At 68.6% G+C, this 48,361-nt stretch carries 39 protein-coding genes and 1 pseudogene (1 of these 40 running past the window's edge); 17 read left to right on the forward strand and 23 right to left on the reverse strand.

The features are described 5' to 3' along the window. Positions 1–86 carry the start of an iron chaperone gene (locus tag GC106_RS38610; RefSeq protein WP_173140850.1) on the reverse strand. Its footprint begins 352 nt before the window's first position, so 86 of the gene's 438 nt are visible here — the first part of the coding sequence; its start codon is at positions 84–86; its stop codon lies off the left edge, out of view. A 59-nt stretch (positions 87–145) separates the two neighbouring features. Further along, complete coding sequence (locus GC106_RS38615) at positions 146–601, reverse strand: carboxymuconolactone decarboxylase family protein (protein WP_173140852.1); 456 nt, start codon at positions 599–601, stop codon at positions 146–148. Between the two features lie 166 nt (positions 602–767). On the opposite strand from GC106_RS38615, the gene GC106_RS38620 reads away from it, so the two are divergent. Next, positions 768–3,038 (forward strand): ATP-binding protein, encoded by a 2,271-nt coding sequence (locus GC106_RS38620; RefSeq protein WP_217281492.1) that lies wholly within the window; start codon positions 768–770, stop codon positions 3,036–3,038. Between the two features lie 109 nt (positions 3,039–3,147). On the opposite strand, the gene GC106_RS38625 is transcribed toward GC106_RS38620, so the two are convergent. From GC106_RS38625 to GC106_RS38640, 4 genes are all read right to left on the reverse strand, one after another. Then, on the reverse strand, positions 3,148–4,278 hold the full coding sequence (locus tag GC106_RS38625; protein ID WP_173140856.1) for a S1 family peptidase: 1,131 nt from the start codon (positions 4,276–4,278) through the stop codon (positions 3,148–3,150). A gap of 119 nt (positions 4,279–4,397) precedes the next feature. Further along, positions 4,398–5,186 carry an ESX secretion-associated protein EspG gene (locus GC106_RS38630; protein ID WP_173140858.1) on the reverse strand — a complete coding sequence of 263 codons (789 nt, stop codon included), beginning with the start codon at positions 5,184–5,186 and terminating at the stop codon, positions 4,398–4,400. Then, a complete protein-coding gene (locus tag GC106_RS38635) occupies positions 5,176–6,600 on the reverse strand; it encodes a hypothetical protein (protein WP_173140860.1) in 1,425 nt (474 codons plus the stop codon). The genes GC106_RS38630 and GC106_RS38635 overlap by 11 nt, the downstream gene beginning before the upstream one ends. A gap of 1 nt (position 6,601) precedes the next feature. Further along, positions 6,602–6,910 (reverse strand): PE domain-containing protein, encoded by a 309-nt coding sequence (locus GC106_RS38640; protein ID WP_173140862.1) that lies wholly within the window; start codon positions 6,908–6,910, stop codon positions 6,602–6,604. 401 nt (positions 6,911–7,311) lie between these two features. Here GC106_RS38640 and GC106_RS38645 point away from each other — a divergent pair, with 401 nt between their 5' ends. Further along, entirely contained in the window at positions 7,312–7,791 is a 480-nt protein-coding gene (locus GC106_RS38645) for an RDD family protein (protein ID WP_173140864.1), read from the forward strand. On the opposite strand, the gene GC106_RS38650 is transcribed toward GC106_RS38645, so the two are convergent. Genes GC106_RS38650 through GC106_RS38660 form a run of 3 tightly spaced genes read right to left on the reverse strand, consistent with a single transcriptional unit; the run spans position 7,784 to position 10,090 of the window. Continuing rightward, entirely contained in the window at positions 7,784–8,434 is a 651-nt protein-coding gene (locus tag GC106_RS38650) for a response regulator (RefSeq protein ID WP_173140866.1), read from the reverse strand. The genes GC106_RS38645 and GC106_RS38650 overlap by 8 nt on opposite strands. Continuing rightward, on the reverse strand, positions 8,434–9,618 hold the full coding sequence (locus tag GC106_RS38655; RefSeq protein WP_173140868.1) for a sensor histidine kinase: 1,185 nt from the start codon (positions 9,616–9,618) through the stop codon (positions 8,434–8,436). Before GC106_RS38655 ends, GC106_RS38650 begins: the two co-directional genes overlap by 1 nt. Positions 9,619–9,640: 22 nt before the next feature. Continuing rightward, positions 9,641–10,090, reverse strand: coding sequence for a hypothetical protein (locus GC106_RS38660; RefSeq protein WP_173140870.1), 450 nt, complete (start codon positions 10,088–10,090; stop codon positions 9,641–9,643). A 165-nt stretch (positions 10,091–10,255) separates the two neighbouring features. Here GC106_RS38660 and GC106_RS38665 point away from each other — a divergent pair, with 165 nt between their 5' ends. After that, positions 10,256–11,959: an alpha/beta hydrolase gene (locus tag GC106_RS38665; RefSeq protein WP_312873224.1), complete on the forward strand. Its 1,704-nt coding sequence runs from the start codon at positions 10,256–10,258 to the stop codon at positions 11,957–11,959. Positions 11,960–12,045: 86 nt separating this feature from the next. On the opposite strand, the gene GC106_RS38670 is transcribed toward GC106_RS38665, so the two are convergent. Then, a complete protein-coding gene (locus GC106_RS38670; protein ID WP_173140924.1) occupies positions 12,046–13,167 on the reverse strand; it encodes a 5-methyltetrahydropteroyltriglutamate--homocysteine S-methyltransferase in 1,122 nt (373 codons plus the stop codon). A gap of 146 nt (positions 13,168–13,313) precedes the next feature. On the opposite strand from GC106_RS38670, the gene GC106_RS38675 reads away from it, so the two are divergent. Continuing rightward, on the forward strand, positions 13,314–13,904 hold the full coding sequence (locus tag GC106_RS38675) for a hypothetical protein (protein WP_173140872.1): 591 nt from the start codon (positions 13,314–13,316) through the stop codon (positions 13,902–13,904). 31 nt (positions 13,905–13,935) lie between these two features. On the opposite strand, the gene GC106_RS38680 is transcribed toward GC106_RS38675, so the two are convergent. After that, positions 13,936–14,280 carry a Scr1 family TA system antitoxin-like transcriptional regulator gene (locus GC106_RS38680; RefSeq protein ID WP_173140874.1) on the reverse strand — a complete coding sequence of 115 codons (345 nt, stop codon included), beginning with the start codon at positions 14,278–14,280 and terminating at the stop codon, positions 13,936–13,938. A 504-nt stretch (positions 14,281–14,784) separates the two neighbouring features. Here GC106_RS38680 and GC106_RS38685 point away from each other — a divergent pair. From GC106_RS38685 to GC106_RS38705, 5 genes are all read left to right on the forward strand, one after another. Continuing rightward, positions 14,785–16,464, forward strand: a complete 1,680-nt coding sequence (locus GC106_RS38685) for a helix-turn-helix domain-containing protein (protein WP_173140876.1) — start codon at positions 14,785–14,787, stop codon at positions 16,462–16,464. Between the two features lie 21 nt (positions 16,465–16,485). Further along, complete coding sequence (locus GC106_RS38690) at positions 16,486–17,109, forward strand: 2'-5' RNA ligase family protein (RefSeq protein ID WP_173140878.1); 624 nt, start codon at positions 16,486–16,488, stop codon at positions 17,107–17,109. Between the two features lie 529 nt (positions 17,110–17,638). Further along, positions 17,639–17,932 carry a hypothetical protein gene (locus GC106_RS38695; protein WP_173140880.1) on the forward strand — a complete coding sequence of 98 codons (294 nt, stop codon included), beginning with the start codon at positions 17,639–17,641 and terminating at the stop codon, positions 17,930–17,932. Next, positions 17,932–19,110 (forward strand): DUF6973 domain-containing protein, encoded by a 1,179-nt coding sequence (locus GC106_RS38700; protein WP_173140882.1) that lies wholly within the window; start codon positions 17,932–17,934, stop codon positions 19,108–19,110. Before GC106_RS38695 ends, GC106_RS38700 begins: the two co-directional genes overlap by 1 nt. Before the next feature lie 2 nt (positions 19,111–19,112). Next, the gene (locus tag GC106_RS38705; RefSeq protein WP_246367809.1) at positions 19,113–19,553 is read left to right on the forward strand and encodes a hypothetical protein; all 441 of its coding nucleotides are present in this window, start codon (positions 19,113–19,115) and stop codon (positions 19,551–19,553) included. Positions 19,554–19,571: 18 nt separating this feature from the next. Here the strand turns inward: GC106_RS38705 and GC106_RS38710 are convergent, their stop codons facing one another. The 4 genes and pseudogenes from GC106_RS38710 to GC106_RS38720 all read right to left on the reverse strand — a co-directional run bounded on the left by GC106_RS38710 (position 19,572) and on the right by GC106_RS38720 (position 22,238). Then, a complete protein-coding gene (locus GC106_RS38710; protein WP_173140884.1) occupies positions 19,572–20,108 on the reverse strand; it encodes a 5' nucleotidase, NT5C type in 537 nt (178 codons plus the stop codon). Beyond that, positions 20,105–20,572 carry an FAD/NAD(P)-binding protein gene (locus GC106_RS38715; RefSeq protein ID WP_173140886.1) on the reverse strand — a complete coding sequence of 156 codons (468 nt, stop codon included), beginning with the start codon at positions 20,570–20,572 and terminating at the stop codon, positions 20,105–20,107. The genes GC106_RS38710 and GC106_RS38715 overlap by 4 nt, the downstream gene beginning before the upstream one ends. A gap of 37 nt (positions 20,573–20,609) precedes the next feature. After that, a pseudogene (locus GC106_RS49815) lies at positions 20,610–20,906 on the reverse strand (FAD/NAD(P)-binding protein); the annotation flags it as partial. Between the two features lie 207 nt (positions 20,907–21,113). After that, on the reverse strand, positions 21,114–22,238 hold the full coding sequence (locus GC106_RS38720; RefSeq protein WP_173140888.1) for a PucR family transcriptional regulator: 1,125 nt from the start codon (positions 22,236–22,238) through the stop codon (positions 21,114–21,116). 112 nt (positions 22,239–22,350) lie between these two features. Here GC106_RS38720 and GC106_RS38725 point away from each other — a divergent pair, with 112 nt between their 5' ends. Genes GC106_RS38725 through GC106_RS38735 form a run of 3 tightly spaced genes read left to right on the forward strand, consistent with a single transcriptional unit; the run spans position 22,351 to position 26,125 of the window. Next, the gene (locus tag GC106_RS38725) at positions 22,351–23,799 is read left to right on the forward strand and encodes an AMP-binding protein (RefSeq protein WP_173140890.1); all 1,449 of its coding nucleotides are present in this window, start codon (positions 22,351–22,353) and stop codon (positions 23,797–23,799) included. After that, on the forward strand, positions 23,796–24,953 hold the full coding sequence (locus tag GC106_RS38730; RefSeq protein WP_173140892.1) for an alpha/beta hydrolase: 1,158 nt from the start codon (positions 23,796–23,798) through the stop codon (positions 24,951–24,953). The genes GC106_RS38725 and GC106_RS38730 overlap by 4 nt, the downstream gene beginning before the upstream one ends. After that, positions 24,950–26,125, forward strand: coding sequence for an MFS transporter (locus GC106_RS38735; protein ID WP_173140894.1), 1,176 nt, complete (start codon positions 24,950–24,952; stop codon positions 26,123–26,125). Before GC106_RS38730 ends, GC106_RS38735 begins: the two co-directional genes overlap by 4 nt. 189 nt (positions 26,126–26,314) lie before the next feature. Here the strand turns inward: GC106_RS38735 and GC106_RS38740 are convergent, their stop codons facing one another. The 5 genes from GC106_RS38740 to GC106_RS38760 all read right to left on the reverse strand — a co-directional run bounded on the left by GC106_RS38740 (position 26,315) and on the right by GC106_RS38760 (position 37,258). Beyond that, positions 26,315–26,644, reverse strand: a complete 330-nt coding sequence (locus tag GC106_RS38740) for a hypothetical protein (protein ID WP_173140896.1) — start codon at positions 26,642–26,644, stop codon at positions 26,315–26,317. An 87-nt stretch (positions 26,645–26,731) separates the two neighbouring features. Next, positions 26,732–28,129, reverse strand: coding sequence for an alpha/beta hydrolase domain-containing protein (locus GC106_RS38745; RefSeq protein WP_173140898.1), 1,398 nt, complete (start codon positions 28,127–28,129; stop codon positions 26,732–26,734). Between the two features lie 18 nt (positions 28,130–28,147). Then, positions 28,148–34,486: a type I polyketide synthase gene (locus tag GC106_RS38750; protein WP_173140900.1), complete on the reverse strand. Its 6,339-nt coding sequence runs from the start codon at positions 34,484–34,486 to the stop codon at positions 28,148–28,150. Beyond that, positions 34,483–36,201 (reverse strand): fatty acyl-AMP ligase, encoded by a 1,719-nt coding sequence (locus GC106_RS38755; protein WP_246367811.1) that lies wholly within the window; start codon positions 36,199–36,201, stop codon positions 34,483–34,485. Before GC106_RS38755 ends, GC106_RS38750 begins: the two co-directional genes overlap by 4 nt. Positions 36,202–36,379: 178 nt before the next feature. Next, positions 36,380–37,258, reverse strand: a complete 879-nt coding sequence (locus GC106_RS38760) for an alpha/beta hydrolase (protein ID WP_173140902.1) — start codon at positions 37,256–37,258, stop codon at positions 36,380–36,382. A 53-nt stretch (positions 37,259–37,311) separates the two neighbouring features. Between GC106_RS38760 and GC106_RS38765 the strand changes: the two genes are divergently transcribed. Beyond that, positions 37,312–38,625 (forward strand): MFS transporter, encoded by a 1,314-nt coding sequence (locus tag GC106_RS38765; protein ID WP_173140904.1) that lies wholly within the window; start codon positions 37,312–37,314, stop codon positions 38,623–38,625. Here GC106_RS38765 and GC106_RS38770 read toward each other — a convergent pair. Next, positions 38,545–40,614 carry an MMPL family transporter gene (locus GC106_RS38770; protein ID WP_173140906.1) on the reverse strand — a complete coding sequence of 690 codons (2,070 nt, stop codon included), beginning with the start codon at positions 40,612–40,614 and terminating at the stop codon, positions 38,545–38,547. The two genes, GC106_RS38765 and GC106_RS38770, sit on opposite strands and share 81 nt — an antisense overlap. A gap of 280 nt (positions 40,615–40,894) precedes the next feature. Here GC106_RS38770 and GC106_RS38775 point away from each other — a divergent pair, with 280 nt between their 5' ends. Together GC106_RS38775 and GC106_RS38780 are read left to right on the forward strand one after the other, a co-directional pair. Next, the gene (locus GC106_RS38775) at positions 40,895–41,539 is read left to right on the forward strand and encodes a cutinase family protein (RefSeq protein WP_173140908.1); all 645 of its coding nucleotides are present in this window, start codon (positions 40,895–40,897) and stop codon (positions 41,537–41,539) included. A 178-nt stretch (positions 41,540–41,717) separates the two neighbouring features. Beyond that, on the forward strand, positions 41,718–42,923 hold the full coding sequence (locus GC106_RS38780) for a PucR family transcriptional regulator (protein WP_173140910.1): 1,206 nt from the start codon (positions 41,718–41,720) through the stop codon (positions 42,921–42,923). A gap of 81 nt (positions 42,924–43,004) precedes the next feature. Here GC106_RS38780 and GC106_RS38785 read toward each other — a convergent pair whose 3' ends face one another. Further along, the gene (locus GC106_RS38785) at positions 43,005–44,810 is read right to left on the reverse strand and encodes an RICIN domain-containing protein (protein WP_173140912.1); all 1,806 of its coding nucleotides are present in this window, start codon (positions 44,808–44,810) and stop codon (positions 43,005–43,007) included. Between the two features lie 91 nt (positions 44,811–44,901). After that, positions 44,902–46,818 carry a discoidin domain-containing protein gene (locus tag GC106_RS38790; RefSeq protein WP_173140914.1) on the reverse strand — a complete coding sequence of 639 codons (1,917 nt, stop codon included), beginning with the start codon at positions 46,816–46,818 and terminating at the stop codon, positions 44,902–44,904. A gap of 162 nt (positions 46,819–46,980) precedes the next feature. Here GC106_RS38790 and GC106_RS38795 point away from each other — a divergent pair, with 162 nt between their 5' ends. Together GC106_RS38795 and GC106_RS38800 are read left to right on the forward strand one after the other, a co-directional pair. After that, a complete protein-coding gene (locus GC106_RS38795) occupies positions 46,981–47,976 on the forward strand; it encodes a LacI family DNA-binding transcriptional regulator (protein WP_173140916.1) in 996 nt (331 codons plus the stop codon). 95 nt (positions 47,977–48,071) lie between these two features. After that, positions 48,072–48,361, forward strand: a 290-nt coding sequence (locus tag GC106_RS38800) for a discoidin domain-containing protein (protein ID WP_217281493.1), incomplete at its 3' end; no start/stop codon positions are given.

Raw genomic sequence — 48,361 nt, forward strand, 5'->3', positions numbered from 1 at the left:
CCCGCCTTCAGTTCCTTGGCGCGCTCCTTCATCGCGTCGCGCTCCTCGGCGGTGAAACCTTCGTACTTGTTGTTCGCGGTCGCCATCACAGTGTCCTTCCGGGATCGGTTTTCGGTTCGGGTCGAGGTCACGGTCGAGGTCACGGTCACCACTTGCCCGCCTGCTGGCGGGTGGGTGCGTTGAGCCGGTTGAAGGTGTTGGTGACCGCGATGTTGAGCAGCAGCGCGGCCAGTTCCTTGTGGTCGAAGTGCTTGGCGGCGGCGTCCCACACGTGGTCCGGCACGGGGTCCGGGTGGTCGGCGAGCCGGGTGACGGCCTCGGTCAGGGCCAGGGCGGCGCGCTCGTCGTCGGTGAACCAGGGTGTCTCCCGCCACGCGGCGACGGCGTGCACCTGGTTCGTGGTCACGCCGTGCTGCTGGGCCTGGTGGACGCCACCGGCCACACACGGGCCGCAGCCGTTGATCTGGCTGGCGCGCAGGTGGGTCAGGGCCAGCAGCTTGCCGTCCAGCCCCGCGCCCATGATGGCCTTGGTGACGTCCATCAGGGCTTCCATCGCGCCGGGGACCAGGCTGGCTGGGTTGGGCATCCGCTCGGTCGGCATCGGGTTCTCCTTCTTGGCGGGTGTTCGCTGACAGGACGAATCTGACCATCGACGTGCCGGGTCCCGCGTGGCCCGTGGGACACCGTGGGACAGGCAAAACGTCCTCCACCTGCGGAAACGCAGGACCGATCCGTTCGTGTGGAACGGGACAGGTACGGTGTCGCACGTGTCGAGCCCCCAGCAGCGACTGGTCGCCCAGCTCGCACGGATCAAGGAGTTGAGCGGGCTCAGCCTGCGTGCCCTCGCCCGCGAGGCGGGTCTGAGCAGTTCGTCGCTGTCCCGCTACCTCGCGGGTCGGCTCGTGCCGCCGTGGGAGGCCGTCGTGGCGCTGTGCCGGGCGGTGGGCCGCGACCCTCGCCCGCTGCGCGCGATGTGGGCCGAGGCTGCCAAAGCCGGTGCGGCGCCGCCGCCGCGCCGCAACGACCTGCCCGCCGATCTGGTCGACTTCACCGGCCGCGAGGCGGAGTACCGGCAGGTCGAGGAGTTGCTGCGGACTGTCGGCACGGTCGCGATCGACGGCATGGGAGGCGTCGGCAAGACAAGCCTGGCCGTGCACGTGGCACACCGGCTCGCACCGGCGTATCCGGACGGCGGGCTCTACCTCGACCTGCACGGCTTCACCCCCGGCCAGGAGCCGCTCGATCCCCAGACCGCGCTGGCCCGGCTGCTGGGCGCGGTGGAGATCACGCATCCCCCGGCCGGCCTGGCGGAACGCGCGGCGCTCTGGCGGTCGGAACTGTCCCGGCGGCGGGCGCTCGTCGTGCTCGACAACGCGGTCGACGCCGAGCAGGTCCGTCCGCTCCTGCCTGGCGCGGGGAAGTCCGCGGTCGTGATCACCAGCCGGTCGCGCCTGGTCCGCCTGGACGGCGTGCCGCCGGTCTCGCTGGCCCCGCTGGCCGACGGCGACGCGACGCGACTGTTCGGCCGGGCGGCCGGTCTCGCGCTGACCGAGGAGGAAGCGGTCCGTCAGGTACTGCGGCAGTGCGGGGGACTCCCGCTCGCGCTGCGGATGGCGGGCGCCAGGCTGCGTCACCGTCCAGGTTGGACAGTCGCGGTCCTCGCGGAACGGTTGCGCGACAACACCGGCCGGTTCGACGCGGTGTTCGGCATGTCGCTCCAGCAGCTCGACGCGGACCAGCGCCGGATGTTCCGCCTGCTCGGCGTGCTCCCGGGCGCCGACTTCGACGCGGCCGTGGCGGGCGTGCTCGCCGACCTGCCGCCCGGCCGGGTCGACGCGGTGCTCGAAGAGCTGGTTGACGCCCATCTGGTCCAGGAACCGGCCCCCGGGCGTTACCGGATGCACGACCTGCTCCGGCGGTACGCGGCGGACATCGCCGCCGAGGAGGAACCGCAGGCCGAAGCCGCACTGCGCCGCGTGCTGCACCACTACTTGGCGCAGGCTGTCGCCCACGACGAGGTTCTGCCGTCGCCGCACCGCGGGTCACCCTCGCCGGGCGATCCGGCCAAGGCCATGGCCTGGTTCGACCTCGAGTACGTCAACCTGGTCGCCTGCTTCGACACCGCCGTGCGGCTCGGCGTGGACGAGGTCGTGGCCGAACTGCCGCAGGCCATGCGGGTCTGGTTCTTCCGGCACCGCGGTACCGGCGACCAGATCCGCATGCTCGACGCCGCCGCGGCCGCCGCCGGACGCCTTGGTCAAGACCACCAGCGGGCGTCGCTGCTCTCGGATCTCGGCTTCGCCCACGCCGCGGCCGGACGTCTCACCGAGGCGCTCGCCGCGTACGAACTGGCCGAGCGGTGTGAGTCGCCGGACGACGACCTCGCAGCCGGTCTGGCGCTGCGAATCGGCTTCGTCCGCCGGGATCTCGGTGACCTCGAAGCGGCACAGGCGCATTTCCGGCGTGCACACGAACTGTTCGAGAAGATCGGGCGTCCCGCCGGGCAGGCGCAGGCGCTGGCCTTCGACGGCTGGGTGACTCTCCAGCTTGGACACCGCGACGAAGCCGTCGACCTCGCCCGGGCATCCGTCGCCATGGCGCACGGGCCCGCTCGGATCACCGGACTGGTCACCCTCGGCGTGGCGCTGGCGTCCGAGGACCAGGAAGAGTCACTGCGAACGCTGCATGACGCGCTGAGCCTGGCGGAACAGAACAACCTCCAGCACAACCAGGCGTGGTGCCACAACTACCTCGGTGTCGCGCTGCGTGTGATGGGTCGGCTTGAGGACGCGCTCGACCACCACCGGCGTGCGCTGGAACTGCTGGAGCCACTGGCCGAGGTGCAGATGGAGATGGACGTCCTGCACTCGTACGCCGAAACGTGCCGGGTGGCGGGGCGCTACGACGAGGCGCTGGCGTTGCTCGACCGGACCGTCAAGCTCGCACGTGACCTCGGTCGGCCGCATGATGAGAACCTCGCCTCCGCGGCACGGGAGAACCTGACGAAGGGCCGCGAGGCTCGCCCGTTCGGTTCGTAGCGCCCAGCCGGGATTTCCGTGGTAGCGAAGGTAGGGGCGGCGTGTGTCAGGGCCACAGCAACACGGTGGTGCTGCTGTGGCCCACAGTGTCCAATGTGGACTACGGTGATCAGGCGGTGACCAGTGACAGGCCGTAGACGCCCAGGATCTCGTTCACCGGCTGGAACCAGGTCTGGCCGCCGGTGGAGCAGTTGCCCCACCCGCCGGACGTGACGCCCTGGGCCTGCTCACCGGTGATGAACGAGCCGCCGGAATCGCCGGGCTGGGCGCAGACACTGGTCTTCGTCATCTGGTGCACGGCACCCTGCTGGTAGTTGACGGTCTCGTTCTTCGCGAGGACCGTGCCGCAGTGCCAGCGTGTCGTCGACCCGGACCGGCAGATCGACGAGCCGACCGGTGCCTCCGCCGAGCCGCGCACGAGCCGGTCGGGCACCGTGCCCCAGCCGAGCACGACCGGCGCGGTCCACCAGCCGCCACCGATCCGGATGAACGCGTAGTCGTTGCCGGGGAACGACGAACCGGCGAACGTGCCCATCCAGGAGCCGTCCCAGCCCACGACCGAACTGTTCACGCCGCCGCAATGGCCCGCGCTGACGAACCCGCCGTGCACGGAGAACCCGATCGAGCAGCGCGTGTTGCCGTTGATGTAGTAAGGGTCGCCTCCGACGGTGCCCGCCGCGAACGTGGCAGGCTTCGCGGTGATCTCCTCGACGACCACGGGGCCGAGTGCACGGGCCGCAGCGAGGAAGTCCCCGGTGTCGCCGCCCTTCCGTACGGTGACGACTAGGCCGCCGCGCCGCGGGTCGACCCGCCATGCGGCGACGTCGGCCGGGGCTTTGAGCGTGTCGAGCTTGGCCTTGGCCGCGTCGAGCGCGGCGAGCGACTGTCCGACCTGAACGGTGTCCGCGCCGGTGGCCCGGACCGCGTCGTGCACCGCTTTGTCCGATGTGGACACGCCGACGGTCAGCCGCCCGGTCCTCGCGTCGAACCAGGACCCGCCGAAGGCGGTCCCGGCCGCTGCCTTGGCGGCCGGGTCGACGGCCATGGCGGTGGCCTCCTGGCTCAGCCGCGTGCGGGCCTGCTCGGCGGTGAGCCCGAGGTCACGCTGCATGGCGGTGACAAAACCGTCCTCGCGCGGTTGCGGGGTGGCGGCACTGGAGGTGCCGCCACCCACGAGGACGGTGCCCAGCACGAGGAGCGCGCCCGCGATGGGCGCGCACAGCTTCCTAGCTCTGTTCATATGTGCTCTCGTTTCTCAGCAGGGTCGAGAGGATGAGAGCGCTCTCGTGAACACTGTGAAGCCCAGGGGCGCCCACCGTCAAGGTCCAGACCACAGCACGGGACTCACCGGACGGACACTCACGAGAGGTGGGCGGCGATCAGGTCGGTGCCTGCCGGCCGGAGACTGGCGATCATGCCGTTCGCCGAGGTGTCGAGCCGGGTGAGCCAGCGGCCGGCCGTGGTGTCCAGATAGTTGACCGGCTGACGGCAGCGCCTGCGGGTGCCGAGGTTGCTGGTCCGGCCGGCGGTGTACAGGCTGCCGCCGCCTGTTCTCGGTTGGCTCAGCACGGCGTTGATCGCCCGGACCTCCGGGCTCAGTTTGGTGCGGAATCCGGTGAAGCCGTCCCCGGCCGGCTGGGTCGCCGCCACAAACTGGTCGTACGGCACGCTGACCGGCTTCCCGGACGCCGGGGCGAGCGGCGGCAGCTGGTCGAGGAACGTTCTGGCCAGTTCGCTCGGCCGGGCCGAGGCCAGCACGACGGTGTCGGTTTCGAAGTTGCGGATCACGGTCACCGCCTGCTGATAGGCGGCGACCACAAGCACGCCGTAATGGAACGGCCTGCCGTCGACCGTCGTGGTGATCCAGCCGTAGTACTCGCGGTCCGGACGGATGAGCGCGCCGACCACGTCGTCCAGGTCCGCGTCGGGCTGGCCCCGGCGCAGGCGCTGGTTTCGTTCCAGCTCCTCCAGGGCGTGCCGGTCGAGTGCCCGCCTGGTGTCCTCGTCGTACCAGGCCGGGGTGGCGGCGAGGATCGGGTGCGGCTCGGCTTGCCGCCACCTGATCAGCGCGTGCACCGTGGTCAGATTGAGCGTGAGGTTCCCGGTCAGCATGGCCACTCCTGACGTCCAGTGAAGGTCAGCGATCATCACCGATCACCGGGGGCGCGCACTCCTCGTCCACACCGAACAGGTCGTCGTCCGGTTCGATGACGTACTTCCGTTGGTGCTCTTGGTCTTCCTCGCCGTCGGCCCGGCCGGGCGCGCCCATCGGAAGGCCGCCAAGGCCTGCCGCCCCACGGGCTGCCGGGCCGCCGGCACCGCCACGGCCGGCCGGCTGTCCGCCACCGGGTACGGGCTGGCCGGGCACAGGCCCGGTCCCTGCCGCGAAACCGCCGCCGCGCATACCCGGGCCGCCGCCGGTTGCCGTGCCGCCGGTGTTGACGCCGCGGCGCCCTGTGCCACCGTCTGCCCCACCGCCGTACCCACTGCCGAACCCACTGAGTCCACCGAATCCTGGACCGGCTCCGGGGACATCGCGTCGGGGCGGTGCTGCCGTTGGCCGTCGCAGATTGGGCAACGGATTGCTCGTGTACGTGTCGCGTGCGACAGGCATGCCGCCGGGCGTCGTGGTGGTTGGCGGGGTTGTCGGCCTCGGACGGTTGGTCAGGTCGGTCGCCGCCGCTTGTCCCGTGCTGCCACCCGGCATGCCCGCCCCGCCGCCGGCCGCCAACGGGGGCGACATGGGCCCGCCGCCGCCCGCCGCACTCGCGGTGGTGCCCACCGGCTGGCCGGCGGCGGCCGCCGAGCCGCCCTGCAGTGCCGCGCTCGGCGACGCGGCACCGATGGGAGAAGAAGCCGTACGGGTGACCGCGGATGCTGAGGCACTGAGCGGGGGCGGTCCGGCGTAACTTTGCGGAACCTGGCTCCGGGCCGCCGCGGTGTCCGCGGAGTACGCCTCGTACAACTGGACGTTCTTGGCCGCCTTGGCGTTGTACTCGTTGATGGCCGCGTCGACATCCGTCTGGAACGGGTTCACCGCGTTGGCGATGCCGCCCTGCGGCGGCGTCGCCGGAACGGGCTCGACCTGGGAATGGATGTGGGTGAACGCGGCGATCTCCGTGCTCAACGCCTGGGAGTTCGCGGCGAGTTGCCGCTGGGCCGCGGCGAAACTTTCGGACAACGGCGCGGTCGCCGCGGAAGCCGCGGCGGATGCGTTGCCCTGCCACGCCTCCGCACTCGCACTACGCGCCGCCGCGATCTGGTTGACCCGTTCCGCGAAGTTGTTCGACAACTGTTTCGCGGTGTCGCTGGCGGCGAGCAAGGTGTCCAGCCCGTGCCCGGTCGTGATCCGCACGTAGATCTGGTGCGCGTCCAGGGTGACGTTCTCCGGCATCAGGTCGTTCCGCACGGTCGTGGCAAAACTTTCGACGCTCGGCTTCTTCGAGTACGCGTCGCCCAGCATGCCGCCGAGCGCGCCGCCCACCAGGGCACCGGGCACACCGGCCACCGCGCCACCGACCATGCCGCCGATCGCCGCGCCGGCCGCGATTTCCTCGTTCATGTCACCGCATCCCGTTCTGGAAGGTCTGACTGCCGCTGGTCTCCTGGGCCCCGTACGCCTGCTCGGTCTGGTCCAGGCCGCCGAGATAACTCTGCGCGAAGGCCATCATCTGGGTGATCGAGTTCAGCAGGGCCTGGCCGGAGTTGTTCTGCGTCTCGGCGACAAAACCGCTCGCCGGTTCGTGGCCGGGGGCCATCACGGCGGCCAGTCGTTCCGCCATCACACGATCCTGTTCCAGGTCGGCGAGAAGGTCGGTCCAGGCCTGCCGTACCCCCTGGAACGACCCTGGGTCGAAGGCGTATCCATCCATTTCGTCCCCTGACTGCGATCCGGTGCCCGTCGGGCGTTGCGTTCGCGGTCATGGTGACCCGAGGCGGTCGGGAACGGTCCCGAACGCGGCGAGGCAACCGGCGGCCGGTGGTTGCCAGGAGGCGCCAGGCGCGTCCATGCGACCGAGGAAATCCCTGGTCAGCGAGGTGATCTCGGCGAGAATCGGTTCGCGGGCGACTGGATCATCCCGCGGGTTCGCACCGCCCGGCTCTCGATGAACGCGGATCCCGACTCCGGCCGGGCCGTCAGGCGGTCCCCATGGGCGCCGTCCATGATTCGTTCGGGGGACGCGGGGGTAACTGTCGGTTGTGCCTGCTGATCGAGTGGGAGTGGCCATGGGCGAAATCGGGCGTTCGGCGCGGAGGCTGAAGGCGGCGTTCCATGAGTGCGACCGCTGACCTGGTCAAGTCCGAAATGGACACAAGTAGGACCGTCGTCGGCCGGCGGTACCTGCAGTACGTCATCGACCAGGCGCTGGTGTTCGCCTTCGCCGTCCTGGTCTTCCTGGCGTGCTTCGGATTCATGATCCTGGCGGCCGAGATCGGCGCCCGGGGCGAGGTGTTGCTGTACCTCCCGTTCGTGGTGTTCGCCCTGACGGTCTTCGCCGTGAACCTCTGGTTCGGAATCTGGTATCCCCGCGCCATGGGCGGTGCCACACCGGCCATGCGGTGGCTGGGGCTCAGGATCGTCACCCTGGAGGGCGGCGAGCCGTCCGTGCGGGACTACTTCCTGCGGTGGCTGCTGATGGTCGTGGACGGGCTGTTCCTCGGCCTGCTCGGCGCCGTGCTGATCGCGGTGACACCGCGCAACCAGCGGCTTGGTGACATGGTGGCCCGTACGCTCGTCGTGCGAGTCACCTGACCAGCTGGTTCTGCCACGCCCAGATGGCGATCTCGGTGCGGTTACGGGCCTGGATCTTGCCCTGCACGCTCGCCAGATGCGACTTCACCGTGGACAGCGAGATGTCCAGGCCGGCGGCGATCTCGGCGTTCGTCCGTCCCGTCGCGACGGCCAGCACCACGTCCAGTTCCCGTGCGGTCAACGGGACGTCAGCCGAGCGCGACCGTTGCGCGGGCGTCTTGGTGAAATGCGACAGCAGCCGCACCGTGACCGAAGGCGACACCATGGCCTCGCCTTTCGCGGCAGCGTGCACGGCTTCGACCAGCAATCGCGGCCCGGCGTCCTTGCGCAGGAAGCCGCACGCTCCGGCAAGCAAAGCCGCGTAGACGTTCTCGTCGATGTCATACGTCGTGACGACCACGACCCGCAGGGGATCCGGCACGTCCGGCCCCGCCAGCATGCGTGTCGCGCGGATTCCGTCGAGTCCCGGCATTTTGATGTCCATCAGCGTGACATCCGGCCGAAGTTGCCGCGCCAGCCGCACCGCGGCGGGCCCGTCGGCGGCCTCGCTGATCACCTCGATCTCCGGCTCCGCGTTGAGGATCAGCCGGAAACCGGTGCGCACCAGTGTTTGGTCGTCGGCGACAAGGACACGGATCGGCATCAGACTCCTCGCGGCAGCGTCGTCTCGTCGAGCGGAAGGCGCGCGGTGACACGCCACCGCCCGTCGGGCTGCGGCCCCGCGGTCAACGTGCCTCCCAGGGCCGTGACCCGCTCGGCCATCCCGGTCAGACCGTATCCCGCCGGCTTGACGACAGTCGACGTCATGTCGTTGGTGATGTCCAGCATGACCTCGCCCTCCGCCACGCGGACCGTCACGGCGACGCTTGCCTGTGGCGCGTGCCGCCGCGCGTTCGTCATCGCCTCCAGCACCACGCGATGGATGGTGCTCGACAGTTCCGCGGGCACCGGCAAGCCGGCCATGTCCTGGGGAATGTCCACTTCCACTGAGTCAGGCGTGGCCGACCGGACGATGTCGCCGAGTCCCGAACTGGGCAAGGGAAGCGCATGGTCGTTGCTGCGCAACATACCCACGAGCTTGCGCATGGCCACGAGCGCCTCCGTGCCCGCCTGCTCGACCTCGCCGTACACCTCGGCGGGATCCTGGACGGGCAGGTCCGGCCGGCCCGCGAGCGACCTGGCGGCCTGCACGCGCACCACTATTCCGCTGACGTAGTGGGTCACCAGGTCGTGCAGTTCCCTGGCCAGTTCCAGGCGTTCGTTGGTGCGTATCTGTTCGACCTCACGCAGATGCTGGGTGTCGGCGTCCCGCAGAACGAGTCCCAGCGCCAACGCGACACCCCACATCAACGCGGCCGGCACCGCCACCAGCGCCACCGGCGAGTCGATGCCGTACCGCAGGACCGGCGCCGCCCCCACAGCGAGTCCTGTGGCGGCTGCGAGCATTCCCGCCCGCACCGGGGGCAGCCGGCGGCACCCTGCGCCCGCCAGCAGCGCCGCGGCCAGCAACTCGGTGACCATCGGTTCGGCTGCCCGTTCCAGGCCGAGACTGCTCGCGACCACAGTGGACCCGGTGCTCATCAGGGAAAGCGCTGTCACGACCGCGCCAAGCCGGCCGATACGGTTCGGAAACCGACGCCGTAGTACGGCCAGCACGGCGACCGCGGGCCCGACGGAAGCCACCATGGACACGAATCCGGCGGCCAGGCTGTCGTCCGGGCGGTCCTGCCAGAGCGACAGCACCGTGTCGACGACCGTCGCCGCGATCAAGGCGGCGATCTCCGCGACGAAGACGCTTCGCCGTGGCCGCGGTCCGGCTGCTGTCATGGCACTGATTCTCGCGGACGACTCACCTGGTGTGTTTGACAGCGGTGATGTACTCGTTGGACGCGGGCAGGTAGCTCAGCACCAGCGCCACAACCGCGACTGCGCAGCTGAGGTAGCCCCACATCGTCTCGCCCTGCGTCGTGAACAAGGAAGCGACCTGCAGCAACGTGACCACAGTGAGCACGACACGTGCCCAGTTGCGGCCCGCTTTCAGCTTGAACGACAGCCACAGGTAGAACAACGCGATCACCAAGGCGACACCGATGGCGATCGCCTGTGCGACGGTGGTCGCCTGCTCCACCTGTTCCTCGGTCATCCGCAAGTCCGACGCCCGCAGTGCGGTGGCGAGTTCTTGCCGTGCCCCGAGCAGGAATCCGGCCGATGCCAGCGCCGACACGGTGGAAACGAGAAAACCGAAGAACGCGGCGACAATGGTGGCCGGTGGGGTGAGTTTCTTCGATGACGTGACCATGCTCCGAGCGTATGGCTGGACGGAAGTGCCTGCACGACAGGGCAAATCCAGCTAGTACTTTCGGCTGACCCGGCTCGCTGATTCCCTACCAACGGCTGTGGTCACCGCGTTGTGCGCACACCGAGGATCGGCCCTCGTCGGAAGTCCCGTACGAGAGGAGTGCCTGTGCATCGGCCGATCGCAAGGGTGGCGACCGCGTTGACCGCGGCCGTCGTGTGCACCGCGGCCGTCCCGGTCGCCGCCGCCGCAGCAAGTCCGTTCGACGGGTACAAGGACCAGCAACTGAGTTGGGGATCGTGTCTCTTCACACCGGCCGAAGGATCTTTGCCCGCCGAGTGCGCATTGGTGACCGTGCCACGGGATTGGGCCAACCCCGGCGCGGGCGTGGATCTGCGGGTCTCGATCAGCCGCGTCAAGGCGACCGGTGAGCGCACCGGCGTCCTGCTGCTCAATCCAGGCGGGCCGGGCGGTCAGGGAACGTCGCTGGCCGGTGACCTCGCCGCGCTGCAACCCGCGGTGGTGGAGAAGTACGACTTCATCGGCATGGATCCGCGTGGTACTGGCCAGGAAGGCGGCACACAGCCGGAACAGCTGGGTCTGGTGTGTTCGGTGCCGACCGACCGGCTGTCGAAGCGCACGGATCTCGACGCGCGCGACCGGTCGGCGGACAGCATCGCCGAGCACCACAAAGCGCCGAGGGCGATCGCCGAGGCGTGCCAGAGCGAGGCGCTGACGCCGTACATCACCACCTGGCAGACCGCCCACGACATGGAGCTCATCCGGCAGTTGCTGGGCGAGTCCACTTTGAACTACCTGGGCTACTCGTACGGGACGTGGCTGGGCGCGAAGTACACGTCGCTGTTCCCGGCGAGCGCGGGCAAGGTCGTGCTGGATTCGAGTGTCGACTGGCAGGGCCGGTTGCAGGCCGCCTTCGAGGACTTCCCGGTGATCGGCCAGCGCCAGTTCGACCAGGTGTTCCTGCCGTGGATGACCAGAACCTTCCCGGAGGTGGTCGGCAGCACGCCCGCCGAGGCGAAGCGGACCTGGGAACGGGTACGGGCTTATCTCAAGACGCAGGGCCTGTCCGGGGACAGCTACGACATGGTGTTCGTCGGCATGGGCAGCTCGTTGCGGTGGGTGCTGGGAGCATTGGTCTTCGTGCTCGGCGCCAGTGAGATCCGCGGTGAGGCGCCACCGGCCGCCCGGTCGGCGGATCAGCAGGCGTTGCTCGACGCCGAGGCGAAGGCGAAGTTCGGTGTCCCGATGGCGCGGTTGACCGCCGCGAAGGTCGCCGCCGCGGTGGCGGAGAACGACTACACGAAGGTCGGCGGTACTCGGTACGCGGTGGCCTGCGGTGATCAACCCACGAGGTCCGCGACGTGGTACAAGGCGCTGAGCAACCGGCAGGGACCGCGGTACCCGTTGTTCGGCTGGGCATACGGGTTGTCCGAGCCGTGCGGGTTCTGGTCGGACGCTCCACAACAGACGCTGCCGGTGCTGCCCGCCGCGGCCGCCGGGAAGGTGCTTGTCGTGCAAGGCGAGTTCGACCCGCAGACCGGTTACGAACAGGCTCGGTCGGCCATTCGCGCGGCGCCTGGCGTCAGCATCGTGTCCGTCGACGACTCGGCGTTCCACGGGCAGTACGCCATGGAGGGCAATCCGTGCGTGGACGGCATGGTGAACGTGTTCCTGCTGCGCAATTCGCGCCCCGGCAACGCCACGTGCCCCGGCGTTCCGCTGCCTGGTGAAACGCAGGTCCATCCGGTTTCCGGTCCGGTCAAGCAGACCTCGGCGCAGGCGACCCTGGCCGGACTGCCGCGGAGTGCGCTGCGTGCCGCGGTCCAGGACCGGATCCAGTCGCCCCGGTGACACAAGGCCTCAGTGGACCTGGCCGGGAACCTCCCGGCCGGGTCCGCTGGGCTGGGCACCCGCTCGATCCCGGGCGCCCGGCCAGGTCAGCCCCACACCTCGGCGGCGGTCTCGACGATCAGCGCCAGCTTCGCGAACTGCTCGTCGTGGGTCAGCGCGTTTCCCTCCACAGTGGACGAGAAGCCGCACTGCGGTGACAGGCACAGCTGGTCGAGCGGGACGTGCTCGGCGGCTTCGTCGATCCGTCGTTTGAGGTCGTCCTTGTTCTCCAGTTCGCCGCGTTTGGTCGTGACCAGGCCGAGCACGACGAACTTGCCGGGTGGCACAAAACGCAGCGGCGCGAAGCCGCCTGAGCGGGCGTCGTCGTACTCCAGGAAGAACCCGTCCACGGCCAGTTCGGAGAACAGGGCCTCGGCGACGAAGTCGTAACCACCTTCGGCGGCCCAGGACGAACGGAAGTTGCCACGGCACATGTGAGTGGTGACCGTCAGCCCTTCCGGTTTGTCCGCCAGCGCGGCGTTGACCTGCTTGATGTAGCGCAGGTGCTGGTGTTCGGCGTCGTCGCCGCGAGCCTTGAGCAACGCGCGCTGCTCGGGGTCGTTGAGGTACGCGAAGCTGGTGTCGTCGAGCTGCAAGTAGGTGCAGCCCAACGCGGCGACACCGGCGACCTGGTCGGCGTACGCCGCGGACAGGTCCGCCCAGAACTGGTCTTCGTCGGCGTAGACGGCGGGATCGATGGCCGCGCGCCCGCCGCGGTAGTGCACCATGCTCGGCGACGGGATCGTCAGCTTCGGGGTGACGCCGTCGCCGACGACCGACTTCAGGAAGGTGAAGTCCTCGGCGAAGATGGTCTCGGGCAACCGCACCGGGCTGTCCACGTGCAACGCGGCGGACGTGAACTCGATGTCGCCCTCGGCGTTGTGGAACCGCACCTTGATCTTGTCGTCCGCCCGGCTGATCCCGCCGAGCCGGTAGATGAAGTCCATGTGCCACGACGTGCGCCGGAACTCGCCGTCGGTCGCCGACGGCAGCCCGGCGTCGCGCTGCCTGCGGACCACGTCACGGATCGCGTCGTCCTCGATGGAGCGCAACTGTTCCGGTGAGATCTTCCCGGCCGCGTGGTCGGATCGGGCTGCCAGCAGAGCGGGCGGCCGCAGCAGGCTGCCCACGTGGTCGGCTCGGAACGGCGGCGTAGTGCGCACGGTCATCCTCCTGGCTCGCGTCATCGCATCCCCCGAGCCTGCCAGATTTCGTGCGGTCGGTGTGAAGGGGACGGGACCGGTCCCGGCGGTCACGCTCATGCTGGGGAAGTGTGAAGCAGCGTGGGAAACGTCCGGCGCGGCGCGGAACGTTCGTGGTTCGGCATCGACTACGGCTCGGTGGTGTGGTGAGCGGCGTGTTGTTGGTCGCCGCCCTGGGATTGCTGGCGTTCATGGTTCCTGCGTCGCCGTGGTGGATCATCCCGATGTTCGAGTCGGTGGACGGCGTCGGCTCGTTCCTGATCACGCTGTTCGCCGTGCTCCTGGTGCTGGGCCTGCCCGCGATGGTCGCGGTGCTCGCCGGGATCCGCCCCGGCAACGCCGCACTGCGCCGACGTGTGCTGGCCATGGACGACGCGGGCGTGTGGATCTACGAGTCGGCGAAATGGTGGTCCGCCCCGCGGCTGGTGCCCTGGCATGACGCCGGCCCGGTCGAGCTGTCCACCCGCGCGCACTCCGACGTCGATCCCGCCGAGACGGGGTCTGTGCCGATCTTGGTGCCGTGGGATTACCTGACGTTCGGCGATCCGCCCGTGGCCGTCATCCACCTGCTGTGGCTGACCGCGCCCGCCGAGGAGATCGTCGAGCAGGCCCGGCGCCGCCGGCCGGATCTCGTCGTGCTCGACGAACGCACCCCTCCGCCAGCGGGTCTCGGTGGTTGGGTGCTCCGTCGGCGTCGTCGCTGAACCTGTGGCACCGCATCCCCCGTTGAGGATGTCACATTGATAGTTCTTTCCACTTAGACTGATACATTTCGATCTCGGCGGGCTGCGTCACCGAAAGATACCCTGAAATCAACTCAACAGTGACCAACTCAGCGTCAGCGATGTCGAATGCCTCGGTGGGGTGGATGCCCTGCCGAGGCGCATTAGCAGGGATGATACCGATCGAAACCGTTGGGCGCCTGTGCACGCGTAGCAGATAGTGGAGCTGGTCAATATGCAACTCTACCGACCAGGGGTGCAACCATAGTACCCATTCCTCCAGTACAAACAACCATCGAGCATCTGGACGGCTCAGTAGAGTCTGGCGGTCCATTCGCTCAACGACCGCCGCTTCCACGTCTGCTTCCATATTCCAGGTCGTGATCAGCGTTATCGCGCACTGACCGAGCTGTGGAATTGGTGATGATCTCTATGTCTGCTGGGGTGAGGAGCATGGTGCCTACGTGGTCGATGTGGACGGGGAAGAGGTGGCTGTTCCAGTCCCATTCGTAGAGGCCGACGGTGCCTAGTCTGCGGTGCCCTTTGATCTTGTGCCGGGTTTTGATCCTGGTGCCGGGAAAGGGGCGGCCGTTGCGGGGCGTGGGCAAGGTTCTACCAGGGCTTGGGTACCTGACTTGCGGATCTTCGCTCTGATCGTCTGGTTGGCTGCTCATGATCCGTCATGTGGTCGGCGTTGCTGTCTTGCCGCTGATCAGATGGTGTGCACTGTGGTGTGCACAAGCGGCTGCACATGATCAGCACCCCGTGCGGGCTTGTGGCGGAGTTACGCTGGTGTGTCAGCAAGGGCGAAGCAGTGAGTGACGGGGCGTGACCTGGGTTGACGCGGGAACCAGACGCGATCATGGAGTTGCGGCGAGAGCTGGGTAAACACCTAGCCGCGTGCCGGACGGCAGCCGGATTAGTACAGGAGCAGCTTGCCCGCCGTGTGCACTGTGACCGCACCACCATCACGCATTTGGAGAACGGCGGCGCCCGTGGTGACGCAGAGTTGTGGCGGGCATTGGATGAGGCCACCAACGCGGGCGGGCTGCTGGTCGACGGGTACACCCAGTTGACTGCGTCGCAGCTAGCGCATAAGGAACGGGTGCATCTGGACGCGGCGACGGCCGCACGCGCACGGGTCGAGCAGTTGCGTCAACTGGACTCGGCACCGATCGAGACGCTGGACGGCGAGCCAGACCAGCACGGCGCCGATGGGCAGCCGGTGTTCCGCACGGTGCTTGCGCAGAAAATCCGGGATCGGCGGCAAACCTATGAGGAGTTCACCGAGGCCGCCGAAGTTGTTGCTCGTGAGCGTCGAGACCTTCAGTTGGGCACGATCAGCTCGCGGCATCTGCAGCGTCTCGCGGCGGGTGTCGGCGCGCAGGGGCGGCCGTTGGGGCCGGTGCGCCCTGCGACGGCGCGGTTGCTGGAGCACATGCTCGATACCAGTATCGAAGAGCTTCTTTCACCACCACGACCAGCAGCCAACCGCGAGACCGATCAGCCATCGACTGCTGACGCGGCGGTGGTCGGGCCGCTCGTAGCCATAGCCGCTGATGAGTCAGCTGCTTTTCTTGGTTGGGTTGAAATGGTTAATGTGGGTGATCTGTCGATAGAGCAGATGCACACCGAAATCCGGAGATCAGCGCGGGACTATTTGAAAGTTCCCACGATGCCGCTGTTCCAGCGCACCAAAGGACTGCGAGACAGATCTTTTGCGTTGCTGGCTGGGCATCAGAAACCCGCCCATGGTCGAGACCTCTACAGCGTGGCCGGTTGGTCGCTGACCATGTTGGCGTGGATGTCCATCGACCTCGGCTATCCGGAAGAGGCAGAAGATCATCTGCGCGCCGCGTGGGTCTGTGCTGAAAGGGCCGAAGAAAACAGCCTTCGGGCGTGGGTGTGCGCGACCCGCCACACGGCCGCACGATGGAACGACGACTTCACCACCGCCGCCCACTATGCCGAGCAAGGTCTCCAGTACGCCCGCAATGGTGGTTCCGCGGAGCTGTTCCTGGCGAGTGCGTTGGCGTTGGATCTTGCCCGCGCCGGCCAACACGAGAAAGCACAAGACGCACTCACGAGGGCCATGAACGCTGCGGAAACCCTCGATATGTCACAGGATGCGCTTGTGGGACCGTTCGCCTGCACGATTGGGCGGGCTGGTGAGTTCTGGTCTGATGTCCACATTGCACTCGGACAACCCGCCGAGGCACTAGCCATCGCCGACAACGCCGTCAGCACCTTCGCGCGAACCCCGGTCCACCGGCGCAATCTTGGTTCTGAGCGCATGGTGCGTTGTCGACAAGTCCAAGCACATCTGTTGCTCGGGGACATGGACGCCGCCTGGGGGGCCTTCACACCAGTAGTAGAGACCGCGCCAGAACATCGCGTCCAACCACTGGTACAGATTGTGGGCAGCATCGCCGACATGACCGCCGCCAGCCACCACCACGCGGCGCCGATCGCGAAAGACATCACGGCTGCGGCCGTCGATTTCCGCCGCAACCACGCTCAAGCCCTTCTCCCACCCGCCTGAACCCAGCGAGGAGCAGCAGCCGTGTCGGAGCCGATGCGTGATCACTGGTGGTGGCGACCAGGCTGGCAGATTGGCAGATCCTTCTACACCTGGCACTTCACCTTCGAAAACCAACCAGCCATGCGCCGCTTGTGGGAGCACTACCAGCCCGTACTGTCCACAATCAACACCCTCGATCCCGTTGACTTCGAAGTGCTGCACCTCACCACCCAAGGCGTCGGCTTCACCGACGAAGTAACCACCGCCGACATAGATGCCATCATCGACCGGACACGGCACCACAGCGCCGACATCGAGCCATTCACCGTCACTGTCGGCCCCGCACGCATCGAACCCGAAACAGTCAAAATGCTGGCCCAACCAGCCGAACCCATCATCGAAGTTCGGCAAGCACTCCGCGACGCCATCGCCGACATCTGGGGTACCGAGAACGTCCCCGAAACCATGGACGGCTTCCGACCCCACATCAGCCTGGCCTACTCCAACACCGCTGGCCCAGCCGAACCCATAGCGCGGGCGCTCGCCGCCAGTGAACCGGCTACCGAAGACATACTGATCTCCACCGTGTCACTGATCAACCTCAATCGCGACTACAAAAGCTACCAATGGCGCACAATAGCCGCAGTTAATCTAGGTCAGCGATAGCCGGTCAATATGGGCCGGTGGATCCGCAGCGAGACAACCCAATGCGGTATACCTATTCTTGACGAGTCTGGCAGTGTAAAGACCCGCAACTGTGACGCGAGAAGGACGCAAGGTGGACCGTAGCGCTCTTACTGCCGCCGCGGAGCGGCAAGAGAAGATGCTCGCAGCTATTCGGTCAGCCGCTCGCGAGGATGCCTCCACCGAAGACGTTCAAATGCTGCTACGCGAAGTACTCCGCGAGATGGGGCCTCTTCACACAGAAGTACTTAGGTGTCCTAGATCGCGCGAACATGGCGAGACGCGACGAGATGCCCCACGAAGCTACCAACCAGACACCCGAGACAAGCTCAGCCCCCTGCGCGTTCCTCTGGTCTGCTGTGGGTCCGACACCATCTCGGACCCACAGCAGACCAGATAACATTTATGTAACCAAATGTGAGTTCCCCTTTCCGGGACGTCGTCCGCTTTGCCGGAAAACACCGTACGGCCCGTGGTCCCACTGATACGCTCGGTGCGGGAGGAGGGACCGATGACCGGGTTCGAAGTCGATCCCAAGGTGCTGCGGGCCGCGGCTGACGCCGCGAAGCAGGCCGCGGGTGTCGTGAGCAAGCTGGAACTGGGCCGGGTGGCCGAGCTGGCCACCGCGCTGCCGGGCACGCAGTCCGCCGGGACCGCTGGTGAACTGGGCCCGCACTGGGAAGGTGCCACGGACAAGTGGGCCAAGGGCATGGACTCCTACGCCGGAGCGCTGACCACGGCTGCCGGTCAGTACGAGGCGCGTGAAGGCGCGACGGGGCAGAACTTCCGCGGGATGGGCCGCTGATGGCCACCTGGGCCGAGGTCAGGCAGTGGCAGCCGGACCTCGTCGGCCAGATCGGAGACCATCTCGCCGCGCAGAACCGGCAGGTCGTCGGCCTGCAGGACGAGCTTGACGCCGCCAAGGCGGCCGGCTGGACCGGGGAGGCGGCGGAATCGGCGGACAAGGACCTTCGCCTCCGTCGCCAGGAGCTGGAGGACCTCGCCGCACGGCTGTCCGCCGCGGTCAAGATCATCGACGATTCCGAGCAGGCGGTCCGGGAGCTGGTCCGCGGCGTCGAGGCGACCGAGGAGTACGCCGCCAAGAACGGTTACCGGATCGACAACGGCAAGGTCGTCGAGCTTCAGGACGCCGGTGGATTCCTCACCGCGGCGACTCTCCAGGTCGAGGTGCAGGCCATCCTGGCCCGCGCGGCGGAGATCGACACCGAGCTGAACTCCGTGCTCAAGCGCATCGTGGCCGGCGAGATCGGCGACGCCGGGGCGACCACGCTGGCGGCTGCCGCGGCGGCGGGCCAGGACCGCATCAGCGACGAGCAGCGGCATCGTGATCTGCTGGCCAAGTACCAGGTCAAGACGGACAGCACGAAGGAATGGCCCAGCGGGGTGACCGGCTGGCTGGCCGAGCAGGCCGGTTTCAAGAAGGAGCGGGTCACCGAGTCCGAGGCGAAGTTGCTCGACGACCTGCAGGCGCGCAAAGGACTCCTCGGGCTCAAGGAGTTCGCCGACCTCCGGCAGGACGCGCTGCACACGGCGGAAGGCAAGTTCGAGGGCAAGGGCAAGACCGACGGGCACGCGGACGCCTTCCGGCACGCCTACTGGAACGCGCTGATGACCCAGCGGTACGGCGAGGAATGGGCGCGCGACTTCGCCACCGCCCATGAGCGCAACCCGTCCAGCCACCACATCCCGGTGGGCATGGACCTGCACAACAACGAGGTCGGCCGTCAGATCGCGCGGGCCAACCCGGACGCCAGCCCCGAGGAACTGGCGACTCTGGTCGAGCAGGCGGTCAAGGACGGGAAAATGGTGGTCATCGACAAGAACGACACCCTGGTGCCGTCCAACGAGACGAACCCCGGCGACACCAGGGACACCAGGAACAATCCCTGGCCGACGGACAATCCCGGGCGCAACGACGACCGTGACCCCGGCGAGCCGAACGCGAAACCGGACCAGTACTGACCATGCGCTTGATCCTTGCCCTCATCGCACTGCTCGCTCTGCTGGCGGGGTGCGGCACGTCGGGAGTGACGGTGGAATTCGACGAGAACCTCGAGAAGACGATCGCCGAACTGGCCCGTTCCGGCGGCTCACGGCCGCTCAAGGAACTGGCGCCCGGCGACTGGACGTCGGTGAACGTCCTCACCGGCCCCGTCTCCGGCGCACGGATCGAGCAGGAGCTGGGCAAGCCCGTCGAGGTCGACGGCGACGGCACGCACGACGGCGACTACGTGCAGGACGGCAACCTGCTCGTCTTCCAGCGCGACGGCGAGATCGTGCGCATGGTGAGCCTCGGCCAACTCGCCGCACTGGGCGACGGGGAGTACCGCGCCGACGTGGTGTTGCAGGCGAATGGTGGCGCGATCAAGATGACCGGCCCGGATGGACGTCCCCTGGACGGCTGAGGCTCGCTGGTCCGTGCGTCAGGGCCGGGTGGCGAAGTACCGGTGGACGTCCCGCCATGAGCACACCCGGTCGAAGCGTTTCTCGGAGACGTTGTGGTGCGCGTCGAACAGGATGCCGTGGCCGGTGAAGATCTCAAGGTTGCGCGGGTTGTCGTCGATCAGGTAGTCCGCCCTGACGTACCGTTTGGAGCCGCAGAACACGTAACCCCGATCGGGGACGAAGGGGAACGACTCCCGCAGCCACAGGTACCGGTCGTGCAGCGAGACGGGATGATCCATGGCGGACGTGGCGATGATGATCTCGAAGCGTCCGGCCAACTCCTCCAGTACCCAGCGCGCGTCCCGCATGACGGGAACGTCCCGGGAGAATCCGGGTTCGTCGAGGCACGCCTCGACCTGAGCGCTGCGCGACGGAGGTACGGCGTCACGGATCTGCTTGCCGTGGATGGCTTCGCGGGACAGCACTTCGCCGAAGTCCGCCGCATATCGCCGCAGCCTCTTGGCGACCGTGTCGGCGGCCACCTCGTCGAGATCGACCGCGAGAACCTCCTTCACACCGGCAGGGCACTGCGTGATCCCGCCACGATCAAAGCGGGTTCCTGCCCGCCCGGGATGTACTCGCAGTCCGGTCCCCGCCCGACGAAACGGCCACCGCGGCCCACCGTCAGCATGGCGACGGCATCGTGGAACGTGAGACCGAGCCCGAGGATGCCGATCACGCTCCCGGCCCGCTGATGCCGTTGTGCGTTGCTCCGGCCGGACAGCATCGTGCGCTCGGCCTGTTCACGCGGGTGGCCGCTGCAGACAGCGACCTGGTCGCAGACGATCACCTCGTCCCCGACGACGAGTTCGAACCGGTCACCGCGCTTCTCGATGCCGCCGACGAGGCCGTGCACACGGACCAGGCGCACGTCGGGCGGCAGGTTCGTCTCGACGACATCGAGGACGAAGCGCAGGTAGCGCCCGTAGACACTGCGCGGCGCGTAGGCGGTCAGGACCGGGAAAACGGGCGTCCACACGCTGCCACCACTCCGCGAACGTCGGCCCGGCGCCCGGCCGCCACGCGCCGTCGTCCGCGGGACCGGAGAACATGGTGACCTCACCGCTGCGGTTGTTCATCGCGAGCCACCGCGGCTGACCCGACCGCCACACCCGGCCTGACCCGACCTCGTCCGCGTCGATGGCGTAGATCGTGAGCGGCCGCGCGGGCCGCTTGCCGAGCAGTCGTGCCCCCAGGCGTTCGAGGATGGATATGCCGCGGGGCCCTGTGCCCACCACAGCGACCGCGTATCCCTTCCCGGGATCATGAAGCGCGACGGCCGGTGCGTGCTCAGCGGCGAACGGCGCGGGCATGAGGTACAGGTCGTTCACGGGCACGCAGATGCTGGCTCCCGGCAACGGTTTCTCCCCTCAGCACGGTATCCCCTCAGCGGCATGAGTCAAGCACGATCACCAGGTGGTCCGCCCTGCTGACTTAACGCAATTGGTTCAAACCGGCGCGAGGCACCGAACCGTGAGCCCGAAAGTTTCGGCTTCGATCCACTGTGGACGGATGACGTCTCAGGGTTTTCCGGCTGCCGAGTTGAGCACGGTGAGCCACCAGATCTCCGCGAGGTCGGCCGGGTCCCGCAGGCTCAGGCCGGTGAGTTCGGTGAACTGGGCCAGTCGATGGCGCACGGTGTTCGGATGCACGTGCAGGAGGGCCGCGGTGTCGTCCACCCGCAGTCCGTTCTCTACATAGGACAGGATGGACTGCCAGATTTCCTCGCCATAGCTGCCTTTCGCGCGCAGCGGACCGATGATCCTGCCGGACAGCATGCTGGTCATGTCGCCGTCGGTCGCGACCACACAGGCCAGGCGCAGAGTGTCCAGGCGATGGGTACCGGCCCGCCTCAGCCGGAGTGCCGCCGCCAGCACGCGTCCGGCGGTCAGATATGACGTGTGCAGGTCCGCCGCCGTACCGAGTGGACCGACGCTGAACGTGCCGAACTGCGGGCCTAATGCGTGCGGCGACGTCACAATGCCGAGCACGTCCCGATTGGCTTCGGCGACGACCACGCCGTTGACGGGAATGTGTTCACGCAGCACGGAAACCGTGACGCCCGCGGCCATCCGGCCGCGCAGCGCGGCGAATCGGCCCGCCGGGTCGAGGCCGAGCTGCAACAGGTGGCGGTGAGTGCCGGACCCGGGCTGGGTCAGCAAGGCTCGGACAGCGTCCCCGACCCGTTGCTCGTCCTCGCGCGCGGTGCGCAGCTCCACCTCGCGATGCGCCTCGGCGGCGGCCACGGTCACGAAATCGAGCCACTGCCAGACGAGTTCGAGAGTGCTGAGCAACGAGCTGTCGGACGCGCCGCGTTCCCGTGCCGCTGTCGACAACACCCGCCAGAATTCCTCACCGGACACCCGGTACGCGGCCAGCACCGCGGCCAGGCTGATGCCCTGGTACGCGCGTTCGGCGCCGACTTCGGTGATCTCCCGCAGTTCGGCCTCGTCCGGCAGGCGGTTCTCCCGCAGGTGACCGATCGCGGCCGTGACGATCCGCCGGTTTCCCTGCCGCAGATCCGCGTCGGGCACCGCCGCGTACTCCGGTACGGCCACGCGAATCCGGGCGACCAGGCGGTCGACGACCGCCCGGAGCCTGGCGGGTTCGCGTGCGAGGTCGTCCAGCACAGCACGGACTGTCATCGTGGGATCCTCATTGTGGAAACCTCCAACCTGAGCGCCGCCAGGATGGCCCGGACACCAGCGTCCCCCCGATCCTATTGTCGCGACCGCTGACCGCGTTGACGATGACCTCATGACGCCGACCCCGCTCACCGATCGCCTCGCCGAGCTGGCCACGGCCGATCCGGACCGGCCCGCCGTCACCTGCGGCCCGGACACGCTGACCCGCGGGCAACTGGACCGGCACACCAACGCGCTGGCCCGCGCGTACGCCGAAAACGGTGTCACGGCGGGCGATCTCGTCACGATCGGCCTGCCCAACGGAGTCGAGTTCGTCTGTGCGGCCGTCGCGGCGTGGAAACTCGGCGCCACTCCGCAGCCGGTCTCCCACCGCCTGCCACCGGCCGAACTGACCGCGGTGCTGGACGTGGCCGACCCGTCGCTCGTCGTCGGCCTGGACATCCCTGGACGGCCGGTCGTCCCGCCGGGTCATCGGCCGGACCAGTCCGATGCGCCACTGCCGCCGGTGGTCGGGCCGTCCTGGAAAGCTCCGGCGTCAGGCGGCAGCACGGGCCGGCCGAAGGTGATCATGTCGACGCAGCCGTCGTGCGGTGAGGTGATGGACGAGTACGCCATGGCCTTCGCCATGCCACCGGACGGAGTCCATCTGGTCGCGGGCCCGTTGTCGCACAATGGGCCGTTCATGATGGCCGCGGCGGCGTTGTTCACCGGCAGCCACGTGGTCGTCATGCCGCGGTTCGACCCCGCGGAGCTGCTTCGCCTGATCGAGGCGTACTGCGTGCAGTGGACGTTTCTTGTGCCGACCATGATGCACCGGGTGTGGCGCTTGCCTGAAGCGGTTCGGGAGGGCGCGGACGTGTCGAGCTTGCAGGTCGTGTTGCACGGTGCCTCGCCATGCGCGCCATGGCTCAAACGGGCGTGGCTGAATTGGCTTGGGCCGCAACGGGTGTTCGAGTTGTACGCGAGCACTGAGGCCCAGGCAGCGTGCCTCATCTCAGGCACGGAATGGCTCGAACACCCCGGCAGTGTAGGCCGGGTGGCACGTGGTGAGATCCGTGTGCTCGATGCCGAGCACCGTGACGTACCGCCGGACCACGTCGGTGAGATCTGGATGCGCCGCACGCCGGGCACCCCGGAGACGTACCGGTATCTCGGCGCCCAACCGACCACTGTGGACGGGGGATGGGAGTCGACCGGGGACATGGGCTGGATCGACCCGGAAGGCTACGTCCACCTCGCCGACCGCAAGCCGGACATGATCCTGGTCGGCGGGGCGAACGTCTTCCCGGCCGAGATCGAGACCGCGCTGGACGAACATCCATCGGTGCAGTCCAGTTGTGTCATCGGGCTGCCGGACGAGGAGTACGGCAACGTCGTGCACGCGGTCGTGCAGACCGAAAGTCCGTTGGACGAAGCCGAACTGCTCGATCATCTCCGGCAGCGGTTGGCCGCGTACAAACTGCCGCGCAGCTTCGAACGCGTCGAGCAGCCGTTGCGAGACGACGCCGGGAAAGTACGGCGCGCTCAGGTACGTGCACAACGACTGACCCGCGCCCAGTGACGGTTCCCGAGGTGGTGTCCCGGCTCCCGCTCACGCGGCGACTGGTCGAGTACGAGCTGTACTCACCCGCGCTACGGGAGAAGACCCGGCTGAGAATCCTGTTCCCGACGGGCTACGGCGAAGACGGCTCGGCGCGTTTCCCGGTGCTCTACCTGCTGCACGGCGGTGACGACGACTACCGGGCCTGGACGCGGAAAGGCGGCGCGGCCGAGGCCACCAGGCAGTCGCCGATCATCGTGGTGATGCCGGACGCCCGCAACGGGTTCTACTCCGACTGGGTCAAGCCGGGCAGACATGGCCGGACGCCGTGGGAGACGTTCCACATCGGCGAACTGGTGCCGTGGATCGACCGGACGTTCCGCACCGAGGCGCGGCGGGAGAGCCGGGCGCTGGCCGGTCTGTCGATGGGCGGGTTCGGCGCCATGTCCTATGCGGCAAGGCATCCGGACCTGTTCTCGGCCGCCGCGAGCTTCTCCGGTGTGCTGGACACCAACGTGTACACGTTCGTGATCGGGATCGCGGCCCGGCGTGACGGCGGGCCGCCCGGCGCGATCTGGGGTGACCGCTCGACCGGCGCCGTCCGGTGGCGGGCCCACAACCCGTGGGATCTCGCGGTGAATCTCCGGGGCATGACGCTGGTCGTGCGTACTCGAACCGGGCTGCCCGGTCCGCTGGACGACCGGCGGAGACCCGACCCGGTGGAGGCGATCGTCTTCCACGAGTCGCTGCGGTTCCACCGCCGCCTGACGCTGCTGGGCATCGACCACGACTGGCACTACGGTCCGGGCACCCATGACTGGCCGTACTGGGCCGTCGACCTGCGGGAAGCCCTGCCCGCTCTGCACAAGGCCTTCGCCGATCCCCAGCCGCCGCCGGCATCGGTCACGTACGTCTCGGCCGAGCCCAGCTACCGTGCCTACGGCTGGGACGTGCAGATCTCCCGGCCAGCCATGGAGTTCTCGATGTTGTCCGACGCGGGGGAGCAGGGCTTCACCTTCACCGGCGGCGGTACCGCCGTCATCCGGACGCCGGGCTCGTTCGAACCAGGCCGGACTTACCCCACGACACTCGGTCCCCATCAGGCCGATTCGCTGGGACGCCTGACGTTCCGCCTTCAGCTCGGCAAGCGGTCGACCATTTCGGTACGGCTATGACAACGCCGGTCGGTACGAAGTGGATCGGGGCGTTGTCGCTGGCGACGTTCGGCATGTCGATCGCCGTGCTGACACCGATCCAAGTGCTGCTGCCCCTGCAGATCGAGGCGATCGACCCGGCGGGCAAGGTCCTCGCGCTCGGCTGGATCACCGCGGCCGCGGCCGTCGTGTCCATTGTGGTGTGCCCGGTCGCCGGTGCGCTGTCCGACCGGACGACCTCCCGGTTCGGCCGCAGAAGACCGTGGGTGCTCGGCAGCGGCCTGATGTGCTGTGCCGCGCTCATCGCGCTAGGGGCACAGGACACGATCCTGGGCGTCGCGTTGCTCTGGATCACGGTCCAGGCGGCGACCAACGCGCTGTATGCGGCGTTGACCGCGGCCGTGCCGGACCAGGTCCCGGTGCACCAGCGCGGTGTGGTTTCCGCGTTCGTCGGACTGCCGTTGCCGTTGTCCTTGATAGTCGGCACGTTCATCGTGTCGACGGTCGTGACCGGCCAGTTCGCCGCGTATCTGACGCTGGCGCTGGCCGAACTGGCCTTCATCCTGCCGTTCGTGCTGCACCCCGCCGACAAGCCGGTGACACGGCAAGTGAGCAGACCGCGGTTCCGGCTGCACGCCGATCTGGTGTGGGCCTTCGGATGCCGGTTCGCCATCCAGATCGCCAACGCCGTGGGCACGCTGTATTTGCTGTACTACCTGCGTGACGTGGTGCACCGGCCGGACCCGGCCAAGTCGGTGTTCCTGCTCATCCTGATCTACACGGCCGGGGTGGTGCCCGCGAGCGTGGTGGCGGGCCGGTGGTCGGACCGGTCCGGCAGGCGCAAACCGTTCGTCATCGTGTCGTCAGTCGTCGTGGCCGCCGCGATGCTCGTCCTCGGCCTCGGCAACACGTGGCCGAGCGCCCTGGTCGCCGCCATCCTCATGGGCGTCGGGTATGGCGTGTACCTCGCCGTGGACAACGCCCTCATCACGCAGGTGCTGCCGTCGGACGCCGACAGGGGACGCGATCTCGGCTTGGTCAACATCGCCAACACCGCGCCCCAGGCCGTCGCACCCGCCCTCGCCGGGATCGTGATCACCAGCTTCGGCGGATACACCCCGCTCTACCTTCTCGCCGGTGCCTGCGGCCTGATCGGCGCCGCCCTCATCCAGCCCGTGCGCTCAGTGCGGTGACTAGGCCGTGTTTCAAATGCCCGATCGCGATAGCCGGGCCGGATGCGGCCCCTGACGCCACCGCGGGACCGCCCAAAGACAACCAGTATTCGCGGCGATCCCGCGGCGACGCCAGGAACCGCCCCACCGAGCCGATTCCGGCCTCCGGCCGGGGCAGACTCTCATCGACCGGGACATTCAAAACACGACCTAGTCCAGGCACTTCACCCACACGACGTGGGACCACCCACCGAACTCGCTGTCGTCGATGTCGACTACGCCGAGCTGGACCCGTTTTTTGACCGACGTGTCGGTACCGATGCAGGTCGGGCGGTTGCTCGGTGGATGCGTGACACCGTCAGGGCCGCTCCACATCGCGCCCGCGATGCTGTAGCCGGTGCCGCCGCTGTCCACGAGGTGGATGGCGTCTCCGGAGCCGTTCGGCATCGCCCAACCTTCGACGACAGCCGGTGTCGCCTCGTGCCGGAGGCCCACCCACCACCAGATTCCGATCGCGAGGACGGCCACCGCGCCCGCCATGACGAACACTTTTCGTCTCGTCGCCGCCACGAGCTTCCCCCTTCTCGAGTAGGCCCTTCCTACCCGAGAAGGGGAAACAAGTCAGCTCTACGCCGGTGGCACCTTGGCGTCCCGGGCTCGGGCGACTGCCTCGTCATAGTCGGGGCGCAGCAGATATCCGCCGGTCAAGGCGCGGTTCGCGGCGGCCACGAACTTGGCGACGTAGGTCGCGTGGTCCGGGTACAGCTGCCGGATTCGGGCTTCGCTGAACGGCGTTGTCGTGCCCAGGAGCATGCAGGCGCCGGGTACGTTGCCGCCGCTGTTGTTCGGCGAGTAGGTGGCGACAGGGGTGTCGAGGTCGGGCAGGCGGACACCGCCCAAGGCGTTCTGGTCACTGTCCCGCACGATGATCAGCCCGAGCAGCATGGTGATCGGCGGCGCCGTCGGCGGGGCCGCACCGCCCCTGGCCCATCGGTCGAGGTGGTGGAACGCCGCGTTCTCCGCGTACCGGAAGGTCATGCTGTTGACGGGCTTCTCGCACCGGGTTTCGGCGCCGTTGTTGATCGCCTTGTCGCGGGCGTTCGCGGCGTTGTACTGGTCGAGCCCGTACTGGTCGGCGTGCGCGGTGCCCGCGACCTCCCACGTGCGTACCATGGCGGTGTCCTGCCGTACCGACGAAGAGAACACAACGTCGGTCTCCGCCTGCAACACGAACACAGGGACGCCAAGGTCGGTGCGAATCCTGGCGGACAGCGCACCGACCGCACCGTCGCCGATCGGTGCCGCGAGCGAGGCGCGGCCGTGCAGCATCAAACCGTTGTACACCTTGTGAACCGGCTGGACCGCGTTGGCGTACGTGGTCAGCCGCAGTGCCGATTGCGAGTGTCCCGTGGCGAGTACGACGGTCGGCGTCCGGCCGCCCAATAGGTTCGGGTGACTGCGGACGGCTTGTGCGGCCTGCGAGAAGATGTCGTACGACAGCGCGTCCGTGCTGATGTTCACGGTGCTGTACCGGCCGGGATCAAGAGTCTTCAGCTTGTCGGCACCGCCTTTCTGCGCGGTCACGCCGACGTACGCATAGCCCTCACGCAGGAAGTGCCGGTAGGACTGGGAGAAGTCGACGGGAATGTCCACGCCGAAGCTGACGTTGAGCCACTCGACCACGACCGTGCCGTTGAACCTGGCCGGGTTGTCCGGCCGCACCACGACAATCCTGGTGGTGTACGGGTTGTCGGTGGTGGCGGTCCGCATGGTCCATCTGCCGTCCTCGGTCCAGGTGCCCACCTGTTCATAGGTGTCGGCACGGCCGGACATCAGGTACTCCTCTTCCACGTACCCCGCGGCGGCCAGGTCGATCACGCCCTTGGCGCCGCTGGCCGGCCAGCCCTTCCCGGCGTTCGAGGGCACCATGGTGACCGTGGGGTCCGCGGCCGACGGGGCCGCCTCAGCGGTGCCCGAGATGGTCACGGCCATCAGGGATGCTGCTACCAGCAGCCGTAAACGCATGGTGGGAACCTCCTGACTCTAAGGGCGGACGCGCCGCAGCACGCCTGCCAGGTGTTCGGCGATCGCGTTGACGTGAGGCGGGTCCAGCAGCGAAAGGTGATGTCCTGGCACCGTCACCACTTCCAGGTCGGTGCAGACCGCGTCCCAGCCACGGGCCGGATCGGTGCGGTCGAACCGCGGGTCACGAAGCCCGCCGGGCACTGAGGATTCGGCGCTGTAGAAGACGACCGGTCCGTGGTACGGCTTCGGCCGGTACCGTTCCAGCAGCCGGGCGTCCAGGAAGGACGCTCGCTGGTGGGCCAGGATCGCGGCGCTGACCTGCTCGTTGATCAGCCCGGCTGACAGGATCGTGGCGATCAGCAGGTCCGCCTGCTCCTCCTCGTCCAGTTTGGCCAGTTCCCGGTACGGCAACTCGATCCGCTTGCCGTAACTGGTCCGCAGGAACTCGCCGAACCGCTGGAACCGCTGTCGCATCCGCTCGATCTCGGTCAGCCCGGGGTCGTGCGGCAACGGCAGGATCGGGTCGATCAGAGTCAGGACCTCGACGGAGTGCCCTTCGGCGGTGAGCCGCTGTGCCATCTCGAAAGCCAGGAAGCCGCCGAAGGACCAGCCGGCCAGCCGGTACGGACCGCTCGGCTGGATCGACCGGAGCTCCGCCAGGAACCGCTCGGTGCGTTGCTCGACGGTCCTGGTGTCGTCGATCCGGTCGAATCCATAGGCCGGAACGTCCAGCAGGTCGACGAGTTGGCGGAACACCGCCGTGTCACCGCCGCCGGGGTGGAAGAAGAACACCGGGTCCTCGCCCGCACGCAGGACCCGGACCGGCCCGGTCGCGCGATCAGCCGCGCGCACGAGGTTGGCCATGAGTTCGACGGTCGGCCCAGCGAACAACTCGGCCGTACTGAACTCGTGCCCGGACCGTGTCGCCAGCAGGGCAGCGACTTGCCCGGCTTGCCTTTCGTCGCCACGGAATTCGTGGGTCACGCCGACCGGGACGCCGAGCACGTCCTGCCACACCGACGCGACCAGCCGCTCGGCCGCGTCACGAGGTGGCACCAGGACCGTGGACTCCAGCGTCTTCTCGGTGTCCGCGATGCCGATCTCGGTGTACACGCGGGTGCACAGTTCGGTGAGGGACGCGCCGGTGAGCAGGACCGAAACCGGCAGGTTGATCTCCAGATCGTGCTGCAACGCGTTACGAATCCGCATGGCCAGCAGGGAGTCCACGCCCAGACTGGTCAACGGCAGGTCGCCGGCGAGAGCGTCGTCGGCCAGGCCCATGACGGAGGCGACACGGAAGCGGACCTGAGCGGCCACGAGCCGCCGTGCCTCCGGCGGACGGCAGGAACGAACGGCGGCCATCCCCGGCCAGTCGTCGGATTCCGTGACCTTGTGCCGGGCAAGCACCTCGGCGAAGAACGGAATCCCGGCAAGGTCGGGGAATTCCGTCACCAGCCGGGACGTGTGCAACCGGACCGCACCGACGCGGGCACGCCCGGAGCTGATCACGTCCTCGATCAGGCCGAGCCCTTCGGCCGGGCTGACCGGGTGGATCCACGGGACGTCGAGGTCCGCGGCCGCGCCCACTTCCGCCCACGTGCCCCAGTTGATCGTCGCCGCAGGCAGGCCATCCGCCTGCCGGAGCGCCACCAGTGCGTCGAGATACGCGTTCGCGGAGGCGTAGGCCGGTTGCCCAGGCAGGCCGTGCAAGGCGGTGGCGGACGAGAACCCGAGCCACCAGTCCAGGTCGTATCCCAGGCTGGCCTCGTGCAGCCGCCACGCGCCGTCCGCCTTGGGCCGCCACGTTCTCCGTAGTGTGGTTTCGTCCAAAAGCGACACTGGACTGTCGTCGAACACCGCCGCCGCGTGCGCTACACCACGGGGGTTTCCGGCGGCTTCGAGCAAACGTTTGGCCACAGCTGGTTCCGCGACATCACCCAGGACGATTTCGACCGTCGTTCCATTGGACCGCAGCTCCTCGATCACGGCGGCGGCAGCGGGACCGGGTGGTTTTCGTCCATTGAGGACCAGTCGGGCGGCGCCGCGATCGGCCAGCCAACCGGCCAGCAGCAGGCCAAGGCCGCCGAGACCGCCGGTGATCACGTAACCACCGTCCGGACGGACCGCGGGAGCGACCGGTGTGGGCGCGGACGCGCTGGTCAGGCGGGCCACGTATCGACGTCCATCGCGCCACGCGACTTCGTCGTCGGGGGCTCCGGCCGTGAGTTCGGTTCCGAGATCGGCGATGTCGTCGAGATCAAGCCAGCTCGCCTGGATAGCCGGGTGCTCGAAGGACAGGACCCGCACGAGTCCTCGAAGCGACGAGGGCCCGGGCTGTCCTCGGTCGCGGGGGACAACCGTCGCGGCTGAGCGTGTGACCAGCCACAACCTCGGTGGCTTGCCAGGCAGGTCGGCCAAGGCTCGCGCCCATCGCACACTGTCGAGCACGGCCCATTTGCCGGTTTCGGGCCCGTCGGCCTCATCCTCCGGCACGAGCAGAGCCACGGCCGACGGCCGGGCCACCGCCAGGACATCGATGTCCAGTGTGGACACCACGCGACAGGACGATCCCGTGGCCCCGACTGCGGACAAAGCCCGTTGCGCCAGCGGGTGTCCCGGTTCGGCGACGATGACCACACTGCCTGGTTCTCCGCTGGTGGACAGGTCGGCTCGCTGCCATTCGTGGGCGAGCAGGCATTCCCGCAGCGGCGTGGCGAAGCGCGAACGCTCGACCCTGCGCACGAACACCCCGGTGATCTCCAGCAGTACCTGGTCCTCGGTGTCGACCAGACGGACATCACCGATCAGCCCGCCGTCGCCGGGCGTGACCGAAACATGCGTTCGGACACCCGTGCCCGGATCGCCGAGCAGCCGTACCCGGCCGAATTCCATGGGCACGTAACGGACATCGGCCTCGGTCGACCCCACGGCAGCGACGATGCCCTGCAAGCACGCGTCCACCAATGCGGGATGGATCAGGTAGCCCGCCCGAGGCGCGGCTTCGGGCACCGTGACTGTCACCACAGCAGTGCCATCACCGTGGTATGCCTCGGTGACGCCAGTGAACGCGGGCCCGTAGTCGACGCCGAGCGATCGCAGCCGGTCGTAGAGATCCTTGACCGGTTCGTCGCACGAAGCCGCCGGATGCCATTCGGTGCCGTCGGCATCGGTGATCGACACCGAGCAGTGCGCGATCCACCTGCCGTCCGTTCCCTTGGTGTGGAAGAGGATTTCGTCACGGGTGCATGTCGTGGTGATCCAGGTGTGTTCGGTCAGCGGCAGTGGTTCGTGCAGGGTCAGTGCGCGCAGGCCCAGTTTCTCGGCGGGCCGGTCCAAAGCCGTGGCCGCGGCGGCGAAGGCCATCTCGACGAAACACGACCCGGCGAGCACTGCGGTGCCGTCGATGCGGTGGTCGGCCAGCCAGGGGTGCCGTTGTGTGCCGAGGTCGGCCCGCCACAGGTGGACGTCCTGGCCCGGGAGTTCGCAGTGTGTCCCCAGCAACGGGTGGTCTCCCGCCGGGGCCGCCGCGGACACCGGGGGAACCCAGTATTCCTCGTGTTCCCAGGCGGTCAGGGGCAGGTCGATCAGCCGTCCCGAGGTCGGCGGAGGCTGGTCGCCGTCAGCGATGAGAGCGCCGAGGTTGGCGTGGAAGCTGCCGGGCTCGTCGCGGCGCAAGGTGCCCAGCACGGTCGCGTCCTCGACCGTCTCGCGGATCGCATGCCGCAGCAGGGGATGCGCCGAGATCTCGACGAACGCCCGGTACCCGTCGCGCCGCGCGGCCTCGACCGCCTGGGCGAACCGGACCGGCCTGCGCACGTTGGCCACCCAGTAGTCGGCGTCGAACCAGGCCGTATCGAGTGCCGCCGGGTAGATCGGGACGACCGGGTCCATTGCTTCCACAGTGGACAGTTCGGCGCGCAGCGCCGCGGTGATCGGCTCGACCAGCCTGGAGTGCCCGGCCACGGTCGACTTGATCAGCCCGGTGCCCACCCCGCGTTTGCTCACCTCGGTGACCAGTTCGAGCACGTCATCCACCGGACCGGCGACGACGGTCTGCCGTGGCGCGTTGAACACCGCCAGATCCACCGTGGGATGACCGGTCAGCAGGTCGGCGACCTCGTCGGCGGACATCTCCAGCATGGCCATCGCGCCGGTGCCTGCCGTGGTAGCCAGCAGACGTGCTCTCGTCCGTACGATTCGCACGCCGTCCGCCAGGGAGACCGCTCCGGCGACGACCGCCGCCGCGACCTCGCCGAGCGAGTGCCCGATGACCGCGGCGGGCTGCATCCCGTAGTGCTGCCACAGCCGTGCCAAGGCCACCTGCAGGCCGAACAGCACAGGCTGCAACTCCTCGAACGCCTCCGGCACCGTACCTTCCGCCAGAACCTCGGACAGTGGAATACCGGCGTCGTCGATCTCCGCCACGGCCTCCGCGAAAGCAGGTTCCTCGATCAGCAGCCGTTGCCCCATGCCCGCCCATTGCGCGCCCTGCCCGGAGAAAACCCAGACGACACCTTGGCCCACGCGGTCCCGCTGACCCAGCGCGACGCCGGGCGCGGCCGTGCCAGCGGCCAGGGATCGCAGGCCGGAGACCAGCCCTTCGCGGCCTCGTGCGGTGACGACGGCCCGGACCCGGCCACTCGCCCTTCGGGCGAGTGTATGCTCCACATCAGACAGATCAGCGTCGGCGCCCGGGCCGGTCAGCCAGTCCGCCAAACGCTCGGACGCACGCCTCACGCGCGCCTGCGAGTGTCCCGCCACCAGGAACTGGCCGCGACCCAGTTTCCGTCCACTGTGGTCGGACTCAGGTGCCTGTTCGACGACGACGTGTGCGTTGGTGCCGCCGAACCCGAAGCCCGACACCCCGGCGATCGAGGGCCGTCCGTGATCCGGCCACGGCCGCTGGTCGTACGCCACTGCAAGACGGAGGCGCTCGAAGGGAATGTGCGGATTGGGCTCACGGAAGTGCAGGCTCGCCGGAATCCGCCGGTGGACCAGCGCGAGCACGACCTTGATCAGCCCGGTGATCCCGGCCGCCGCCTCCAGGTGGCCCAGGTTGGTCTTGACCGACCCGACCAGCAGCGGCCGTTCCCGCCGGGCCGCCTGGCCGAGCACGGCGCCGAGCGCTCCGGCCTCGATCGGATCGCCGAGCAACGTTCCGGTGCCGTGCGCCTCCACGTAGTCCACGTCCGCCGGGTCCACGCCCGCCGAGGCGTACGCGGCCTCCAGCAACGCCTGCTGCGCTTCGGGATTGGGCGCGGTCAGGCCGTTGGACCGGCCATCGGAGTTCACCGCGGACCCACGCAACACCGCCAGTACTCGATCCTGGTCGCGCACAGCGGTGCTCAACGGCTTGAGCACGACCACCGCCACACCCTCCGCCCGGCCGATGCCGTTCGCGGACGCGTCGAAGGCCTTGCAGAGCCCGTCGGGCGCGGACACCCCCATCTGGTCGAAGGTCGCGGTCACGCCCGGTCCAAGCAGGAGGTTGGCACCGGCCGCGATCGCGAGCTCGCTCTCGCCGTCGCGCAGGCTCCGCATCGCGAGGTGCACCGCGACCAACGAGGACGAACACGCCGTGTCCACCGCGATGCTGGGGCCACGCAGGTCGAAGACGTACGACACCCGGTTGGCCGCGACACTTGACGACGCACCCGTGGCGGTCCACGGATCCACCCGGCTGACGTCACCGAGGGTGAGCCTGCTGTACTCGTTGCCGCTGATCCCGACGAACACCCCGGTCCGGCTGCCGCGCAACCGGTCCGGCGCCATTCCGGCGTCCTCCAGCGCTTCCTGCGTCACTTCGAGCAGCAGCCGTTGCTGCGGGTCCGCCACCGCCGCCTCACGCGGGGCGATCCCGAAGAAGTCCGCGTCGAACCCGGCGACGTCGTCGAGAAACCCGCCCCATCGGGTCGTTCTGGCCAGGCGGTCGACCTGTTCGGGCGAATCGTGCCCGAACTGGTCCCACCGCCCGGCGGGCACCGGGCTGACCGCGTTTCGGCCGTCCACCAACAAGTCCCACAGTTCCGCCGGGCTGGTCACGCCGCCGGGCAGGCGGCAACCGATGCCGACGACCGCGATCGGTTCGCCGGTGACACCGGACGGCACCGGCCGGGTGCCGTCCGGCTCGTCCAGCAACGCGGCGGTGAGCGCGGCGATCGTGGAGTGCCGCCAGACCAAGGTCGCGGGCAGTTCCCGGCCCAGCACGTCCGAGAGGTCGCCGGCGAGCTGGACGGCCTCCCGGGAGGTCAGGCCGTATTCGGTCAGCGGCCGGTCGGCGTCTACTTCGGACGGATCGATCCGGCACACCGCGGCGATCGCCCGCACCAGCCATTCCCGTAGCCGCGCCGCGGTCATCGCAGGTCTCCGTCGAGATAGCGGCGGCGGGTCGCCGACCGCGCGATCTTGCCGCTGGACGTGCGCGACACCGCCCCCGGCGGCACCAGCACGAAATCCAGCAACCGCAAGTCATGCCGCTGTGACACGGCCGCACGGACCCGGCGCCCGATCTCGCCGGCCAGGTCGTCCTCCAGAGTGACGTGGGACGAGTGCTCCGCTACGACCACCGGGCCCTCCCTGCCGTCGCGTTCGATGCCGAACACCGCGACCCGGTCGCGCCGGATCGCCGGATGTGCCTGCTGCACAGTCGTTTCGATGTCCTGCGGGTAGTGGTTCGTGCCGTCGACGATGACCAGGTCCTTGAGCCGTCCGGTGACGTACAGCTCGCCCGCGTGGATCACGCCGAGGTCTCCGGTGCGCAGCCATCCAGCGTCCGGTTTTCCGCCGGTCAGGCGCCCGTCGAACGTCTCGGCCGACCGTTCCGGCTGCCGCCAGTACCCGTCGGCGACGTTGGGGCCGTGCACCCAGATCTCTCCGACGACACCGTCCTGCGTCTCCCGCCCGTCGACCACGATCCGCACGTCCTGACCGACGGACCGGCCCACGGACACCAGCCGCGTCGCCCGGTCGGCGTGTTCGTCGACCAGCACGGCTCGCTCACCTGGGCCCAGCCGGGTCCGGTCGAACGCCACGACCTTCGGTGCCGTGCCTGGCGGTGTCGTGCTGACGAACACCGTCGCCTCGGCGAGTCCGTACGACGGCCGGTGCGCGCTCGCCCGGAACCCCAACGGCCCGGCCACGACCAGGAAGTCGCGCACGGTCTCCGCCCGGACTGGCTCACTGCCGTTGATGATCGCCTTGACGTTGCTCAGATCCAGTTCCGCGCGGTCCTTTTCGTACATACCGGCGGCCGCGTGGTCGAAGGCGAAGTTCGGCGCCGCGGTGATCACGTCGGGATACGCCGAGAGCATCGTCAACCAGCGCACCGGTTTGCGGACGAACGCGAACGGCGTGGTGAACACCGAACGGCAGCCGACGCCGACGGGCAGAGCGACCAGGTTCACCAGACCCATGTCGTGGAACAACGGCAACCAGCCCACACACGTGGAGTTCTTGTCCACGTCGAACGCCGCCCGGGCCTGCGACACGTTGGCCGCGAGCGCGCCGTGACTGATCACAGCGCCCGCCGGTTTCCTGGTCGACCCGGAGGTGTACTGCAGGTAGGCGGCCTGGTCGGCGAAGGCGGGGACCGGCTCGAAGTCCGCGTCCGGCAGTGTGTCCACGGCGAGAATTTGCTTCGGCCGCGGTACCGGCTGCTGCTCAAGCAGGTCGTCGATCGCCGGCAGGACGGTCCGGGAGGTCAGCCACACTTGCGGATCGCAGTCGGCGAGCGCGCCGACCAGCCTGGTGGCGTGCGAGCTGACCTCCGGCGCGAACAACGGGACCGCGATCATGCCCGCGTACAATGCGCCGAAGAACCCGGTGACGTAGTCGAGGTTCTGCGGGCAGAGCAACGCGACCCGTTCGCCCGGCACGCTGACCTCGGCCAGCCGCGCCGCGACCGCCCGCGCTCGACTGTCCAGTTCGGACCATGTGAGGGTGTGCCCGACCCCGTCGGGGTGGTCGAGATAGTCGATGAACGTGAAGGCAGGGCCGTTGTCGGCGGCACGGCCGGCGAGCACACGGCTCACCGGCTCGAATCCCATCGAGAACGCATTACGTCGAACAGACATAGTTGACCCCATCCATGCGATTACCGCACAGGAACCGGGAGCAGGAAAGGACGCTGCGCAGGTTAACGACGGGCGAATTCGAGTCACAACAAAACGGTGATGTGACACAGGTCACCGCCGTTTACCGGCCTGCTGCTTTGTCACAACCCTTTACGTTCGCCGGGCGCGCACTGAACTTTCAGACACGTTTTTCACCGTCTGTGAACGCGGCGACCAGAAATGCCCACGACCGGTCCAACTCACGCTGCCACGACGGCCAGTCGTGGGTGCCCGGGCCGAAGCTCGTGCACACGGGGTGACCGATCGCCGCCATCCGCGCGGCGAAGTCCCGGCTGGTCGGCGCGATCAGCCGTTCGAGGAGCCGGTCGCCCGGCGCCGGTGGAGCACCCGGCACCCGGGTGCCGTCGCCGGCCGCGACGTAGAGACGCGTCCCGGCCAACCGCTCGGCCAGCCGGTAGGGGTTGTGGCCCGCCCAGACAGCACGCCCGGACCACCGGGGTCCCCACATGGCGTTCATCCGTTCACCCACGCTGCGCAGGAAGTACCGCAGCAACAGGGGAACTCCGCGCCGGGTGGTGTGCAGCAGGCCGCTGTAGGAGGCGACCGCCTGGAACATCCCCGGGTTGCGGGCGGCGTACATGACGGCGCCGTAGCCGCCCATGGACACGCCCGCCACGGCGCGCGAACGTCCCGCGCCATAGCGGGTTTCGAGTAACGACAGCAGCTCGACGATGTGAAACCGGTGCCAGGAGCGTGACTTCGGGCGTCGCCAGTCGGTGTAGAACCCGGCCCGGCCGCCCTCAGGCAGCACCACCAGCAGGCCACCGGGATGCGCCGGCGCCCGGCTGACGATGTCGGTGCGCTCCAGCCAGCACGACGGGCCGTCGTCACCGCCGTGCAGCAGATAGAGCACCGGCCAGTCACGGTCCGTACCAGGCCGCCATCCTGGGGGAGTGATCAGCAGGACGGTGACCGTCGTGTCCAACGCCGGCGAACGGATCTGCAACTCCAGCACATTCGGCCGGACAAATCGTTCCGCGACGACTTCGCAGTCCATCACACCTCGCTATTGATATCCCCGGCAGTATGCCATTACCGTGATTGTCCATCATGACCAGAATCGAGTCCCGGAGCCGCCCGGCCTGGACTCTGGTGACGGTGTCGTTGGGTGGAATGATCGTCGGCCTCGACGGTACCGCGCTGACCATTGCCGGGCCGGATATCGCACAGGACGCCGAGGCGTCACTGACCGAACTGCAATGGATCGCCAACGCATATCTGGTGGCGCTCGCGGTGGCTTTGTTCCCGGCGGGACGGCTCGCCGACCGGGCCGGCAGGCGGCGCGTGTTCGTGGTGGGTGTCGCCGGGTTCGGCCTCGTCTCGGTGCTCATCGCGGTGAGCGCGACGGCCTGGCTGCTGATCCTTCTGCGGGCCGCCCAAGGAGTGTTCGGCGCGCTCCTGCAACCTGCCGCGCTCGCCCTGGTGCGGGCGACGTTCACCGGCAAGCGCCTTGATCTGGCGCTGGGGATCTGGGGCGGGGCCGGTGCGCTGTCCATCGCCGCCGGACCCGTGGTCGCCGGGCTGATCGTCCAGCACTACGGGTGGCCGGTGGTCTTCCTGATCAACGCACCGATCGCCGCCGCCACAGTCGTGCTCGCGTTGTGCACCGTTCGCGAGTCACGGGCGCACGGCCGGCCCGGTCGTCCGATGGACCTGATCCGCAGCCCCGGTGTCGCGCTCGGCTCCGTCCTGACTGGACTGAGTTACTTCTCCCTGTACGGCTTGCTGTTCTTCCTCACGCTCTACCTGCAGAACCTGCGCGGGTTCGACCCGGTCGGCGCGGCCGGGTGGCTGTTGCCGCTGACCGCCGTGGTCGTGCTCAGCGCCCCGGTCGGAGGCGCCCTCACCGCCCGGTTCGGTCCGCGATGGCCGGCCGTCTGCGGGCTGTCGCTGGTTCTCGGTGGCATGCTCGGCTTTCTGGGCCTCGGCCCGGACAGCACACAGGCCGGGATGCTGCCCGCCGCACTCGTGCTCGGCGCGGGGACCGGCGTGGCGTTGATCGCCACGACGCAGATCATCATCACCAACGCGCCGACGTCGATGTCCGGTCTGGCTTCGGCGTTGCAGCAGGTGGCCACGCAACTCGGTGGTGTGGCGGGGATTCTGGTGCTCGGTCTGGTCATGTCATGGCGGGTCGGCGGCCTGGTCCCGCCGGGCGCCGACGAAGGCGAAGCGGCACAAGGCCTTGGTGCCGGATCGGCCGCGTTCATCCCGGGCTTCCACGCCGCCGTCGTCACGGCGGCGGTCGTGATCGCGGCCGGCGCCGCGCTCGCGTTGCGCACGTCAAACCGCCCCTCGCCGCAACCGGCCTGGCCACCAGATGTTCCGGCCAATGTGGACGGTGAGCGCCGGGACCAGCAGTGACCGCACCAGCAGGGTGTCCAGCAGCACGCCGAACGCGACCAGGAACGCGATCTGGGCCATGAACAGGATCGGCAGCACGGCCAGCGCGGCGAAGGTCGCGGCCAGCACCACCCCGGCGGACGTGATCACGCCGCCGGTCACGGCGAGTCCGTGCAACGTCCCGGCACGGGTCCCGATCCGCCGCGCTTCCTCACGCACCCTGGTGATCAGGAAGATGTTGTAGTCCACGCCCAGCGCGACGAGGAACACGAACGCGTACAGCGGAACGGACGGATCGGAGCCGGGGAAGTCCAGAACCTCGTTGAACACCAAGGCGCCGACGCCCAGCGTCGCGGTGAAGGACAACACGACAGTCGCGATGAGCACCAGCGGCGCCAGCAAAGCCCGCAGCAGCAAGGCGAGCACGAGGAACACGACCACCAGCACAGCGGGGATGATCACCAGCCGGTCTCGTTCGGCCGCTTCGGCGATCTCCTGCTGGATCGCGGTCTGCCCGCCCACCCGTACCGAGGCCCCGGGCACCGCCCGCACCTCACGCCTGAGGTCCGCCAACGTCTGCCGGGCGGCCTCCGAATCCGCCGGTGCGGCGAGTGTCGCGGTGATCTGCACCCATTCGTCGGTCTGTCCGGCGGCCGTCACGGCGGCGACACCGTCGACGTGCGCCGCCTGTGCGACCCGGGCCGCGTACCTCGGTTCGGTGATGATCACGACTGGTTCACCCGCTCCGGCCGGGAAGTGCTCCGCCAGCACGTGCTGCCCGGTCACCGCGTCGACCGGGTCCAGGAAGACCTCGGTCTGCCTGACGCCACTGGACCGCGACACGCCGACGAAGATCGACAGCTGGACCAGGACCAGCAGGCTGATCACCCAGACCGGCACGAACCGGCGGCTCACCAGGTCCGCCACTCGCCCCCACAGCCGTGGCCGGGCCGCCGGACGCGGCCGTGCCGGCCAGAACGCCTTGCGGCCCAAGAGCGTCAACGCCGCGGGCAGGAACGTCAGTGAGACGAGCAGGGACGCGGCGATCCCGATCGCCGCCACCGGGCCGAGTCCCCGGTTCGACGACAGTTCGCTGAGCAGCAGGCAGGCCAGGCCGAGGATCACGGTCCCGGCCGACGCCGCGATGGATTCGAACGACGCGCGCACGGCCTTGCCGACCGACTGGCGCGGACTCGCGCCGGACGCGGTCTCCTCCCGATGGCGTGCGATGAGCAGCAAGGCGTAGTCGGTGGACGCCCCGAACACCAGGATGAACAGGATTCCCTGGCTCTGGCCGTTGAGCGTGAGCACTCCGTTCGCGGCGAGCGGATGGACCACCGACGCCGACAGCACCAGCGCGAGACCGGCCGACACCAGAACCACGACGGGCAGCACCGGGCTGCGGTAGACCAGGACCAGCACCAGCGCGACGACCAACGCGGTGACCACCAGCAACCGGCCGTCGATGCCGGTGAAGACCTCACCGAAGTCGGCGGTGTACCCGGCGGGCCCGGTCACGTGCACCGACAGTCCGGCGGGAAGATCCGCGCGGACGACGTCCCGCATCCGCTGGACCGTCCGGCCGGCCTCGAAACCGTCCACACCGGACACCGGTACGGTCACCAGCACCGCCTTGCCGTCCGGGGCCACGACCGGATCGGACACCGGTCCCGCCAACCCGGTGAGCCTGGAGACATCGGCCGCCCGGGCCCGTACCACCGCGCCGTCGGCCTCGGTCAGCCCGGCCGGTCTGCTGAACACCACCAGCGCGGGCTGGATCTTGCCGCCCGCGATCTTCTCCTGCAGCCGGACGACTTCCGTGGCCTCCGCGGCCGCGGGCAGGAACGATTCGCCGTCGTTGCGCTGCACCTCGCTCAACGCACCGGGTGCCCCGATGCCGACGGCACCGGCAACCAGCCACACGATCATCACCACGGCGGGAAGCCGTCGTCCGCGCTGCCGGGCCCGCCGCGGCACCGGTGGCACACGAGTGGGGGCTTCGACTCGCATCGGCAATCCGCCTTTCCGGGTCCCGGTATCGATACCTACTCGCTGACCGGTCCGGACGGCAACAGCTCACCGGGAAATCGAGGAGTACCCCACACCGGCACTCAAGGGTGTGACAAAAACCCGGCCGCGCTTACTCGTGCCGGTGACTTCCGGGGCTGATAACGATCTCGTTATCGTGGCGGCCCGGCCGGTTCGCGATTCGTGCGCGACTCCGCCGAATACGCGGCGCCGGTTTGTCGCTCCCGTTCTCTCCCGTAATCGATACGCAGAGGTGTCGAGCATGTTCAGATCCCCATTCCGTACGTTCGCCGTCGTGGCCGTGGTGCTCGCAGGCGGGGTGGCCGCCGCCGCGACGCCCGCCGCCGCCGCGCCGTGCACGGACATCGACGTGGTGTCCGCGCGGGGCACCTTCGAACCCGGCACGCTGGGCATCATCGTCGGCGACCCGGTCTACTCGGCCATCCAGCGCCAGGTCCGGGGCAAGTCGACCACGGCCCACCCGGTCGACTACCCGGCCAACCTCGACCTGTCGTCCGCCACCAAGGGCAACGTCGCCCTGGTCGACCACGTCACCAGCCAGGCCCGGTCATGCCCGAACCAGCGGTTCGTGCTGGTCGGCTACTCGCAGGGCGCGAACGTGGTCAGCAACTCGATCGGCGTGAGCAGCGCGGGCGCTCCGGTCGGCGCCCCGATCGCCGCGACGATCCCCGCGCCGATCGAACCGCGCGTGGCCGCGGTCGTGGTGTTCGGGCCGCCGATCGGATCGATCGGCAAGCACATCACCGGGACCTACCAGAGCCGCACCAAGGAATACTGCGCTCAGGGCGACCCGGTGTGCGAACGCGGCGGAAATGACGTCGGCGCGCACCTGAGCTACTTCCGCGACGCCGACGACGCGGCGGCCTTCGTCGCCGGAAAGGTCTGACGTGATTCGATAAAGTGTCACGCCGGTGACAGTCGCCGCCGGGTGCTTCGGCTGCCTGACGACAAGAAAAACGGCTTTGTGCGGCATACAACGCATGGCGTCCGATCGGCGCTCACTCGTGTGCTATTCATGAACACCAATGGCGCTTGGGAGGATGACGCGAGAAAGGGCGCGACTGATGCCGGACATTTCCCAGGACGACCAGTTCCCGTGGAAATCACTGCCGGCAGCGGTCGCGTCCTGGCTGCGCCCGGAGATCCCCAGGGTCGCCGAGGAGATGATCGACACGATCCGGCGCGAGGTGCCCGCGTACAACCGCCCGATGGAGGGCAGTTTCGGCGTGGGCCTGCGGCTCGGTGTGGAACAGGCGTTGCGGCAGTTCGTGGAGCTCATCACCGATCCCGGCGCTCCGCAGGAGCACAACGCCAAGATCTACCGGCGGCTGGGCCGTGGCGAGTTACGCGAGGGCCGCAGCCTCGACGCGCTGCAGGCGGCCTACCGCGTCGGCGCCCGGGTCGCCTGGCGCCAGTACGCGGACGTGGCCAGGCGGGCCGGGTTTTCGGCCGACGTCACCGGAATGCTGGCGGAAGCCGTGTTCACCCACATCAACGACATGGCGGCCGAATCGGTGAAGGGATACGCGGAGGCGCAGGCAGCGGCGGCGACCACGCGGCAGAAGATCCGTGAACGCCTTCTCGGGCACCTGTTGTCCGCATCACCGGCGTCCTGGGAGATCATCGAGGAACTCGCCCGGCAGGCACGATGGCCGCTGCCCGGCACGGCCGCCTGCGTGGCGGTGGAAGCCAGCGAGGACAACCCGTGGGAACTTGCTCCACTGCCGCACACCGTCCTCGCCGCGCCCGACGACCCTGAGCCCTATCTGCTGGTGCCCGATCCTGAAACAGCGGGAACGGAAGCGTGGCTACGCCGTGCCTTACGCGGGAGAATCGCCGCGGTCGGGCTGACCGTGCCGATCACGAACGTCCGGCATTCCCTGCTCTGGGCCCGCCAGACCCTGCGCCTGGTGCACCGCGGCGCCATCTCGCCCAAACCCCTGATCTGGAGCGCCGACCATCTCGGCGCGCTGCTCCTGCTCAACGACGAACACCTCGCCCAGCAGATCGGCGACCGCGCGACGCGTGTTTTCACCGACCTGACACCGGTTCAGCGCGAGCGCATGGAGACGACGCTGCTGGCGTGGCTGAGGTCGACCGGCCGCAGCGCCCCGGAGGTCGCGACCATTCTGGGGATTCACCCGCAGACCGTGCGGTATCGCATGCACCAGTTGATGGAGTTGTTCGGCGACAGGTTGAACGACCCTGATTTCCGGTTCGAGATCGAAGCCGCGCTGCGCGCCCGCGCACTGCTCGATCAGGCGCCTTGACCACAGCCCATGGCCGGTCGGCCGTAAGGGATGCGGCTCGGCCACGGCGGACGGCCGAGCCGCATCCCCGCGCTCACCCGGTCAGGACGGCACGGTCCATCGCTGGTTGGCGCCGCCCGTGCAGGTCCAGATCTGCAGTTTGGTCCCGTCGGCGGAGATGTTGTCCTTGACGTCGAGGCACTTTCCGGTGTGGACGTTGACCAGCGCGCCGCCCGAAGAGGTCCATTGCTGGTTCCCGGCGCCGAAGCAGTCCCACAACTGAACCGGTGTGCCGTCGGCGGTGGCGCCGCCGGTGACGTCCAGGCACTTGCCGAGGCCACGGATCGTGCCGTCGCCGGACACGGTCCACTGCTGGTTCGGCCCGCTCGTGCACGTCCAGATCTGCGGCAGGGTGCCGTTCGCGGTCGAGCCGTCGGTGACGTCGAGGCACTTGCCGCCCAGGCCGGTGATCGGGCCGGTCCGGCCGGTCGGCGGGGGAGTGGTGCCCGGCCAGGTGAACGTCGCCATCGAGCCGCCGGGCAGCTGGTAGCCGAACGACTGGCCGCCGTAGGAGACCTGGAAGTTCTGCGTGCCACCGCTGTTGAGGGCGACGAGCACGATGGTGCCGTCGGGGTTGCGGAACGCGACGTTCTGGATGCCGCCCTCGCCGTAGCCGGTCGAGTCGATCCGCACCGCCCCGGGCTGGACGAACTTGCTCAGGTGCCCGAGCACGTAGTACTCGGCGTTGTACGTGACGCTGCTGCCGTTGGTGGTGACGACACCCATGCAGTTGGTGCAACTGCCGATGACGGGGCCGTGGTTGGCGTCCAGAGCCATGTTCCAGGTGGTCACGGTCCTGGCCCAGTTACGCGTGGTGCCGATGGCGAGGTTGATTCCCTGCCACCGCAACGTGTCCCGGAACGTCGCGGCGTCGGTGCTGGACGACGTGCCGGAGCACTCGGTGAAGAAGATCTCCTTGTTCGGCTGGGCGTTGCGCACCACGGACTGCCCACTGGGGTTGCCGCCGTAGCAGTGCCACGCCGAACCGGCCACGTTGCTGCCCGCGGCGTTGTTCACCTGCTGCGCGTAGGTGGTGTTGTCCCAGTTGTGGTCGTAGCCAAGGAGCTTGGTGTTCAGACCGGCGTCGCGCAGCTTGGGCACCAGGTTGTTGATGATGGTCGCCTGCTGGCCGGCGGACATCAGCATGCCGGGGTAGCCGGGCGGAGAATAGTTCGGCTCGTTCTGCACGCTCATGTAGTCGATCGGTGCGCCCGCGGCGCCGTACGCCTGGGCGAACTTGACCAGGTAGTCGGCGTAGACCCCGATCTGGCTGTCGTTGAGCGAGCCGCCGATGAGGTTGTTGTTGGTCTTCATCCACGCCGGAGCACTCCATGGACTGGCCATGATGGACAGTCGGGGGTTCAACGACCTGGCCTGCCGCACCAGCGGCAGGATGTAGGCGTTGTCGTGCGCGATGGAGAACCGGGACAGGGCCGGGTCGGCCGCGCCGTCGTTGTAGGTGTAGAAGCTGCGCGAGAAGTCCGTCGCGCCGATCGGCTGCCGCAACCAGTTCAGCCCGATGCCGTTGCCCGGGCTGAACAGGGCGGTCATGATCTCGTCGCGCCGGGGCGAGTTGAAGACGTTCCACGCGGCCGAATCGGTGAACGAGGCGCCGAAGCCGACCATGGACTGGTAGGTGGTGTTCGGGTTCACGGTGATCACCGGGCCGCTGCCGCCGGTCCCGAAGTTCACGTTCGCCTGCTGGCGCAGCAGGTTCGCGCGGTCGGCCGTGGTGAGCCACACGCTGGCGGTCGTCGCCGCCAGCGCGGTGGGAGCCGGGACGGCGAGAAGGGCACCGGCGGTGACCGCCGCCGCGAGGACTGTGGTCATACGCGTTGTCAAGGACATGACGCTCCTTGCAGGGGTGGGAGCCACATGATGGTGAGACAGAACGAAATCTGGTACGCGATCACCTCCTCAGTGGTCCGGCCTGGAGTTGTCAGTCGTACAGGCGGATGTCGGCGACACTCCACCAGTTGCCCGCCGCGCCGGTGGCGGTGACGCGCAGGAACCGTGCACTGGTGCGGCGGACGTCGACGTTGGTGAGCTGGCCGGCGCCGGTCCCGGTCGCCAGCGTGCGCCATGTGGTGCCGTTGTCGCTGATGGACAATTGCCAGTTACGCGCGTAGTCACCGAGATAACCACCGCTGTCGACGGCGATCCGGCGGAAGTGCTTGCGTGCGCCCAGATCCAGTTGCAGGTACTGACCCGCGGCCTGCGGTGCTTCGCTGGACCACCGGGTCGAGGCGTCGTCGTCCACGGCCAGCGCGGCGCCCGTGCCGAGCGAGGCGGTGGCGGTCGTGCCGCCGAGCGGGACGAAATCCAGCCTGCTGCGCAACTGGCTGCTGCGCGGCCAGGTGAACGTGGCCAGCGCGCCGCCGGGCAACGTGTACTCGAAGGTGCGGTCACCGACGTTGACGGCGAACGAACGCGGGTCGTCGTTCTCGTTGTGTACCACCAATGCGGTGGAGCCGTCCGGATTGCGGAACGCCACGTCCATGATCTGGCCGTTCCAGCCGGTGGTGCCGAAGGACGTGCTGGCGATCCGGCGAGCGCCCGGCTGTACGAACTTCGACAGGTGCCCGATCGTGTAGTACTCGGCGTCGGCGGTGACCGAGCCGTCCGGGTGGACGGTGACCAGGCCGGTGCACGTGCCGCAGCCGCCGTTGTGCGGGCCGCCCGTGTTGTCCAGGGCGATGTTCCAGTTCACCGCGCTGCGTGCCCAGTTGCGGGTCGTGCCGAGGACGACGTTGCGGGCGTGCCAGGTCAGCGTGTCGCGGAAGACCTTGGCCGGCGGATCGGTGGCACCACGGGAGCCTGAGCACTCGGTGAACCAGATTCCCTTGGCCGGGAAGGCGTTGTGCAGCGCTGTCTGCGCGCTGGGGTCACCGTAGTAGCAGTGGTACGCGGTCCCGGCGATCCAGCGGGACGCCTTGTCGCGCAGGATCTGGTACGGGTAGTCGGTTTCCGGGCTGGACCCGGGTGGTGTGGTGGCGGTGTCGTTCGGGTGCGTGGCCCAGTTGTGGTCGTAGGCCAGGATCTTGGTGCGCGGGCTGGCGAGGCGGAGCCTGGGGCCGAGCGCCTCGATGACCTTGAGCTGCTGGGCGACGGGCATGTCCGTGCCGGGATAGGCGTCCGGTTTGCGGTTCTGCGGCTCGTTCTGCACTGACAGGAAGTCGATCGGCACGCCTGCGGCCGTGTACGCCTGGACGAACTTCACCAGGTAACGCGCGTAGGCGTCGTAGACGGCCGGGTCGTCCTTGAGACGGCCGCCGACGAGCGAGTCGGTGGTCTTCATCCACGCGGGCGGGCTCCACGGCGTGGCCATCACCTTCAACGCCGGGTTCAGCCGCTTCGCCTCACGCAGCAACGGCAGGACCTTCGCCTCGTCCCGGGCGATGCTGAAGCGCCGCAGGGCGAAGTCGGTCTGACCGGCCGGGACGTCGTCGTAGGTGTAGTGCCCGGCCGACGCGGTGAAGTCCGACGAACCCACCGGCTGCCGCAGGAAGCTCACGCCGATCCCGCGCACCGGGTCGAACAACCGGCGCATGGTGTCGGCCCGGACCGCGGGCGCCAGGCCCATCAGCACGGCGGCCGAGGAATCGGTGATCGAGGCGCCGAATCCGTCGACGGTCTGGTAGTCGCGGCCGGGGTCGACCACGATCGTCGGCTGGGCCGTCGGGGGCGTGCCGAACGTGACGCTGGGGCGTTCGGCGAGCAACTCCGTCCGGTCGGGCGTGGTCACCCACACCCGCGCCCGCGGCACGTCCCGGTCACCGGAAGCCTCGGCCGCGGGCACGGCGGCCAGACCGAGGACCAGGGCCACGGTCGCGACATCGCGAGCAATCGTTCTCATCGCCGTCCTTCGGTCCGCCGGCACCGCATGTAACAAGAAGTAGTCACAATGAAACGCCGGATTGCAGAATGAAACACCCGGTGTTCCGCCGCCGTCAAGCCTCGGACCGGTCTCGCTATACTCACCAGGTGGAACGCGAGTCCGGGCACCTGAAACAGCGCCATGCCCGATAACCGGCGCGCGAGTCTCCGTGACATCGCCGCGGAGACCGGTGTCTCGGTCGCCACCGTCTCCCGGGTGCTCAACGAGCACGTCAACGTGGCGCCCCGGACCCGTGACCTGGTCCTGCAAGCCGTCGAACGACACAAGAAGCGCGCCGCCCAGCCCGGCAAGCCCCGGACCGTCTACGTCCGGTGCCCGTACGTGCTGACCGACTACTTCGGACTGATCGTGTCCTCGATCGCGGAGGCACTGAAGATCCACGGCGTGCGTCTGCTGCTGGACGCGGGGGAGTCCGCCCAGCACAGCGACGCGCTCGCTGCGCTGCCGAGCCAGGACGACGTCACCGCCGCGATCCTCATCCTGCCGCCGGAGGAGGGTGATCAGCTGGTCACGCTGTCCCGCGCGGGTTTCCCGTTCGTCGTGGTCGATCCGCGCACGCCGCCGCCACCGGACATCGCCGCCGTCTCGGCCGCGCACTTCTCCGGGGCACGTGCGGTGGCCGACCATCTGATCGGTCTGGGCCACCGGGACATCGGCGTCATCGCGGGCCCCGACGAGTGGCTGGCCGGCGACGCCCGGCTCGCCGGCCACCGTGCCGCGCTCGCCCAGGCGGGGATTCTGCTGACACCGGACCGGTTGCGGCACATCGAACCCACCACGGCTGAGGGCCGCCGGGCCGCCGCGGAACTGCTCGGCCTCGCACCACGACCGACCGCGATCGTCTGCTTCAACGACAAGGTGGCCGTCGGAACCCTGCAGGCCGCACGGGAACGTGGCCTGCGCGTCCCGGAAGACCTGTCCATCGCCGGGTTCGACGACATAGACATCAGCCAGGCGACCGACCCGCCGTTGACGACCGTGCGGCAACCGTTGCAGGAGATGGGACGCATCGCCGTCACGCAGCTCATGCGCGTGCTCGACGGTCATCAGCCAGAGGCCCTGCACATCGAACTCGCCACCGCACTCGTGGTCCGCGACTCCACCGCCGCCTGCTGACCAGCCGTGACCGGCCGCCCCGGCCGGACGGGGGACCGGTCCCGGCCCGCCCCGGCCACCCTTGCCTCGACATTGGTTCGAGAAAGTGAGGTCAGATGCGGCGAACAACGCGTCTGGGTCTGGTGGCGGTGCTGACGCTCGCGGTTTCGGGTGTGGTCCAGCCGGTCGCGTCGGCCACAGGGACCCCGCTGGAGATCAAGGGGATTTCGGCGAGTGCCGATGACGGCAACGTCCCGGCCAACACGATCGATGGGGATCTGACCACCCGGTGGTCGGCTGAGGGTGACGGGGTGTGGATCCGGTACGACCTCGGCTCGGCGCAGACGGTCGGGTCGGTGTCCATCGCCTGGCACAAGGGCGACACCCGGCGGGACACCTTCGACGT

It is taken from the genome of Kibdelosporangium persicum (genome assembly GCF_013280595.1).
GTDB lineage: Bacteria > Actinomycetota > Actinomycetes > Mycobacteriales > Pseudonocardiaceae > Kibdelosporangium > Kibdelosporangium persicum.

What these genes read in the sequence shown, in the direction of transcription:
- GC106_RS38615 (WP_173140852.1), bottom strand. Translation starts at nt 601, where the DNA reads ATGCCGACCGAGCGGATGCCCAACCCAGCCAGCCTGGTCCCCGGCGCG.
- GC106_RS38625 (WP_173140856.1), bottom strand. Translation starts at nt 4,278, where the DNA reads ATGAACAGAGCTAGGAAGCTGTGCGCGCCCATCGCGGGCGCGCTCCTC.
- GC106_RS38630 (WP_173140858.1), bottom strand. Translation starts at nt 5,186, where the DNA reads ATGATCGCTGACCTTCACTGGACGTCAGGAGTGGCCATGCTGACCGGG.
- GC106_RS38635 (WP_173140860.1), bottom strand. Translation starts at nt 6,600, where the DNA reads ATGAACGAGGAAATCGCGGCCGGCGCGGCGATCGGCGGCATGGTCGGT.
- GC106_RS38640 (WP_173140862.1), bottom strand. Translation starts at nt 6,910, where the DNA reads ATGGATGGATACGCCTTCGACCCAGGGTCGTTCCAGGGGGTACGGCAG.
- GC106_RS38645 (WP_173140864.1), top strand. Translation starts at nt 7,312, where the DNA reads ATGAGTGCGACCGCTGACCTGGTCAAGTCCGAAATGGACACAAGTAGG.
- GC106_RS38650 (WP_173140866.1), bottom strand. Translation starts at nt 8,434, where the DNA reads ATGCCGATCCGTGTCCTTGTCGCCGACGACCAAACACTGGTGCGCACC.
- GC106_RS38655 (WP_173140868.1), bottom strand. Translation starts at nt 9,618, where the DNA reads ATGACAGCAGCCGGACCGCGGCCACGGCGAAGCGTCTTCGTCGCGGAG.
- GC106_RS38660 (WP_173140870.1), bottom strand. Translation starts at nt 10,090, where the DNA reads ATGGTCACGTCATCGAAGAAACTCACCCCACCGGCCACCATTGTCGCC.
- GC106_RS38670 (WP_173140924.1), bottom strand. Translation starts at nt 13,167, where the DNA reads ATGACCGTGCGCACTACGCCGCCGTTCCGAGCCGACCACGTGGGCAGC.
- GC106_RS38685 (WP_173140876.1), top strand. Translation starts at nt 14,785, where the DNA reads ATGGAGTTGCGGCGAGAGCTGGGTAAACACCTAGCCGCGTGCCGGACG.
- GC106_RS38695 (WP_173140880.1), top strand. Translation starts at nt 17,639, where the DNA reads ATGACCGGGTTCGAAGTCGATCCCAAGGTGCTGCGGGCCGCGGCTGAC.
- GC106_RS38700 (WP_173140882.1), top strand. Translation starts at nt 17,932, where the DNA reads ATGGCCACCTGGGCCGAGGTCAGGCAGTGGCAGCCGGACCTCGTCGGC.
- GC106_RS38705 (WP_246367809.1), top strand. Translation starts at nt 19,113, where the DNA reads ATGCGCTTGATCCTTGCCCTCATCGCACTGCTCGCTCTGCTGGCGGGG.
- GC106_RS38720 (WP_173140888.1), bottom strand. Translation starts at nt 22,238, where the DNA reads ATGACAGTCCGTGCTGTGCTGGACGACCTCGCACGCGAACCCGCCAGG.
- GC106_RS38725 (WP_173140890.1), top strand. Translation starts at nt 22,351, where the DNA reads ATGACGCCGACCCCGCTCACCGATCGCCTCGCCGAGCTGGCCACGGCC.
- GC106_RS38735 (WP_173140894.1), top strand. Translation starts at nt 24,950, where the DNA reads ATGACAACGCCGGTCGGTACGAAGTGGATCGGGGCGTTGTCGCTGGCG.
- GC106_RS38740 (WP_173140896.1), bottom strand. Translation starts at nt 26,644, where the DNA reads ATGGCGGGCGCGGTGGCCGTCCTCGCGATCGGAATCTGGTGGTGGGTG.
- GC106_RS38745 (WP_173140898.1), bottom strand. Translation starts at nt 28,129, where the DNA reads ATGCGTTTACGGCTGCTGGTAGCAGCATCCCTGATGGCCGTGACCATC.
- GC106_RS38750 (WP_173140900.1), bottom strand. Translation starts at nt 34,486, where the DNA reads ATGACCGCGGCGCGGCTACGGGAATGGCTGGTGCGGGCGATCGCCGCG.
- GC106_RS38755 (WP_246367811.1), bottom strand. Translation starts at nt 36,201, where the DNA reads ATGTCTGTTCGACGTAATGCGTTCTCGATGGGATTCGAGCCGGTGAGC.
- GC106_RS38760 (WP_173140902.1), bottom strand. Translation starts at nt 37,258, where the DNA reads ATGGACTGCGAAGTCGTCGCGGAACGATTTGTCCGGCCGAATGTGCTG.
- GC106_RS38765 (WP_173140904.1), top strand. Translation starts at nt 37,312, where the DNA reads ATGACCAGAATCGAGTCCCGGAGCCGCCCGGCCTGGACTCTGGTGACG.
- GC106_RS38770 (WP_173140906.1), bottom strand. Translation starts at nt 40,614, where the DNA reads ATGCGAGTCGAAGCCCCCACTCGTGTGCCACCGGTGCCGCGGCGGGCC.
- GC106_RS38775 (WP_173140908.1), top strand. Translation starts at nt 40,895, where the DNA reads ATGTTCAGATCCCCATTCCGTACGTTCGCCGTCGTGGCCGTGGTGCTC.
- GC106_RS38780 (WP_173140910.1), top strand. Translation starts at nt 41,718, where the DNA reads ATGCCGGACATTTCCCAGGACGACCAGTTCCCGTGGAAATCACTGCCG.
- GC106_RS38785 (WP_173140912.1), bottom strand. Translation starts at nt 44,810, where the DNA reads ATGTCCTTGACAACGCGTATGACCACAGTCCTCGCGGCGGCGGTCACC.
- GC106_RS38790 (WP_173140914.1), bottom strand. Translation starts at nt 46,818, where the DNA reads ATGAGAACGATTGCTCGCGATGTCGCGACCGTGGCCCTGGTCCTCGGT.
- GC106_RS38795 (WP_173140916.1), top strand. Translation starts at nt 46,981, where the DNA reads ATGCCCGATAACCGGCGCGCGAGTCTCCGTGACATCGCCGCGGAGACC.